Origin of the sequence: Rhodococcus sp. AD45-ID (assembly GCF_003023755.1) — a bacterium.
GTDB lineage: Bacteria > Actinomycetota > Actinomycetes > Mycobacteriales > Mycobacteriaceae > Rhodococcus_F > Rhodococcus_F globerula.
The window spans coordinates 2,807,286-2,863,775 of record NZ_PYHL01000001.1 but is presented as its reverse complement, the minus strand read 5'-3'; the positions used below and the strand labels follow the sequence as shown (position 1 = coordinate 2,863,775).

Sequence of the window (56,490 nt, the reverse complement as noted above, 5' to 3'; positions counted from 1 at the left end):
AAGGTTCTCCCACAGAACCCCTGTCGTCAGCAGTTCGACAAATGCGGACCACACCGACCACGGCGACGGGAAGGTCTTCTCGTCGATCTTGCCGGTCGCCGATCCCACTGCCCATAAGGCGAGCAGTGCAACCGGGACGCTTGCGCGCAGCGCGACATCGGTCAATCGTGAGCGTCGCCGCCGACGGGTAGGTGCCGGCGCGAGATGCTCAGGCGCTCTCACCGTGGGCAGTGCCGGTGCTTCCACACTCATGACACTGCCCAGGTCGTGACGTCGAAGGCATTAGGGGCCTTACCGGACTTGACCAGGAAGTCGAGCGTCGAACGCACCGTGTTCAATCCGTCCGGATCAACTGGTTCGCTCTGGAAATTCCACAGTGTTGCTTCCTTGACCACATCTACCGGTGAGCCGGTGGCATCAAAAACGAACTGAGCATAGGCGTCGTGGTCCGCAACGATTGCTTTGTCTCCGGCCTGAATGACCTCCCAGACCGCCTTTGCCAGTTCGGGATTCGCCGCAAAAGTCTCACGCGAAGTCAGGGCGACGCTGGTGGCCAGCAGATCGGGGTCGTCGACGCTTGCCTTGGACAGAATGGGGAAGTTGATCTGCTTGCGCCAGATGCCGGCCGTCGTCGCGGGAAGTGGAACGGCGTCGATATCGCCGCGCTGCAGGGCCGGAAGCGCGTCGGCGAAGAGCAGATTCACCAACTCCACCTGATCCGCGACACCGGCACGTTCGAGTACGGCGCGTCCGTACTTGTCGAAGTTGGAGCCGAATTGGAGTCCCACCTTCTTTCCGGCAAGATCTTCGATTTTCGATACTCCACCTTCTCGGCCGAGGAACCAGATATCGGACGCGGGCTTGTCGATCACCAAGGCGGGCACGTCGATTCCGCTGGCCTTGGCCTGAACGGCCGGTGTATCACCGATCAGGCCGACCTGTACGTCGCCCGTCTGCAATGCCTGCACCACCGGCGGACCGTTGTTGAAGCCGACGAAGGCTTTGTACTCGAATCCGTACTTCTCGAGAATCGGTTGTGCCAGACCCTCGTGGACGGCGTAACCGAACGAGGTTGTGTCCGTGGGGGATTTACCGGCCGCACCGTTCCACGGAGCGCCCACTGTCAACGGAACCAGTGACGCCGACGTACCCTCGGTGGCTTCCGAGGTCGACGAGCACGCGGTCACCGTTGCGAGAAGTGCGATTCCCAGCAGTGCGGCAAGGCTTTTGGTGCGAGTGCGGATGGTCATGGTGTTCTCCTGGCATTCTGGGCAAGCTGGTGATAGTCGGCTGTGGATTGTGTCGGGCGGGCGGACGATTTGCGCCACCCGACGCGTTCGCGGTACATCCCGAGCAGGTTCTGCCCGAGAAGGTGCTCTTCGTCGAGGAACTCGGAGCCCTGCGGTTCCGGTGTGCGTGAGGGCGAGACGAACATGGCGTCGGCCGGGCAGTACGCCTCACACTGGAAACACGTCTGGCAGTCCGAATGTCTGGCGATCACGGGAGGGGCGTCCGGGACGGCTTCGAAGACGTTCATCGGACAGATCCGGACGCAGATGTCGCACGTAGTGCAGCGGTCGGCGTTGATGATCTCGATCATGACGCACTCCCCTGCGTGGCCAATGTGATACCAACACGGGGTAATTCGGTATCCGGCTCCACCCAGATATCGTCAAGCCCGCCACTGAGTAGTCGGTGAGCTTGGCTCGAATCCGTGTCAGGGAAATCGGTGCGGGTATGCATGCCACGGGTTTCCGTGCGCGCCATGGCCGTACGTACCGCCCACCGGCCCATCGCCAGCATTCCGGCGCTCTCGCGTTGCGCGATTGCCTCCATGCCGGAGTATTCGACGATCGGGGCGGAAGATGTGCTCTCCCACAGTCGATCGAGGCGAGCAGCCGAGTCGGCAAGTCCGTCGTTGCTGCGGAAAACTGCCTTGTCGATCGGCAGCATTTCGGACTGGATCGAGCGAACAGCGTCCTCGACGCTGTTGACACCTCGACCACGAACACCGAGGGTTCCGGACGGTTCGACATCGAATCGGGTTGGTAATCCACGATGTGCGGAGAATCCGGCCGCGGCGCGTCCAGCCCACGTCCCGGTCGCGATGGCCCACGACAGGTTGGGGCCACCCGCTCCGGTGGCAGCGCCGACTATGCGGTCGCGCGCCGCGATATCGCCTGCCGCGTAGAGGCCGGACACTCCGGTCGACGCCTCGTAGTCGAGAATGTGTATTCCGCCCGTACCCCGGACAGTTCCTTCTTGGACCCAATCCATCGGGAACCGTTCGTTGAATGGATCGATCCCGAGTTTGTCCGTCACCATGAAGAAGTTCGGCATCGCAGCGCGCAGCGCCGGCCATATCTCCTTGTCGAACTGAGTGAACTGTGCGGTGATCGTGCCGCGCAGCGAAGCGCCGAGAAGCTCTGCGCGGCTTTGATGAAGGTCGTGATACCGGATCGGTTCACCGCGGTGATCCCAGTACGACGCGGAGACGAAGAATCCGTTCTTGTCCATGCTTGTTCCGAAGGGCACCATTCCGTAGAAGTTCGAGAACTCCATGCTGGAGAGATGGGCGCCGACTTCGACGGCCATCAAGTGCCCCTCGCCGGTGTTCACGTCACCGCCGAGTGAGTGGCTCTTCCACGTGGTGCCGCCAGTCGCGAGGATCACGGCGCCGGCGTCGACGCGCCAGGGCCGTTTGACCTGACGCTGGTAACCCGTTGCCCCGGAGACAGTTCCGTTGGAATCCACGAGAAGTTCCAGTGCCGGGCTGTGGTCCAGTACATGGACTCCGGATTTCCTGACCTTCCCACGCAGGAAGCGGAGGTAGTCCGGGGCGGCGCCGGAAAATGATCGCTCGCCGGGACGGGCGCCGAACAGTGAGCCGGGACTGCGCGGCTTGGCACTGGGCTTGTATCCCCATTCCGGGATGAGAGCTGTTCGCTCCCAAGCCTCGTCGAGAACCGCTTCGGTCCAGACTCGATCGGTGATGAAACCACCGGAGCGTTCGCGCCGCGAGATTTCTTCGTCGCGACGTTCCGGAACCGGGGGCACGAGCCAATGGCCGACTCCCGCCGTCGCGGCTACACCGCTTGCGCCGACATAGCCTTTGTCTACCAACGTGACACTGGCGCCGGATTCGGCAGCGGCAACTGCCGCCCAGGTTGCCGCCGGTCCGCCGCCGACAATCAGCACGTCGGTCGACACATGCAGACTCTCGGAATCGTCCGTGACTATCTGTCCGTGAAAGCGAGGGAGTGAGCGCGCCATGACAGCGCACCTCCATTCTGAAATGCGTGAGAAGAGAGGGGGCTACGAGTTCTTCGCTCTAGCTACACGAAGACGAGAGAGAAGCCTCGAGGCGCGCGAGGCGGTCGGTGATCTTGGCCAGTTCCGTGAGGATCGCAGCTTGGCCGGCCGGTGCATATCGGTTTGTGTGGCCGACACCAACTTCGATCAAGCCGAGGGCTTGGTGAGTGGTCACCTGGAAGAATCCGAGGTGGTCCAGGACGTCGGCGGCATATCCTGTGGAAGCGTTTGCCAAGGCCCACACCAAATTTGCGCCGTTTACGACGGAGTTTCCGGCCAAGTGCGCATCGGCCACTGCTGCTTCGAGAATCACGCGGGCCGCGGGGCCGTACGTGACGTCGCTGTCGTCGACGGGTGCCTTGTCGGGTACCACCAGATCGAGAGTTTTCTGTATGGATGCGCGGGTCAGCCCGAGGTGGTCGAGACCGCGCAGTATGAGGTTCTCTTCTTCGTCGAGGAGAGCTTGCAGCAAGTGCTCGGAATCAACTGTCAACGAACCTTTTCTGGCCGCAGCGGCCGGAGCCAGGGATATCACCGATGCCAGGTGAGGGCTGAACGGCAGATCCGTCTCGATGTGCTCGGTGATGCGCACCGAAGAATCGGGTGCTTCGCGATCGAGTGCGCCGCGAAGCGCCATTTGGCAGATCGCCGAGATCGGGAGTTGCCGGGCACGTACCGCGGCCGCGAGGTCGTCCGGAACATAGACGTTGATCTTTGGCATCTGCCCCGGCCTCTCTCGCAACTCGACACCCTGACCTGCACTGATGTGCATAACCCCATATAACCCCCACTGCGTGGCGACGACAATGGCGGTTGCCGTCGACAAGGCGGAAAAGTGCTGCTCACGGGTTTAGTTCAGGCTGGTCCGAATCGTCGGGTTCAGGTCCGGGTCTGCCTACAGCAGACAATCGGGATTCCGGCGCCGCGGCGCCGGTAGGAATGGATTCATGACTACTCCAACCCTCACCGACACCGGATATCGTGACCTGCTGACAGACAGGCTCTTTCGTCAACGAACAATCTTGCTGACCGGCGAGGTGAACGACGACATGGCCGAGCGCGTGTGCTCGGAATTGGTGCTCCTCGCCACTACCGACCCCAAGCGCGACATCGTGCTCTACATCAATTCACCCGGCGGATCGGTGTTTGCCGGTCTCGCCATCTACGACACCATGAAGCTCATCCCCAATGACGTCGTGACGGTAGCGATGGGATTTGCCGCCAGTATGGGTCAGGTGCTTCTCTGCTCCGGTACACATGGCAAGCGAATCAGCTTGGCGCACAGTCGCATCATGATGCACCAGCCGTCAGCGGGTATCGGTGGCACAGCGGTGGATATCGCGATCCAGGCCGAGAGCCTCGAGTTGATGAAGCGTCAGTCGCAGGAAATTCTGGCCGCCGAAACGGGCCGGACCGCCGAAGAAATCGAGATAGACAGCGACCGAGATCGTTGGTTTACCGCCGAGCAGGCACGCGAATACGGAATCGTCGACCGCGTCGTGACGACGTTCGCCGAGATCGCACCGCAGGCTACCTTCCCCAAGATCGGATTGTGAACATCATGTCCCAGTACACGATTCCCAGCGTCATCGAGCGAACACCAACGGGTGAGCGATCTTTCGATATCTTCAGTAGGCTGCTCAACGAGCGCATCGTCTTTCTCGGCACCGAGATCGACGACGGCGTCGCCAACGTCGTGATGGCTCAGATGCTGCACCTGCAGGCCGACAACCCGGATCGCGAAATCGGTTTGTACATCAACTCTCCCGGCGGTTCCACCACTGCGATGCTCGCGATCTACGACACGATGCAGTTCTTGAAACCCACGATTTCGACGTACTGCATGGGGCAGGCGGCGTCGGCTGCTGCGGTGCTGCTCGCCGCCGGTACTCCGGGCCATCGGCATGTTCTCGCCCATTCCCGGGTGCTGCTGCACCAACCGTCGACGCAAGGTAGCGGCACCATCTCGGACCTGGCGCTTCAAGCGGCTGAGATCCTGAGAATCCGCGAGCAGACGGAGACGATCTTGAGTAAGCACACCGGTCAGAGCGCCGAGCGGCTGCGAAAGGACACCGATCGGGACCGGATATTCACCGCCCACGACGCGATCTCCTACGGCCTGGCTGACAGCTTGATCGAAGGGAACTGACTCAGGCCGCCATCAGGACGGGGCCGGAGATCGGTGCCGGAGAGTGCACGAAGGTGAGGGAATTGAGTGCAATTATCTTGTTGCCCGATCGGAACAGCAAGTGCTCCAGCGGCATCCCCAAGGCTTCGCAGATCGCGCGCAGGATTTCCGACGACGGTTCCTTCTTGCCTCGCTCGATCTCGGACAGGTATTGCTTCGACATTCCGACCTGGGCGGCTACGTCGCCGAGTGTCCGGTCCTGATCGCGTCGGACCTCACGCAACACTCGTCCGTACGCTTCGCGGATCAGTGGGGGCTTACGCGCAGGTGCATCCGGGTTGGGCGGTTCCGACCCACCCTTGACCAGGACTAATCTGCGCTGCGCATCCATACGCCGAGTATTCCAGCCGACCAGTGCGGCCACTACCGGGTTCGCCGAGGGCAGAGAGGGCTCAGTCGGTTCGAACACCACCGGCAAGGAACATCGCACGCAGGACGAAGGCAGCCTCGGGCCCGATGATTTCGTCGACCAGCGTGAGGTATCGGTCGACGAACTCGGGCCCGTGGGAAGCCTCGTCGGAGTCGGGGTTGCCGAGGTGGTGTGCGAGTTCGTGCAGGACGACAAGTTCACGCAACGCCCAGCGCCCGTCTCGATCATCGGGGACGGCGATGGTGTCATTCGAGTAGTGAGCGGCAGTGTTTCCGGCGCGGGCGCGCACCATTACCGAAACACTTGCGCGGGGCCAGGTTTCCCCCACCCAGTTCAGTGCAAGAACCTGTTTGCAATACGTTTGCACCGATTCCACGGATCCGAATTTGCGCTCGACCGGCAGTGTGATGGTGGATCCCAGAACTTCGACGCTACGTGTCCCCCGCTGGTCCGCGCGGTCGAACATGGTGCGCACCAAGGTTTCTGCCTCGTAGACGGCGGACTGCTGCTTATCTCTCACCGCTCACCTACCCCCGTCGCTTCGCTCGCCCCGTCCGATCTGCCCCTTGACGCCACCGATCTCCGGGAGGTTTCCCAGCCGTGCTGATCTGGCCGCCTTGTCCCCTGCCTGACGTGCATGCGACGAATGCCCGGCACTTGCCCGGCCGCCGCCCTGCCATGTACCGCGTGCCTTGGAATTGGACGAGTAGTAGTCCTTGAGTTCGATTTCCTTGTTACGCAACACCAGTGCGGTTTCCGAGGATGACGCAGTCGACACTGTTTCCGTCTCCTTCTTCGTTTCCGCCAACCGGGTACCGATGCGCGCCGCATAGGCCATCTGGAAGTTGAGCCGTGCAGTCACTCCGGCAACAGGCTTGCGGACCTGAGTGCTGACGCGTCGTCGTCCGCGAGTTTCGACGACCGTCCGCACGGACGTTTCACCGCGGTACGCACCGGAGCGCACATACGCGTCGGAATCTCGCACCATCTGGAACAGAAGGCTCGAGTACAGGGCCTCACACACGTCGATGTCGCCGGCAAATCCGTACGCGAAGATGACGGCAGACGTCTGCGCGATGTCGCACTGCACGTCGTTGGCGGCAGCGATGGCGATGAACAGCTGCGCGTAGGTGCGCAAGCCACGCTTGCCGGGCTCACCGATCGTGATGAGCCGTTGGGTGGGCGTCGCCCGTTTTTCGGACGACGCCGTGTGTGCACGGGCCACCGCCAGGTCGATGGCCGAGTTGGTGGCCAACCGCTGTGCGGCCGCCATGAAGGCTTCACCTTCGTGGGGATTATCGGTGGATTCTGCCTGGCGCAGCAGAGCGCCGATGCGGGTCAACATCTTCTCCGAACTCACCGCAGAAGGGTACTCCCGGATACCGACAGCGGCGCTTATGCTGCTGGGGCACACACTCACCCTCAACTTGGATCGTCCGGCACGTTCCTGCCGGTAGAAGGGATCAACCCGTCATGGCTTCAGTGACATTCGAGGGAACTACCTGCCTGTTTCCCGGATCGAATTCCCCCGCAGTCGACAAGCTCGACCTCCAGATCGAGGACGGCGAGTTCCTTGTACTCGTCGGACCGTCCGGTTGTGGAAAGTCGACGACGCTCCGCATGTTGGCGGGTCTCGAGGAGGTCCACAGTGGCCGCATTCTCATCGGTGACCGCGACGTCACGGGTCAGGAACCCAAGGAACGCGACATCGCGATGGTGTTCCAGAACTACGCCCTGTACCCGCACATGACGGTCGCCGAGAACATGGGATTTGCGCTCAAGTTGGCGGGTACCAACAAGACGGAAACCCGGGCTCGCGTCGAGGAAGTTGCCAAGATGCTCGACCTGGAGCCGTACCTGGATCGCAAGCCGAAAGCGCTGTCCGGTGGTCAGCGTCAGCGAGTTGCGATGGGCCGCGCCATCGTCCGCCAACCGCAGGTGTTTCTGATGGACGAGCCGCTCTCCAACCTCGACGCAAAACTGCGGGTGCAGACGCGTACGCAGATCGCGCAATTGCAGCGACGCCTCGCGACCACGATGGTCTATGTGACGCACGATCAGGTGGAGGCCATGACCATGGGTGACCGCGTCGCCGTCCTCGACAAGGGAATCCTGCAGCAGTGTGCGTCGCCGCGGGAGCTCTACAACCGGCCGAAGAACGTGTTTGTTGCCGGCTTCATGGGTTCGCCCGCGATGAATCTCTTCACCCTTCCCCTCACCGATCGCGGTGTGGCGTTCGGTGACGTGGTTGTTCCTGTTTCCCGTGAAACATTGAACGGAACACCCGAGACCGAAGTTGTGCTCGGAATTCGTCCGGAACACCTCGAGATTGCCGCTGCGGGAATTCCGATGGACGTCGACGTCGTCGAAGAACTCGGGTCCGACGCCTACGTCTACGGCCGCACGACTATCGGTGGCAGCCCACAACAGATCGTGGCGCGAGGTGACTGGCGTAATCCGCCGCAGAAGGGTGATCGCGTGAATCTTCGAGTCGACCCGGGCAAGGTGCACATTTTTGCATCCAGCGACGGCCGTCGCCTCGGCTGATTCGACGTTCTAATCCGACACATGAACGATTCAGGTTCGCCGTAATACCAACAAGTAGGGGTGTCTCGTGCCACAGTAGGGGCCGATGCCGGGAGCCGGCACTCATGGCGCATGCCGTGACGTCGGCTACCGGGATGTCTTTTGTCGTATACAAGCGGGGAGCGAATCCATGGTTCTGAACTCGAAGGCGATGCGTCGGGCTGCAATTGCAGCCTCGGCAGTGTCGATGCTGGTACTGGCCGGTTGTTCGTCCGATTCGGACAACGGCGGCGACACCACCACCACAGCCGCATCCGGGGGATCGTCCTCCAGCGAAGGCCGCGGCCCCATCACGATCGTCGAGGGCCAGGATGCCCTGAATGAGGCGCTCGAAAACATCATCTCCGACTGGAATGCCGAGCATCCGGACGAGAAGGTCACCCTGAAGCCACTGGCGAAGGAAGCCAACGCGCAGGTCGACGACATCACCCAGCGCATGCAGGCCAAGAGCGACGAGTACGACCTCATCGGCGTCGACGTCGTTAACACCGCGCAGTTTGCTGCCAACGGCTGGCTGGCTCCGCTCGAGGGTGACCTGAAGATCGACACGTCGGGCCTCCTCGAGTCCACGGTCGCGTCGGGCACGTACAACGGCAAGCTCTACGCAGCGCCCAAGAACACCAACGCCGCGTTCCTGTACTACCGCAAGGACCTCGTCGAGAAGGCTCCCACCACGTGGGCCGAGCTCAAGGAAAACTGCCCGAAGGCTGTCGAAGCCGGCATCTCCTGCTACGTCGGTCAGTTCAAGAACTACGAAGGTCTGACGGTCAACACCACCGAGATCACCAATGCCTACGACGGACCGTGGGTCGCAGCTGACGGCACCACCCCGGCGATCGACGACAAGACGAAGGAAGGCGTGCAGTTCATCGTCGATTCCTTCGCCGACAACACGATCCCGCAGGAAGCACTGACGTACTCCGAGGGTGAGTCGCAGAGCGCCTTCGGTGAAGGCAAGGCCCTGTTCATGCGTAGCTGGTCCGGCTTCTCGGTCGACGGTGAAGAGACGTCGGTCGCCGGCAAGTACGGCTACACCGTCCTTCCGGGTGTCGACGGACCGGGCGCGTCGACGGTCGGCGGCTACAACGTCGGCATCAGCGCCTTCTCGGACGCTCCGGCCACGGCACGCGACTTCCTCGAGTTCATGCAGACCAAGAAGTCGCAGACGTACTTCACCGCGGTCGGCGGCGCGCCCGTCCTCTCGGCTGTCTACGACGACCCGGCAGTACTTGCAGAGTTCCCGTACTTCGCGACACTGAAGGAAGCGCTTGCCACCGCGCAGCCGCGTCCCGTCACGCCGTACTACACGCAGGTGTCGAAGTCGATTTCCGACAACACCTACGCTGCTATTCGCGGCGAGAAGACCGTCGAGCAGGCTTTGGCGGACACCAAGGCCGGCATCGAAACCGCCGGTAACTGATCTACCAGGAGCAATAAGCAATGGCAGAACCGCAGGATCCTTCCGCGGCTGTGCCTGCCAACCCCACGGTCGGGGCCGGGTCAACCGGTCCCGACCGTTCGGGCGTTGGTGGGAGACACCGAGCGCCGGAACCTCTCGAAGAGCCGTCGGTATCCGAGGGCACAGGGATGTCCCTGACCAAGGTTCTGCCTGACTCTGCAGATACACCTCCGCCCCCTCCGGATATGCCGGCGCCGCCGTCGGCCGACAAGCCGAAAAAGCGTCGACGCGTCCCGCCGTGGGCGTTTGTCGCACCGTCGTTGATCGTGCTCGCAGTCATCATCGTGTACCCGCTCGGGCGCGCAATCTGGATGTCGATGCACAGCGACGGCAAGAAACTCGATCCAGAGACCGGCATGTTCGTCACCGGTCAGTTCACGTGGTTCGACAACTACAAGAACTGGATCACCCAGTCCTGCAACACTGCGAACGGCGCGATTCCGTGTCCTCCCGGCACGCTCGGCTCGCAGTTCTGGCAGTCGATCGGCAATACCTTCGGTTTCACGATCGTGACGGTTCTGCTCGAGACGCTGATCGGCCTCTCGATGGCGTTGATCATGGCCAAGACTTTCCGTGGACGCGGTCTGCTGCGCGCCTCGGTCCTGATTCCGTGGGCCATCCCCACCGCTGTCACCGCGAAGTTGTGGTTCTTCATCTTTGCCAACGACGGCATCGCCAACAAGATTCTCGGCACCAACATCCTGTGGACGGCCGATCCGTGGCCGGCTCGATTCGCGATCGTCGTCGCCGACGTCTGGAAAACAGCGCCGTTCATGGCTCTGCTCATCCTCGCGGGTCTGCAGATGATTCCCGCAGACGTCTACGAAGCAGCCAAGGTCGACGGCGCAACGGCGTGGCAGCGCTTTCGCATGATCACGTTGCCGTTGGTCAAGCCCGCACTCATGGTGGCTGTGCTCTTCCGCACGATGGACGCCCTGCGCATGTACGACCTGCCCGCAATCATGATGGGATCCAATCCCGCCACGTCCACCATCTCGGTCCTGGTGGTCGATCAGATGCGCGTCGGCGCCAATTCGGCATCGGCACTGTCCACCATCACGTTCCTCATCATCTTCGCTGTGGCCTTCATCCTGGTCCGATTCCTCGGAGCCAACGCGGTCAGCACGCAGGAAAAGCAGCGGAAAGGGGAGCCGGTATGAACAAGGCACTACGCGGCAAGATCGGCACCTACATCGGCGTCGTCCTGATCATCGTGTGGGGACTGGCTCCTTGCTACTGGATGATCGTGACGGCTCTGCGTGACCCGTCTGAGACCTTCTCGACCTCACTGTGGCCCGAGAACCTCACATTCTCCAACTTCACGGCAGCGCTTGATCCAGACGCCAAGGTGAACTTCACCCGGGCTCTGATGAACAGCCTCATCATCGCCGGCGCTACCACTCTTGTCGCCCTGGTCGTCGGTGTCTTCACGGCGTACGCACTCTCACGGTTCGACTTCCGTGGCAAATACTTCGTCACCGGAATCATCCTCGGCGCGTCCATGTTTCCCGTCGTCGCACTCGTGACGCCGTTGTTCCAGATGTTCACGGACCTCGGGTGGATCGGCAGCTACAAGGCGTTGATCATTCCCAACATCTCGTTTGTCCTACCGCTCACGGTGTACACGCTGACCTCCTTCTTCTCCGAACTCCCCTGGGAACTCGAAGAAGCCGCACGCATCGACGGCGCCACCCGCGGCCAGGCGTTCCGTCTGATCATGCTGCCGCTCGCCGCGCCGGCACTGTTCACCACCGCGATCCTCGCGTTCATCGCCACGGTCAACGAGTACCTGCTGGCACTGCAGCTCTCCAGCGACAAAACAGCGCCCGTCACCGTGGCGATGGCCAAATTCTCCGGCACCGATCCCTTTGTCACGCCGTACACCTCCATCATGGCTGGTGGCACCCTCGTGATGATCCCCCTCGTGATCATGGTGCTGATCTTCCAGCGACGGATCATCGCAGGCCTGACCGCAGGCGGCGTCAAGTCGTGATGCGAGCTTCGCGCGCGTGGTGCATATGAGACGGGCTTCGCGCGCGTGGTGCATATGAGGCGGGCTTCGCGCGCCCAGCGAATGGAGCTCATCGCCGGCTTCATCTCGGTGTTTGCTCTCATGGCGTTGATCAGCGCTGTGGTCGCAATCGTCAAAGGTGACCCAGGGGTGACCCCGTCGCTGGTGCTGCTCGGTTGCGTCGTTGCGCTGGGCTTTGCGTACCGCGGATACCGGAAAGCGGTTCGCGCGGAGCGTCGGCAGTAGAGCTCCCGGTAGTGTGACGTTTCGGTATCGCAGTTGCCGGGAGTTATCTGATCGAGACAACACCCTGGTGCAATGATGCTGTGAGGTCATGTCCCCGACCGGGAGTGTGTAAGTGAGTCCATCGAACAGATCGAATGCGGCAGGTGGTGCTGCATCGACTTCGCGTCGCTCCGGCAACCCGGGGAAACCGGCCAAGAAGAAGCGCTCCAAGTGGCGGTTCGTCCGGCGGACGATCTACGTGCTCGTGCTGCTCATGATCATCGTGCCCGCGTCGGTGTTTGCTGTTGCCTACAGCCGCACGGAGGTTCCTCGTCCCGCTGACATGCAGACCAAGCAGGTTTCCACCATCTACATGGCCGACGGCACCACCGTGCTCGGGAAGGTGGTCCCCCCGGAGGGCAACCGCACCGAAGTTGCGTTGTCGGCCATCCCGATTCATGTTCGCGACGCCGTCCTCTCCGCCGAGGACCGCAATTTCTACACCAACCCTGGCTTCTCGATTTCGGGATTCGCGCGCGCGGCCCGCGACAACATCATGGGCAAGGAAAGCGCCGGCGGTGGCTCCACCATCACCCAGCAATACGTGAAGAACGTGTTGGTCGGCGACAAGCGCAGTATCGACAGAAAGATGCGTGAGCTTGTCATCTCCGCCAAGATGGCGCGCGAGTGGTCCAAGGACGACATCCTCGCGGCGTACCTGAACACCATCTACTTCGGACGCGGTGCGTACGGCATCGCAGCGGCGTCGAATGCGTACTTCGACAAGCCGGTCAGCGACCTGACCGTCGGCGAAGGCGCTGTTCTCGCTTCCGTGATCCAGAGTCCCTCGTTCCTCGATCCGGAGACCAATCTCCCCGCGCTCGAAGCGCGATGGAACTACGTGCTCAACGGAATGGCCGACTTGGGGACACTCGCCAAGGCGGATCGTGACGCGATGACGTTTCCCGTTGTCGCCGCGGCCAACCGCCCCACTGATCTGAATCAGGCTCCCGGCCCGGAAGGCCACATCAAGACGCAGGTCCTCAAGGAACTTGCCGAAGCCGGTATCAGTGACGAGACGCTGAACACGGCAGGCCTACAGATCACGACCACTATCGATCCTCAGGCGCAGGAAGCCGCGCTCAACGCGGTGAGCAAGAACCTCGACGGAGAACCGGAGGAACTGCGCACCGCGGCGGTATCCATCAACCCACGGACCGGTGGAGTTTCCGCCTACTACGGCGGCACGGACGGCGCTGGTTTCGACTACGCCCAGGCGCCGTTGCAGACGGGTTCGGCGTTCAAGGTCTTCGGACTGGTGGCCGCGTTGATGGAAGACATCCCGCTCTCGGCCCGCTTCGACAGTTCGCCGCTCACGATCAATGGTGTGACCATCGGAAACGTCGGCGGTGAATCCTGCGGAACCTGCACCATCGCGGAAGCGCTGAAGCGTTCGCTCAACACCAGCTTCTACCGCCTGATGCTGTCGATGGAGAACGGTCCGCAGAAGATCGCCGACGCGGCTCACCTGGCCGGTATCCCCGAGCGAATTCCCGGGCTCGACTACCCCACCCTGACCCAGGAGGGTGACCCGCCGGAGAACGGAATTGTGCTCGGGCAGTATCAGTCCCGCGTCATCGACATGGCGTCCGCTTACGCAACTCTTGCCAACTCCGGGGTCTACCAGCAGCCGCACTTCATCCAGAAGGTGGTGACGGCCGAAGGTGAAGTTCTACTCGATCGTCCGGTCTCCCCCGGTGAGCGTCGACTCGACGCTGCCGTCGCCGAAAACGTCACGCAGGCGATGCTGCCGATCGCGTCGTACTCCAATGGACACGCGCTGGCCGGTGGTCGCGCCGTTGCTTCGAAGACCGGAACCGCTCAGCTCGGTGACACCGGTCAGAACAAGGACGCCTGGATGGTCGGTTACACACCGTCCTTGTCCACGGCGGTGTGGATCGGCACTTCCGATGCCCAAGCCATCACCAACTACAACGGCGGCTTGATCTACGGTTCGGGGCTTCCGGCCGATATTTGGAAGAGCACCATGGACGGCGCTCTCAAGGGGTCCGACGTCGAGACCTTCCCGTGGCCGGATCCGATCGGTGGACAGGCCGGTGTTCCCGCCAACTCCGGTGCGACGTCGCCGAACGACCGCAGCACTGGGGCGGCTACCCCGCCTTCCACCACGCTAAATATTCCGGGGTTGCCGCCGGTGGAGATTCCGCAGATCCCGCAGCGGCCCCGTTCGATCGAGATCCTTCCCGGCATCGTCATTCCGTTGCCCGGCTGACCTTTTGCAGAGCGGCGATCTTCGCAGATCGCCTACCTGGCGACAGGCGGTGACGTAACGTGATGCGCGAGTTGCAGAATGCACTCGGGCGTCGTCGCACGGTCGAAGGAGCAGTCGAATGGGTCAGCTGGACGGCAAAGTTGCCTTCATCACCGGTGCCGCGCGGGGTCAGGGACGCTCTCATGCAACAACATTGGCACAGGAGGGCGCGGATATCATCGCGATCGACCTGTGCGATCAGGTGGGATCAGTGGGATATCCCCTGGCCACTGCCGAAGATTTGAACGAGACGGTTCGGCAGGTCGAAGCACTGGGTCGTCGAATTATTGCCACCCACACCGATGTTCGTGATTCAGCCGGCTTGAGAGCCGCAGTCGACGATGGTGTGTCGCAACTCGGACGCCTCGACATCGTGCTCGCAAACGCGGGCATCGCGAGTTTCGCTCCGGCCGAGAACCTCACCGACGACATGTGGGACGACATGATCGCGATCAACCTCACCGGTGTGTTCAAGACAGTGAGGGCCGCGCTGCCGCACCTCGAGGCACACGGCGACGGTGGCGCGATCGTCCTCACCAGTTCCACTGCCGGGATCAAGGGCCTGGGAAACCTGGCACACTATGCCGCTGCCAAGCACGGCGTGGTTGGCCTGATGAAGTCGCTGGCGAACGAGCTTGCGCCGCACATGATCAGGGTCAATTCGGTACACCCGACGGGCGTCAACACCGACATGATTCACAACGAATACACGTACGCGCTTTTCCGCCCGGACAAGAAGCCATCCGAGATCACTCTCGATGATGTCAGTGACGCGTTCCGAAGTTCGAATGCGCTCCCTGTCCGGTGGGTCGAATCAAGCGACGTCAGCAACGCCATTCTGTGGTTGGTCAGTGATGCCGCACGCTACGTCACCGGGGTTCAATTGCCGGTTGACGCTGGTTCGGTCATCAAGTGATTCCGTCTGAGTTACTGCGTGCCGCTACCTTTTCGCGGAAGAACGACAACGCGCAGTGCTTGGCGTAGGTGGGCAATCGTCTGAGTCCACGCGAGTTTCTCGCCGGTGCACAGTTCGATATCTTCGCCGCCGACTGCGACAGCGTTTGTCAGGGCGTTATGCCACTCGGCTTCCTGTTCCTGACTGATGCGCAGATACTCGAGGATGGTGTCGCGGTCGCGTCCGCAGATTTCTGCGACGTCATCGGCGGTGAGTCCCCCGCTTTGGTCGGCGTCGAGTTCGAGGATGGACATGAGTGCGGGCGGAAACTCGAAGCACTCGTGCCATTCGACGGCCGATCCGTCAAAAACCGCGCTGAGTCCGTCGCTGTCCGATCCATCGGTGGCGGCGAACTCTCCGTCTGCTCGAATAGGTTGCCCGCCAAGCTCTTCGGCGAGCTCTTCCGATGCGTCGGCCAGTTCGGCAAAGGATCGGATCGTTCGCAGTAGATGATCGGGTGCAAACGGAGCAGCATCGACCCGGGCGACGCCGAGGACGCTTTGTTCCACCAGGATGAGCTTGATGGTGGGCCACTGTCGATTGAGCTGGGACAGAACAAGAGCGGCATGGTTTGTGTCGGGTATCGAGTGAACAACCCGCGAAAACACTTCTACGTACTGGTCGTCTTCGAGCACGCGGACATACGTGATCTGCTCGCCGCGAACGAGCGGGATGTCGCCGTCGTCGTCACGCTCGGGGGTGTAGTCGAGAAGCCGGCCAAGGGCGTTGTCGACCAACTCGTTCAGCGAATCGTATTCGCTGGCCTGAGTCTGACCGCTGTCGAAGGCTGGAATATCTTCGCGGCCGCTCACCTGTACACGGAGAAAACTTGGGTGCGCGATGCTCCACATGTCGCCGAGCACCCGCAGTGCTTGGGCGACCACGCCGTCGGGCCGGGAACGATCGACGTCGATGTAGAAGGACATGGAGCCGTTGCCGGTGGCGTCGTGCTCGCATTGGTCGGGGCGATTGAATCCCCAGCCGATCAGCGACTCGTGATCCTCGGGTTCAAGCATCCGCAAGGGGTGCAGGAACTGATTGGACGGTACCTCGCACCTGACGCGGGTCTGGTCCCACGCGAAGAACTGGATGCAGGCGGGGGCGTAGTCGAGGTTGTCTTGCGAGTCGTGCTGCGACTCCACGACCAGGGTGTCGTTGTCCTGCATTGCCGCGATGTATCGAGACACACGAGCCCCGAATGCAGTCCATGCGGCAGTGATCTCGAGATCGAAAGTGTGCTCCGACATCGACGCTCCTTCACGGGTGGGGTTCTTACCGGTCAAGGGGCTTGCTGACGTTTTGTGAACCCCTGCCGTCAAGCCCTTGGCGTGAGAGTAGCGGTTGGGGCCGACAACTTCAGCGAGGCGCTTAGTCCATCCGAGAAAATTTTTCGGTTTCGTAGTCGAATCGTTCTTTGTAGGCCGTCGCCAGATCGTGGAGGGCGCCGACGCAGTCGCCGTAGAAGGTCGGTGCGTGCATGGTGGCAAGAATTCGTGGTTCGAGGTCGGCGAGGGCGCGGATGGTGGGTGCGAGCGCCGGCGTCAGGGCAGTTGCATGCCCCAGATCCTCGGCCGCAAGTGCGGGGCCGACGATTTCCTGTTCGGTTGTTGCGGGCGGGGGTCCGAACGCGGTGAACAGGTCGCCACAGAACAACGTCGACGTTGTCTCCTCGAACATCAGACCCGCGTCCCAGCCGTGCGGGACGTGTGGAGTGTCGATATGGCGTACGCGTCGGCGGCCTGTTTCGAGAACATCGCCGTCCTGCAACGGAACTGGCATTCGGTCGGCTAGATCGTTGACCTGGACGAAGCACCCCATTGCGCAATGCGCGACCTGCGCGCCGGGGGCTGCGGCGAGCCACGAATTCATCGCCCCACACTCGTCGGCTTCGACATGACCGAACGTGATCCATTTCAGCCGGGCTGGGTCGAGGAGACGGGACAGTGCGTCGGACGACGATGTGAACAGCGCTCTCTGCCCGGTGTGGAAGAGCAGTGGTTCTTCACCGTCGACAAGAAATTGGTTCATCGCGAGGTTCGCTTCCGGAACGAAGGTCGAGAGTCGGTAGATATCCGGGGCGATCTCGGTGATCGTTGTGCTCATCGCTGTGCTCCGATCAGGGCTGTAATTCCGTGATCTCCAGCTTTCTCGCCGCTCAGTCCGGGCACAAGGCTCTGGAATAGTGGAGGATGTGTATGTACTGCTGCTGACAGGCCCGCCGGGCGCGGGGAAGAGTTCCGTCTCGACCGCGCTTCACGATCGACTCGGCGAGGCCGGCGTGAGAAACGCGATGATCGAGGTTGACGAACTGGAGCGGTGTTACCCGCCACTGGGACCCGAACGAGCCATCGCGCACGTCGAGATGCTCTGCACGTCGTACCGTGAGGTGGGTTATGAACTCCTGTTCCTCACTGCTACCGTCGAAGACGACGACTACGGGCGTGCTCTGCTGGCCGCAACCGCGTCTGACGGGCACCTGCTGGTACGGCTAGAGGCCGATCCGGATACGTTGCGCAACAGGATCATCGAGCGTGAACCGGCCAACTGGGCAGGGTTGGAGCAGCTGGTGGAAGCGTCACGACTCCTGGCCGGTTCGATGCCGTCGTTGATCGGAGTCGACCTGGTTCTCAGCACCGAAGGTCGAGACCCCGAAAGTGTTGCCGATGACGTGGAAGCGTCTCTGCGAGAACATTATCCGTCGTTACGGGCGCTCAGTGTGCAGAGCGGTGACCACTGAAGCGAACATCGTCGATTTGATGGAGCCAAGTGTGCCCGGATTCTTCGGGCCGATCGGTGCGACGATGTCGATTGCCTTGGTGGTCAGCGCTTCGGCGGAAGCCGTGGCGTCCACCAGACCTGCAGCAAGCGCGTCGCTTCCGCCGTACCGCCGCCCGGTGGTCATGGCGACGACGGCCGATGCGGGACTGAGTTTGGCCTGAATGAGCGCTGCCATTCCTTCGGTGAAAGGGATGTTGATGTCAACTTCCGGGAAGCAGTAATAGCCTCGATCGTCGCGCATGACGCGGTAGTCGTGCGCGACCCCGAGCATCGCGCCCGCTCCGAAGGCATGACCGTTGACCGCAGCGACGGTCGGCATCGGGAACGTCAGCATCCGCGCGAACAATGATTGCACCTGCTGCACATACCAATTTGCCTTGTCAGTGTGTGCGCCAAGCCAGTCGAGATCGAGTCCGTTCGAATAGAACTTACCCGTTGCCGTGGTGACCAGGGCGTGTGCGCCTTCGCCCAGAGCCTGGTCGAGCAGCTTGTCGACGGAGTCGAGCCAATCCGGGGAGAAGCGATTTTCGTCGTCGCCGAGATCGAGGACGGCGATCTTGTTTTCGAAGCCGAGCGTAGGGGTCATGATTGACCTTTCGTGTTGCGGGACTTGGGGAGTGGTGGGTCGAGACGCAGAACGGCTCGAACAGCAGCATCCAACCGCGCGCGTGCTGCTGTATCGGGTACTCGCCAACCGTCGGCGCGTTTGGCCGGGTGGATGAGCAGTCCGGTAGGTAGGCCGACAACACAGGCTTCGATTGCTTCGACTGCTCTTCCGTCTTTACGGCCCCAGAGTGCCGTCGACAACCGGATGAACAACTCGACGAGCGCCCGGTCGAGTTGTGTGAGTTGCTCTGCGATATCGGCAGGGACGTCGGTGCCGAGTAGTTCGTCGCGCCTGATCGTCAACAGAAGGAGTGCGGAATGTGGGTAATCCAGCGCGAAGATCGCCGGCACTTCCGCGGCGGCGACCACTGCGTCGACTGCGGCGGACGGTGAGGGATTACGCAGGGTGTCATCCACTCTCGACTGCTGGAGTGCGAGAAATCGCTGTGCGGCGCGTAGCCACGCGCTACCGACCAGGCCACTGCGAGAGCCGAATGCGTGATAGATCGCGCCGTTGGAAACGCCGGTTGTATCGGATACTGCTCTGACCGTGACTGCGGCCGGCCCGGCAGTGGCGGCGAGATTTTCGGCAGCATCGAGCAGTGTGTCGAGATCGTGGACGCGTGGCCGAGGCATGAACGCACAGTAACAGAGCGTCTGCTCTGTTACTAGTGCGTGGTCGGATCATGCAGCCGTCACAGCCTGCTGAAGTGAGCACCCCTTCTGTAAAGCTCACACCCCTTCCAGAGCCCTGGAAGGGGTGTGAGCTTGATGAAAAGGGTGCTCACTCGGCCAATCAGCGCTGGCCAATCGCGCTGGCCGTGCGCGGCTAGCGCGTCGCGGTCGTGAACGGAAGCACCAGCCGTGACTGATGCGCCGCGTCGCGGTAGATCTTATGAGTGACCGGACGACCGACGGGCAGGTGGAACGCGTCCGGCGGGAGTAGCGCGTTGTGCTCGTCTGCCAACGGTTCTGCGTTGGACAACTCCACTGTGAGCTTGTGGCCCGGCTTGAAGGTATTCGCGAACGGGTAGAGGCGCAGCACGTACTCCTCGATCTTGCCCGGCTCCACAGGCACCGCACGGGTGTGCGGGTGGTGCGGGTTGCCCTCGGTGGTTCGCTCGTCCAACTCGCGGTGCGAGGCCTTCAGATAGCCGGAGGTGATCAGCTGACGCTTACCGTTCGGGGCGTAATCCCACAGGCGCAGAATGAAATTCGAATCGATCTGGTCGATCTCTGCAAAGATGTGCGCGGCTCCGGTGCCGATCATCTCCGTCGACTCCTCGAAAACCGGTGTGCTCCAGGCCAGGATCTCGACCTTGTCGGTCACAGTGAGTGGGGCCTGGTAGAAGCCGTCAGGGGCGGCGTACTCGGCGCCCATGGGCTCCGGTTCGGTAGCGAGTTTGTGACGCGGGCGCAGGTACAGCGACTTGTACTCGATATCCTTTGGTGGCCACTGGTTTCCGGTGGCCAGTTCGCGTGAGCCTTCGACGAAGACGCTCACGGCCGGCTCGTCCATGACACCGTTGTCGATGCCCTTGATCCAGTAGTCGTACCAGCGGAACATCTTGTCGTGCTCTTCGATGAAGGGGCGCGACTGCATCGGCGGGTATGGGCCGATATCCAGCTTCTTGGGACCCTTCAACGCGTCGAAGAGCTCGATCGTGCCGTCCATCGTCCAGCCGCGGCCCTGGTCGATCTGCAGGTAAACCGGGATATCGATGTTGGGGGCCAGGGTGATCGGGTTGCGCTCTTCGTACCAGTCGCCGTCCAACTCGTTCATCACGATGTCGAACCAGGCTTCGTGGTTCTTCGGATAGTTCAGCACGTGAACCAGATTCGGCCAGGCGGCGACGTCGGGATCCTGCAGGCGCTCGGCGACGCGTTTCTTGACCTCTTCGGGGCTGTACGCCTCGAGCATGCGGGACTTGACGTTGTCGGTGAATGCCCAGCCGGAGTCGCCGCCGCGACCTTCACGGGCTGCGCGCGGCATGAACCACATGATGCCACCGTGGTAGGTGGTCTCGTAGAAGTCGTAGTGGCCGCCGCTCACGAAGATCGCCTTCAGATGCGGCGGACGCTCGGCGGCGGCCAGCACCTGCATCGAGCCGAAGTACGAGATGCCGACCATGCCGACGTTTCCGTCGCACCACGGCTGTGCCGCAACCCATTCGATGAAGTCGTAGGCATCCTGTCCGAGCGAGACGCCACCGGCGTTGTAGTTGCCGATGTGCTCGCCTTCGGACGCACCGGAGCCGCGTAGGTCACCGATGACGTGAACGTAGTCCTCGCTGACGATGCGCGCGATGTCGCCGGCTTCGATGCAGCCGTCCCACATCGGGCTGGGGCGTCGTTGCGGCGGCGTGGTCAGAGCAAGCGCCTGCAGTTCTTTGCCGTAGGGGCTCAGTGCCACGAGTGCCGGCCGCGGTTTTCCGTCGACGCCCTCGTAGGCGTCTGCCGCCAACTCGATCCCGTCGCGCATCGGGATCCGGAGATCTTTGCGGATGTGGATTGCCTGTCCACCTGCGTTGAATGTTTCGAATTCGGCCATGGGTCAACGACTCCTATTCTTCTTCGTCGTACTGAGTGCGGTAGCCGTGCATCGTCGTGAAGAACGGGGACGGTTCGAGGGTCGGGTCGCCCTCGTAGCCGAGTTTGTCGGCGACAGGTGCAAACGGTGAGTACGCCGAGTCCGTCTCCGGCAGACCGCCGCACAGGCACTGGTGCGCTGCGCCGCGGACGCCGACCTCGATGTCGACACTCTCGCGTAGCGCCTCGGACGCCTGGTCGCGGTCGAGTTCGACGCCGTAGGCGACGCCGTCGGCCCGGCGGTACGGATGCCCCAGATACAGGTGGTTCGGCCGGATCTCGTCACGCAGGTACTGAAGACTCGACCGGTACGCGAGAGGATCTTCGTAGCCGGGGAAGCCGTTGGCCGCTCCGTGGACCTGCACGGCGTCGCCGACGAACACATCGTTCTGGCCGTCAACCACGTAGGCGACAGATCCGGCCGTGTGGCCGGGGATGGAATGCACCGATACGGTGACACCGCCGCCGAGGGAGAGGGTTTCGCCGCCTCGAACCAAGATGGACGGCTCCATCTCGCCGGAGATGACAGCTTTCGCCGACGCCATCTGCTTCTCCACACCCTGCGGGTCGTCGAGGTATTGCCCACGCCCCGTCAGATATTCGTCGACGTGCGCCTGCCGCGAGCGCAACAGGTGTGCGTCGGCCTCGTGGATCACAACCTGCGCACGCCTGCCCGTGAGTTCCCACAGTGCGTGAGCGCCACCGATGTGGTCAATGTGGCCGTGAGTCAGCAGGATCCAGCGAACATCCTCGATTCGGCGTCCGATTGCCTCGAGTGCCGGGGTCATTCCCTGCGCCGGCGACGACGCGATCCCGGTGTCGACGATTGCGAGTTCGGGGGCGTCGATCAGGAAGCTGTAGAGGCCGAATCGGCCCCACGGCGAGACGAGCGGATGAATCTTCACGTCGTCTGTCATGTCACTCACCTGTGGAACGAATGAAGGCGGCAGTCTCCCCGAACACCTTGTGGTACTCCGGGATCCAGGAGAAGTTCTGCGCGAAACCGTGGTTGGCACCGGCATAGCGGCTCACCGTCACCTCGACGCCGGCTTCCTTCAGGCGCTGGCCGTACAACTCGCCCTCATCGCGCATCGGGTCGTACTCGGCCGTGACGATCAGTGCCGGGGGTAGCCCGGAAAGATCCACACGCTTGATCGGTGAGACAAGCGGGTTCGCCGCGTCCGCACCGCTCTCGAAGTAGAAACTGTTGAAGCCCTTCAGTCCGGCCGTCTCCACGCCGTACCCCTCGGCGTTCTCCCGCAGGGATTCGTAGCGATCGACGTCGAAGTCCAGATCCAGCGAGGGGTAGAGCAGTACCTGGTGCGTGATGCGGTCGAATCCCTCGTCGTGTGCCAGTGCAGCGACGGCGGCAACAAAAGTGCCACCAGAACTGTCGCCGGCCAGTGCGAGCGTCTTCCCGTCCCACTTCAGAGCCTCGCCGTTCTCCGCTGCCCAGCGCACTACCGCGTGGCAATCCTCGAGCCCGGCCGGGAAGGCCGCCTCGGGAGCGAGACGGTAGTCGACGGAGATGACCTTGAGGCCGGTCTCCTTCGCGAGGTTGCGCGCAACGTGGTCATGCGTGTTCAGGCTGCCGAGGAAGAACGCGCCGCCGTGGAAGTACACCAACAGTCCGTACGCGTCGGCGTCGACCGGTGTGTAGATCCGGACGGGCACATCGCCCGCGGTCGTGTCCTCGACAGCGTGCAGTGGCAGACGTTCTTTCAGCGGAGCTACGTGCGTCTCATCGCCGGCGCGCATGAGCGCCGGGTCGAGCGGTCCCTCGGGCGGGGCCGGCAGGGTGGCGATGAGCTCAGCGATCTGGGGATGCAAGGGCATGTCGTGGCTTCCTTACTTGGTCGCAGCCGGCTGAGCTGCCGTCTTCTGGCCGGGGAACACGTCGTTGACTTCGTCTTCGGTCCAGCCCTGACGCGAGATGCGCTGCAGCTCGTCCGTCACCGGCTTGCGGTTTGCCTGGTACAACGCCAGTGCTTCCTTGACGGAATCTGCTTCCTTCAGAGCGTCGGCGAGACCGCCGGCGTCCAGGATCGCCGAGTTCGCGCCCTGGCCCTGGTGATGCAGCATCGAGTGGGCAGCGTCGCCCACGAGCGCAACAGAGTCGGTGTGCCACACGTCAACCGGGTCGATGTCGTAGACCGCGCGAATGCTCACCGTGTCCATGTCGAGGTCGCGAGCGATGTTCACGATCCGCTCGTCGAAACCTTCGAGTGTCGCCAGGATGTCTTCCTTGGTGATCGTCGGCGCCCACGTGCTGTCCGGGCACAGCGCCGTGATGTCGAAGGAGACCTGGCCGCGGTGGCGCAGTGGCAGCAGGTAGACCTTCGTGCCCCGTCCGATGTACATGCGGAGGTTGTCGTCCGTTGCCATGCCGTAGGCGTCGTCGACGGAGATCACGGTGCGGTACGCGTGCTCACCGGAGAACACGGGGCCCTTGTCGCTGAAAAGCTGTTGACGCACAACCGACTTGATGCCGTCGGCGCCGATGACCAGATCGGCTTCGACGGTCGTGCCGTTGGTGAAGGTAAGGACGGAGCGATCGCCCTTGTCCTCGAGAGTCTCGAGTTTGTGGCCGAGATGCACCATGCCTTCGGGGAGTACGCCGAGTAGAGCGTCGATGAAGTCGCCGCGGTGGATCAGGTGAGTCTTGGTGCCCTCGGTGTCGCCGGGGACGGCGGGCCACTCCTCCTTCATGATCGGATCATTTGTGCCGGTGAGGATTTCGAAGTAGTCACTCGGCGAGCTGACCTGCGCGACGGCGTCGAAGATGCCCCACTGGCGGAAGCGATCCATGGTGGACGGACGCAGACCGATGCCGGCGCCGACCTCCCGGATCTGGCTAGCTTGCTCGTACACGTTGACATCGGCGCCGAGCAGGCTCAGGGCCTTGGCTGCCGCAGCACCGGCGTATCCCGCGCCGACGATGGCGATTTTCAGGTTCTCGAGCTCTGAAGACTGCATTGTTCTTGTCCTTGTCAGTTCTGGATGGTCAAGAAGTCGGCCGGGTTCTCGACGAACAACTTGGTGATGGTGGCTTCGTCCAACCCGGCTTCGCGCAGGTCGGGAATGAGGTCTTCGAAGAGGTAGTTCAGGGTGTGGCCCTTGACGCCGGGCCATCCGAGCGGGCTGCAGTTGGCGTCGACGCCCGCGAGTGCCTGATCCAAGTGGCCTTTGCCGAGGAAGCGCAGGAAGTGGTCAAGACGCTCCTTGCGGGGGCGCGCCCAAAACGGGGGGTCCGGGAGTTCGGTCTCGTAGCCGAACGTGTCGAAGCCGACGCGTCCACCCTGTTCGGCAATCCAGGTGTCACGCGTCTTGTCGGCGTTCACACCGTCGTCGACGTGCCCGAACAGCACCCGATCCAGCGGCAAGCCCTCGTCGTTGAAGATTTTGATTGCGTTCTCGGCGTCGATAGCCAGGTGCGTCAGGATCGGCACGCCGGTGCTCAGCGCAGCGCGAGCGGCCGCGCGGTAGATGCGCTTGTCCAGATCCGTCATCCGGCCACCGCGGCTTACGCCGACCTTGATGACACCGGCCTTGCTGCCGGTATTGCCGATACCGACGGTGATCTCGTGAACGAACTGACTGGTGAGGTACTCGACGCTTGCTCGTTCGAAGAACGGAAGTGCGGTGTCGCCGCCGACAAAGCCGGTGCACGCGATGATGTGGACGCCGGTCTTGGCGGACAGTGACTTGTAGTAGTCGACGTCACGGCCGTTGCAGATTCCGGTGACGTCGACGAAGGTTCCGCCGCCGTACTCGTGGAATTTCCGAAGCTTGGGGACGGTCTCGGAGTACCGCTCCTCGGGGGTCTTCCACCACTTCGTGTCCAGCTCCGAGCCCGGCATGCCGTACCCGATGTGCTCGTGGATGGCCACGATCCCGAGTTCCTCGGCGGGGATCGACCCCAGAACGGTGTTCACTCTCGACACAACACTCACCTCTAAGAAGATTCGAAAATTGGATGGTTATCCGTTGTCGCGGTGGGGTCAGCCCACGGCTCGCGTCGACGTAGCCCCTGACGCACTGAGCAAGTCGCGCGGGTTGTCGACGAGGATGCGTTGCACATCCAGCTCGCTCAGCCCCTGCGCTGTGAGGGCGGGGGCAAACGTCGACAGGATGTAGCTGAACGGCAGATCGTTCCCGGGATGACCCTTGGCGACGCCGGTTGCGTTGCTGGAGAGCAGAATCCGGTTTCCGTAGCCGGCCTCGACCAGCTCGCCAACCAAAACGGAACGCTCGGCGTCGGTGATGTGGACGTCATCTGCTGTGCCTACGTGGTCCAGCGCGACATAGGCGCCGCGGCGGGCGATTTCGGCCGGGGCGCCGGCGGCGACGGCATCCTTTCGGTCGAGTCCGCCGACGATGACGCGCTCTGCCGGCAACTTCTCGTCCGCGAGGATCTCGAGGTCGGCCACCGCGTCGTTGCCGTAGCGGATGGAGACAGGGGTGCCGGTGGCGAGCGCGGCGCGGGCCGCTCCGCGGAACAGGCTTTCCTCGGTGGCGGTCATTCCCTCGTGATTCGCGGCGGTAGCCACCAGTCCGGGGATGCCGCGACGCTCTACGCGCGGAATCACCATGCCATCGGCGATTTCCTGAGTGAATAGTTCGGCGAACTTCTCCGCCGGCCAGGGCGTCGGCGGATTGGTCTGCGGCGTAAGGAAATAACCGCCGAGCATCTCCTCCGGACCGAGGCCCGTCGACGTGACGATGTGCACGCCGGTGGTGCGTGAGAGAGCCTCGTACAGCTTGACGTCGCGACCGTGGAACATGCCGGTGGCGTCGACGATCGTCGCTCCGCCGTGTTCTCGGAAGTCCTTCAGTTTGTCCGCCAGGGTCTCGAAGATGTCGGCGCGGTCCATCGTGATGTCGAATGCGTATTCCGCACCCGGAAGCACTGACAGCAGTGCTTCGTGGACCGCGACAACACCCAGCTGGTCGGCGGGAACGGGGCCGAGAACGGTGTTGACGGTGTTGCCTTCAGCGATCTGGTCGACCTTCATCGGCATTTCCTTTCGTCATCGTCATGCCGGCATGACGTGGTAGCGATCACAGTAGCCATTAACATTACAAAGCGTCAAGTGAGTTGGTTAAGAGGCATCTGACTTGTCGCACTGATCTCTGGCTTTGCTGCGGCTAGAATCTGTGGCCATGTCGCTTCGCGCCGCTCAAAAACAGATGACCTACGAGCTCTTCCTTGCCAAGGCGCTGGAATTGTTCGGCGAGAAGGGTTACTCCGCGACCACGATCGACGACATCGCGTCGGCCGCAGGTTCGACCCGGACTACCTTCTACCTGCACTTCTCGTCCAAGGCCGACGTGATGAGTGCGCTGCTGACAAAGGTCGACGCGATCCTCACCGCGGCCGACAACCCCACGCTGACCGCGGTGGTTGCCTCCGGCTCGCGAGGCGAGATCCACGCGTGGCTCGACCGCAAGTTCTCCCAATGGGACGAGATCAAGCCCTACCTCACCGCGTCCTACGAGGCGTCATACGAGCCGGACGTCGAGGCCAAGACCGAGCAGTGGTTCGAGTCCGCCGTCGAGGACATGACCGCGGGGCTGGACACGGCAAAGCGTCTGCCGGCCGACCGGCGCCGGATCCGCTGCGTGCTGGCTTTCGGTCAGCTCGAGCACCTCTCGCGGCGCTACTTCTCCATCGGCTGGCGGACCCCGCGCGAGATCTGCCTCGACGAGATCACCGAATCCTGGTGCTACCTGCTCGCAGCGGACAACTGAGGTTCACCGGCCTTATCGGACGTTGACGTCGTCGGCCACATTGGCGATCTCATGCAGTACGTCGGTGCCCAGATCGACTGCGGCTTCGGACTCCGGGCGGCTTCCGAAGAGTCCGAACAGGGTCAGGACACCGGACGCGGCAGCGCACAGCGCACACACCAGGAACGCCAGGCTGTAACCGCTACCGAGCGACGAGAACGCCAGATCGCTGATGGCGGAAGGCATTGCGAGCATTGGATTGTCAGGTCCGGGTGCCAGGCTCGGATCGGTCGGCACCGGAATGACCGGCATCGAGTTGAGCGCCATCGCGCCGCCCTGCTCGCCGATCCCCATGACAGCGCCGGCATGAGCCTGACCGAGATCGGATTCACCGACAGCCGCGCCGAGGCCGTCCCTGACCTCGTTGTTGGCGACACTGTTCGCAATAGCGGCGACGAGAACGGGTCCGAGAGCAAAGCCGAAGTCACGCAACAGGTTTGTCGTGGCACTGGCCATGCCGGCCAAGCGCAACGGCACGGTGTTGATGGCCACCGCGGTGATCGACGCGACCGTGAAGGCGAACCCGACGCCGAGCAGCAGCATCGGCACGATGAAGTCCGTCCACGTCGAGGTCCGGACGTCGAACTGCGAGCAGATGAAGCCGGCGATCGCGATCAGTGCAAAGCCCGACGTCAGCACCCAACGCGGTGAAACGCTGTGAATCAGGCGGGATACGAGCGGTACTAGCAGGAACGCGGGACCCTGGATGACCAGGAACAACACGCCGATTTTGAGCGGTGAGACATGCTGAACCGCACCGAGCCAAATGCTCATCGAGAAGCAGAGGCCCAGGAATGCGAACATGCCGACGACGGCGGTGATACCCGAGATCGCGAAGACCCGGTTGGCAAACAGATTCAGGTGCAGCAGTGGCACTTCGGTGCGTAATTCGATGACGACAAACGCGGCCAGGGATACGACGCCGATGACAAAGCCGACAATGATCGTGGTGTTGCCCCAGCCGATCTCGGATCCCTGCGTCAGTGCCCAGAGGAGGGCGATCAGGCCGACCGCCAACGTTGCCTGGCCGGGCAGGTCGAGCTTGCGGCCCTCCGGCGACGACGAGTCCTGCGCGCCCAGTGAAACGACAAACGAGATCAGTGCGGCGGCGATCACTGCACCGAAAGCCCAACGCCAGCTGCCGAATTCGGTGAGCACGGCGGCCATCATCGGTGAGAGTGCGGCACCGAGGGACAGGAAGCCCGCCCACAGTGCGATCGCCCTGGCGCGGGCCTGGGCGTCGGGCGCTGCAGCGGCGATCATCGCCAGCGAGATCGGGTAGAGCGCGCCGGCGCCGATGCCCGCGATGGCCTGGCCGATCCACATCAGGTGAACTTCCTGCGCACTTGCACACAGGGCTGCGCCGACGACGATCAGCAGTGCTCCGCCGAGTAGCAGTCGTTTGCGGCCGAACATGTCACCGAGCACGCCGAAGGTCAGCTCGAACACCACCATCGTCGTGGCAAAAGCGGCGCTGATCCACGTGAGTTCTGCGCCGGAGATGTTGAAGTCCTGCTGGAAGGTTCCGTTCAGGGCGCCGGGCAGCGAGTACGCCACCTGGGCCACCATGACGGCCAGGCATGCGGCTACGAGAGTCGCTACGTAGCGCGGTGGCCGCGCAGTCGGGTTACTCATTTCTGTGAGCTCCTTGCTCGAGGATTCCGAACCGCCCGATCGGCAGTCCGAGCGCGCTTGTGATACGTGTCACGCACTGAGTGAGCAAGGTGTCACATCGGTTTACTCTCTGTCAAGCGAATTCTGTATCGCGGGTAATGGTGGACAGAGCGAGCATGTTTTCGGCAAAGTTCACACCCCTTCCAGTGCGCTGAAAGGGGTGTGAGCTCGAGGAAAAGGGTGCTAGCTGGGCGCGGCTACTTCGACGAGAATCCCCCGCAACCAGGATTTGAACTCGGCATCAGCCAGGCGGGGGTTCCACACCATGTCGACGACGAGCGGTGCGACCGGTAGCGGGAACTCCTCGATCCGCAGGTCAACTCGCTCCGCCATCGCGACCGCGACGCGATAGGTGTGCAAGGCAACGCCACCGGCCGTTGCCACCAGGTGCGGGATGAGCAGGTGATCGGAGATCAACGTCCCGATGCGGTAGTCCACTCCGTGCGCGTCCATCGAGGCATACGGCGGCACGCGGTGACGGGAGTCGTACGTGACATGAGGCAACGACGTCAGCAGGTCCAGTGCAGATGCCTCGGGGGCGCTGTCTCGGTGGGCGATCACCACCCACCGGTTCTCGTACAGACGCTCGCGCGGGTACGGCGAATGAAAGGCTTCTGACAGAAGTACGACGTCCACGCCGTTGTCGGTGAAGTCGGCAGCCTGTGGCGCGACAAAATTGCGGATGCGCAGCGTCGCGTTCGGGGCCCGCTCGGCGATCAGTCTCGCCAACTCCGCCCCGACCACGAAGGCGGTGCTGGTAGTCATCGCAACTGTGATGGTGCGGCTGTCGTGAGCGGGGTCGAAGCCCGGGAAGTTCACCACTCGCGCAGTCTGGCGTAGCACTTCACGCAATGGATCGATCAGCTCCAGCGCGCGCGGAGTGAGCACCAGTCCGCTCCCCTGCCGCACGACCAGATCGTCCCCGATCATCCGGCGCATCCTGCCTAGGGCATGACTCATCGCGGGTTGGGTCATGCCAACCCTTGCGGCGGCTCGCGTGACCGAACCCTCTTCGAGCAGTGCAAGAAGCGGTACCAGCAGGTTGAGGTTGACCCCGCCGAGGCGCTCCAGGCCGAGATCGCCCTCGTGGTTCCGGGGTTGGTTCATCCACACGAAGTTACGCGGCCTGCGTCATCCGGCGGTCGAGGCCATGCGTCGTAGTCTCGGGATTGCAATGCGGTGGTTGACCGCGACGGCGACACCGCGGCCGTCGTCGTGAGTCCAGCGCATCACCGACGGTCCTTCTGGGCGCTCGCCGACGAGGAACTCGGGTTCGCCCACCACCGGCAGGTGACCGGTGGCCTTGAGGTTCAACCCGAACTGCTCGGTCCAGAAGTACGGATCGAGGTCGAGCTCCGGCGCGTCATCGCCGCTCAAGAGTGCGACGGCGGCAACTTTTGCCTGTTCTATTGCGCTGCTCCACAACGGAATCCGTCGTATTCCTTGACGCGTGGGGATGGCCGCGACGTCCCCGGCTGCCACGATGTTCGGCCGAATCCGCCCTCGTGAATCTGCTTCGAGACGGCCGTCTGCGAGTCCGCTGGTAGCCAACCATTCCGTGTTGGGTATGTCGCCGATCGCAGTGACGATCAGCTCGGCCTCGATCCGCGTTCCGTCTCGCAGGATCACTCCGCGAGGGCCGTCGATGCGAGCGGCCGACCCGTCGACGATGGTCAGTCCCTGCGCTATCGCGGTCGCGGTGAACGCTTCAGACAGGTGTGGACCCAGATGCGAGAGCATCGGCCTGCCCTCGGCCACCAAAGTGACCTGGCAACGCGCGGCAATGGCCGCTGATGCGATCTCCATGCCCAGCGGGCCGGCCCCGACGACTACGACGGACGGCTGGGCGGCCAGTCGTTCGCGCAGAACCCAGGCATCGTCGAGCGTGCGCAGCGTCAGCTCCGCACTCTCCACGCCTCCCAGTCGGCGAGCCCGTGAACCGGACGCGATGACCAGTCCGTCGTACGGCAAATTTGTACCGTCGTCGAGGTGCACCCGGCGTGATTCGACGTCGAGGCCGACTGCCGCCACCCCGAGCAGTTCGGTGGCCTCGTGCATCGGCGAAGCCAGTTCGGGGGAGCCGCCGTCGACCAGGAGTGCCTTGGAGAGTGCCGGCCGTGAATATGCCGTCCAGGGTTCGTCCCCCACGATGGTCAGGCTGCCGTCGAAACCAGCGGCCCGAAGGCTGTCGCAGGCTGTCTGGCCTGCAATTCCATTGCCGACCACCAGAATTCGTCGACTTGCGTCAGCGCCGTTCATGCCAGTTTGAGCGCGGCGACGGGGCAAACCCGGACAGCTGCGCCGGCGTCGGCGAGCTCGCGGCTTCCCTCGGCGAACTCTTCGAGGTCGAGGACCAGTTCGCCCTCGTCGTCGAGGTGCATCAGCTCAGGGGCAACACTTTCGCATAGACCATGGCCTTCGCAACGGGGCCGATCGAGCACGATTCTCATGCGGGGATCACTTTCAGGACGTCGAGTTGATTGATAGAGCGAGTAATGTTGCTGGGCAACAGAATCGGATCGTCAGCCACAATCCGTCGAGCGTGCTTGGCCAGTGCCTTGATGACAGCCTGGCCTTCCAGACGAGCCAGTCCTTGCCCGGCGCAGCCGTGCGAGCCGTAACCGAAGGAGAGATGGTCCACCGGATTCCGTTCGACCGAAAAGGCGTCGGGATTCTCGTAATGCCGTGAGTCGCGATTGCCAGCGCCGAAGAGAATCGCAACCTGGGATCCGGCCGGGACCAGTGTTCCGTCGATCTCTACATCCTTGGTGACAAAGCGCCCCCACGCATGCACCGGCGCCCAGAATCGGAGCGTCTCGTTGAATGCTGCCGGTGCCAGCTCGGGATTCTGATGGACTAGATCGAATTGGTTCGGAAAGGCTGAGAACAGCGCGACGATGTTGCCGATCGCGGCGATCGTCGTATCAACTCCCGCGCCCAGATACTGGTGGATGATCTTGCCGGCAGAATCGGGCGGGATCGCTCCCCGGGCCTCGGCATCGAATATGCCGCGGCCCACCGATTCTGGTGCCAGATCCTCGGCGCGGACTTGCGCGCACCAGCCGTAGAGCTCTCCGGCAACGGGGAAGTTCTCGGCAGTCCGTTGGTTCATCGGGCCGATAACCTCCATCGCGGCTTGTCCCCAGCGCAGCATGTCGTTGCGCACCGAGCCGGTGAAGCCGATCAGGTCAGCGACGATCTCGAGGGGAAATGCGCGTGCCAGCGCATCGATGGCGTCGAACGATCCCTGGGTAACCAGGTCCGCGACCAGGGCATCGGCCTTGGTCTGGATCTGGCCCGCGAGCCCGCGCAACGCCCGTGGGGAGAGGTTCTCCGTCAGTGTCGCCCGTAGTTCGGTGTGAACAGGTGGATCCGACGCCAGCGACGTGCCTTGTAATGCCTCGTTGACCATCGGGTTGAATCCGATGCTGCGGGACGAGAACGTGCCGGGATCAGCCAACGCGTCGCGGATCGCGTCGTAGCGCGTCAGGGCATAGACGTCATTGGTGGTCAGATGCACCACTGCGCCGAGTTCGCGGAGTTCGGCGTAAATCGGATAGGGATCGGTCAGGACGTCGTCGGCGAACAAGTCGACGGTGGAAGTGGCGGGAGAATTGGGCATACACCCAGTGAAGTGACTGCAGTCACATAAATCCAACTCATATTTTGCATAGAGAAACATGCATCAAATTGATGTTCAGTGAGCCAGGTCCGCCTCGATGCGATCGGCAGCCATGCGCAGGGTCGCTACCAGGGATGGCAGCTGCTGCCGGTCGTAGCGCACGGAGGGGATTGAAACAGACAGTCCGGCAAGGGCTTTGCCGTTGGCATCACGCACCGGTACTCCGACGGCCACGACACCGCGCTCGGAGCGGCCCTGGTTGACCGCAAACCCTTGCTTGTGGATCCGCGCCAGCTCGGTACGCAGTTTCGGCAGGTCCGGCTGGTCGGTCACATCCGCGTCTGACCTGCTCTCGTAGGCCTGGCCCAGTTCGTCGGCGGAGAGTTCGGCGAGCAGTAGCAACCCGCCGGAAAGGCGGTGTGCCGGAAAGACCATGCCCTCGCGTGATCCGACGCGCAGTACCTGGGCGGACTCCACCGAGACGATGAACCGGGCCTCGACGCCGGTGCGAATGGTCAGGTTGGCAGACTCTCCGACCGCCTGGACCAGGAGTTCCATGTGCGGCAGCGCGGCCGATCGAAGCAACGAGGTCGCGGAGCCCGAGTGTTCGGCCAGTTCCAGGACTGGTCCGGCGCCGTACTGACGGCCGGGGTGCTGCACCGCGAAGTCCCGATAGACCAGCATTTGCAGTAGCCGGTGTGCTGTCGATCTGGCGACCCCGAGTCGCTCTGCCGCTTCCGCGACGGTCAGGTTTCCCTCCAATTGCAGGATTGTCGCCAATCTCAGTGCATGGTCGACGCTGGCGATCGCATACGCCGGCGGGGTCTTCTGTGACTTCTCCATAATTCTGTATAGCAGAATCTAGTGTTCTGTCTTGAATAATCCAGTCACTCTTATGTCATGACTTCGACCGACTCCCCCGTCCGGCTCCACGCCGTCGACGCGCCAGGCCAGCCGGATGTGACCCCAGCGCTCGAGGAGCTTTACCGCGGCTTCGAGTCAGAACTGTTGGTGCCGTTGTGGACTGAGATCGGCGATCTCATGCCGGCTCATCCGCGCTCGCGCGCTGTCCCGCACCTGTGGAAGTGGGAGAACCTGGTACGCCTTGCCGAGCAAGCCGGCGAGATCGTCCCGGTCGGCCGCGGCGGTGAGCGTCGTGCGATTGCGCTGGCGAACCCGTCGCTGGGTGGCCGACCCTTCGCCACCCCCACCTTGTGGGCGGCGATCCAGTACTTGATGCCGGGCGAAGATGCTCCCGAGCACCGCCACACTCAGCACGCATTCCGATTTGTCGTCGAAGGCTCCGGCGTCTGGACGGTCGTCGGCGGTGACGCCGTCTCGATGAACCGCGGCGATTTCCTGCCGCAGGCGGGCTGGAACTGGCACGCCCACCACAATGCCACCGACAAGCCGATGGCGTGGATCGACGGCCTGGACATCCCGTTCCAGTACCTGACGGAAGCGCAGTTCTTCGAGTTCGGCCGCGACGAGATCAGTGACGCCGAGCGCATCACTCCCGAGCGCTCCCGGTCCGAGCGGCTGTGGGGTCACCCCGGACTGCGCCCGCTCAGTGCCACGCAGGTCGCTCCCGGCAGCCCACTACTCTCGTACAAGTGGGAGTTCACCGACCGCGCACTGCGCGATCAGCTCGCGATCGAAGTCGAAGGTTACGGCGGCACAGTCGAACCCGGCCACGCGGCGGTTCGCTACACCAACCCGCACACGGGCGGCGACGTCCTGCCGACGATGCGCACCGAGTTCCACCGCATCGTCCGCGGCGCCGAAACCGCTCCAGTGAAAGAGACCGGTTCGAGCGTCTACCAGGTGTTCGACGGTTCCGGCACGGTGACGGTTGGTGACCGGACCTGGACAGTGACGCGCGGCGACATCTTCGTCGTTCCGTCCTGGACGCCGTTCTCCGCGAAATCCGAAGCGGGAAAAACGGACTCGGATTCCGGCGCACTCGACCTTTTCCGCTTCGGCGACGCACCAGTCTTCGAAGCACTGCAGCTCAACCGAATGGAGATTTCACGATGAGGCTCACGACAATTCGCATCGGCGCAGCGACCCGCGCAGTCAAGCTCGACGGCGACCGCCTGGTCGACCTCGGCGAGAGCGATCTGGGAATCTTTCTTGCCCACGAGGATTGGAAGCGTCGCGCAGAAGCTGTGTCCGCCGACGATGCCACCACGTACCCGCTCGAAGGTGCCGACTTCGCGCCGGTAGTTCCGCAGCCGTCGAAGGTCATTTGCGTCGGTCACAACTACACGAATCACATCAAGGAGATGGGCCGCGAGCTCCCGTCGTACCCGACGCTGTTCCCGAAGTTCGCCGACAGCCTGATCGGCGCGAACGACGATATCGTCCGGCCCGACGAGACCGAGGCCTTCGACTGGGAGGTCGAGCTCGTCATCGTCATCGGCAAGCAGGTGCGCCGCGCCGACGACACTCAGGCCGAGGCTGCGATCGCCGGTTTCACCGTCATGAACGATGTGTCGGTGCGCGACTGGCAGTTCCGCACGATCGAGTGGACCCAGGGCAAGATCTGGGATTCCACGACTCCGGTTGGGCCGTTCCTCGTGACGCCGGACGAGGTCGGCGGAGTCCGCCCGGCTCTCGAGGTCACGACAACCGTCGACGGTGAGGTCATGCAGCGTGACGACACCGGCACACTGCTTTTCGATCCGATCACGCTCGTGAAGTACATCTCGACCATCACGCGCCTCAACCCGGGCGACATGATCGCAACCGGAACACCCGCAGGCGTGGGTCATGCTCGCGATCCGAAGGTCTACCTGCTCGGCGGCGAGACCGTCGTGACCGCTATCTCGGGCCTCGGTGCGTGCACCAACAAGGTAGTGAAGGAATGACTTACGCCCGGCGCTGGATGGAGCACGGAACGCAGCTCTTCCTGAGCGGCGTCGACGGCCTCGATGACGCCGGCGTGGCTGCGCCGTCTGGGCTTCCGGGCTGGAGCCGGCGCCACCTCCTTGCGCACGTCGCCGCCAACGCCGAAGCGCTCGGTAACCTCGTTCATTGGGCCGAAACCGGCGAGGAGACACCGATGTACGCCTCCTCCGACGCCCGCGCCCGTGGTATCGAGGAAGGTTCCCAGTTGCCGGCGGCCACTCTGCTTGCGTGGCCGCGGTCCTCGGCCGAGAAGCTCGACGCTGCTATGGGGTCACTCTCCGATGAGCAGTGGACCCAGCTGATCGTGACGGCCCAGGGTCGGACCGTCCCAGCCACGGAGATCCCGTGGATGCGGGCGCGGGAGGTGTGCGTCCATGCCGTTGATCTCGGTACTGGCGTCACCTTCGCCGATCTTCCGGCCGATTTCCTTGTGGCACTTGGCAATGACATCGTGGGCAAGCGCGGCGCGGTGCCTGGCGTGGCGCTTCGGATCGAATCCACCGACGCTTCGGTGGCCTGGAACCTCCCCGGCGCGGATGCACCGGTTAGCGTCGCCGGTCCGCTTGCCGACCTGGTCGCCTATCTGAGCGGCCGCCCTCACGATTTGTCGACCAATGACGGATCTCCTGTGCCGGCACTGCCGGCGTGGCTGTGAACGGAGCAATCATGAACACACCTGACGTCATTGTTGTCGGTGGCGGCATCGGCGGCCTCAGCGCTGCATTTGCCCTGACGCGCCAGGGTCTTACCGTGCGAGTGCTCGAGCGGTCCGCCGAGTTCGGTGAGGTCGGCGCCGGCCTGCAGCTCGCACCGAACTGCACCCGCATCTTGAACGAGTACGGCCTACTGGACGAGGCCAAAAGCCTTGGGGTTGTGCCCACGTCGATGGTGATGCGTGACGCTGTCGACGCGTCGGAGCTGACAAAGCTGGACCTGACCGATCTCGAACGCCGATACGGGTTTCCGTACCTGGTCATCCACCGCAGCGACTTGCACGGACTGTTCCTGCGTGCGTGCGAGCGTGCCGGAGTCGAACTTGTCACCGACGCCAAGGCCGTTGCCTACGAAAACTCCGATACCGGTGCGCAGGTGCGTCTTTCGAGTGGTGAAGTGCACGAGGCCGGTGTGGTCATCGCGGCTGACGGTCTGCACTCGGTTGCACGCAAACTGTTGATCGACGACGAACCTGTGTCGTCCGCCTACGTCGCTTACCGTGGCACGGTGCCGGTAGCGGATTTGGCCGACCGTCCCGTCGATCTGTCGGAGGTCGTGGTCTACGTCGGGCCAGGGCATCACTTTGTGCACTACGGTCTGCGCGGCGGCGAGATGCTCAACCAGGTTGCCGTCTTCGAGTCACCCAAAGCAATTGCAGGTGAGGAGGACTGGGGCACACCTGATGAACTCGACGCGGCATTCGCTGATTCTTGTTCGGAGGTGCGCGAGGGTATCCCGTTCATGTGGCGTGACAAGTGGTGGCGGATGTACGATCGAGACCCGATCATGACGTGGGTTTCGGGCCGGATCGCTTTGCTCGGAGATGCGGCGCACCCGCCGCTGCAGTACATGGCACAGGGCGCGATCATGGCGATCGAAGACGGCTGGGTACTCGCTGAACACGTTGCTCGTCTGCGGAGTGCCGACGGCGTGATCGACTGGGACGCAGCCCTCGCGGCCTATGAGGCCGTTCGCCCTGAGCACTGCCGCCGGGTACTGACGACGGCACGCGTCTGGGGCGAGTTGTGGCACCTCGACGGAGAGGAACGGCAGCAGCGAAATCTGTTGCTGCGAGCTCGCGGCACACAGGACTACACCTACACCGACTGGATTTACGGGCCGACCGCCCTGGTGCCCGAGGACGAGCCGCCGCTGTATCCGATCGTCCCTCTGGCCTCGGCCGCCGAGTTGGTCGCGAATCGCTGAAATTCATGGGTCAGTCCGACTCGTGAATCTCGGCGCCCCAATCGACACGGTCGGCCAACCGCAACAACGTGCGTCGGCGCGTAGGGCTGGTTTCGCCGATGTGCGCGATCCGGCCGTAGATGTGAGCGCGAAAGTTCGCGATCCTCTCTCGATTCTGTTCCTGGGCAGAGGTATTGGCAGCGTTGTGGAGCAGGGCGCGTAATCGGTCGTATTCGTCACGCGGATACGACGGTTGGTTGTTGATGACCAGTCCGGTGAGGTGCTGGCGTCGATGTGGACGCATCACTTTTGTCTTCCGTGGATGGACGGCGAACCCTTCGTCTCCGGCGATCTGTTCGACCGTCCACAGGAGGGTGCCGACGTCAGTCACTTCGATCCCGGAGAACGCCAGGTCGTCGGCGTAGCGGGTGTAGGTGAGCCAGTTCGTCTTCGCCAGCCCACTCAACCGGATATCGAGCCCCCGCGCTACAAGATTCGCGAGCGCAGGCGACGTCGGCGCACCCTGAGGCAGGTGCGCCGTTCGCAACTGTGACGCCTGTGCGTATGGCACTCCGCGCAGGGTATCGGCAGGTGTTGCAACAGTGCACAATCCGGTGAGAACTCCGGCGACGGCGGGCGGGTAGCCGAGGGCGGTGAAGATCGCGTGAACACGGTCGCCGGTGATGGACGGGAAGAACTGAGCGAGGTCCACACCGATCACGATTTCCGACTGTGCGTGCGGCGCTGCAAATGTCAAGGGACTTCGACCACGGACAAATCCGTGTGCCGCGTCGTGTGCTGGTACTTGATCGAGTATGCGGCGCAGGATCTTCCGCTGAATTTCGCGCAGCCTTGGTTTGGGTATCTCGAGTAGTCGCGCGCCGGCCTTCTTGCTGATCTGCATGGGCCGGTAGTGGCGCAGCGGCAAGGGTTTCGTGCGTAGCCATTCACCGCGATCGGCGAACCACTCGAGTTCCGAGATTGTGAGATCGAGGGAGCGGGCCAGGTCGGCACTGGTGTTGTAGCGGGGAACGTCGAACCGCCACACCGAAGATTCATTGGTGTCCAGTGAGAGAGGAACAGGCCGCAGGCGAGGTAGTTCGCGAAGCAATCGGTACAGAGTCTGCGGTTCGAACGGTGGGGCGGGCATGAGATCGAGGACTCGGACCGCCAGGAGTGTCGGGGAAACACCGAAGACGGTTGCGAATGCCTCTTCGAGGCCGCCGACGGTCCACGGTGCGTCGTCGGCTGCGTCTGCCAGCCGACGCGCCAATTCGGCATCGAGTTCGAAGTCACTCATGATGTATATCCGGGATGCGGCGGCGCGGGGTGACCAAATCCTTTGTCCGGGGCGGCGGGGAGCACGCGGAGCGTGCCGAATGCCGTCGGACGCAGTATCCAATTCTTCTGGCCGACCCAGGGGTTACCCCTGAGACTGGTCGCGTGGACCAACTCTCACCCACGCGCCGCCGCATGCCTTCACAATGGCAGACCGTCCGGTATCTGTCACGTGGATCACTTCAGGTTGTGGCAGATCCGGACAAACGTGATTACCGTTGATGTCGAGGGCCCGATCGCACGATGGCTACGCGACGCGACCGAGTCCTCGTGAGCGTGGAGACGAGTGATGACGACATTGGGTATCGCGGCCCTGCTGTTGGGTGTCTTGTTGATGGTGGTCGAGGCACATGCCCCGACTGCGGGGGTGCTCGGCGGTCTTGGTGCGCTCCTGATCGGGGCGGGTGTCTGGTTGCTCTTCACCTCCGGCGATGCGGGCCAGGTGATTGCAATTCCGGTGACGGCAGGGGTTGCAGTGGTCGGCCTGGGTGTTACCGCGGTGGCGAGCCGGAAAGTTCTGACCGCCCGGCATGCACCTGTGCGTACCGGAGTGGAATCGCTGATCGGATCCGATGCGACGGTTCGCAGTTGGGACGGCTCGCGCGGACAGGTCGAGGCTGCGGGTGGATTGTGGAACGCCCGAATGGATTTCGGGTTCAGTGACGATTCTGTTCCGAAGGCCGGCGATCCTGTCGTAGTGGAGCAGGTCCGGGGTCTGACCCTGACAGTGCGCCGTCGTGAACCGTGGGAGTTGCTATGACCACCATTCTCATTTCCCTGTGCATCGTTGTTCTGCTTCTCGTGACGCTGGTCGGCATGTCGATTCGGGTCTTGCGAGAGTACGAGCGTGCAGTGGTGTTCCGGCTCGGACGGTTGATCGCGTTGAAGGGGCCGGGTCTGGTAATCCTCATTCCGGCAATTGATCGGATGGAGCGGGTCGGCCTACGGACCGTGACACTGAAAATTCCGGTGCAGGAAGTCATTACGCGCGACAACGTGCCGGCAAAAGTCACAGCCGTCACCTATTTTCGAGTGGTCGATGCCGATCGCGCAATCGTCGAGGTCGAAGATTTCCTGGCAGCTACGTCGCAGATTGCGCAGACAACTCTGCGGTCGATCCTCGGCAAGGCCGACCTCGACGCCTTGCTCTCCGAACGTGAACGTCTCAACGAAGACCTGCAGAAAGTGATCGATCAACAGACGGAACCGTGGGGAGTCAAGGTCACCACGGTGGAGATCAAGGACGTCGAGATTCCAGCCAACATGCAGCGCGCCATCGCCCGTCAAGCGGAGGCCGAACGAGAACGGCGAGCCAAGATCATCAACGCGCAAGCCGAATTCCAGGCGTCGGCTACGCTCGCCGACGCAGCCGACGTGATCAGCCGCAACCCGACCACCCTGCAATTGCGTTACCTGCAGACGCTGCACGCGATTGGGGCCGAGAACAATTCGACCGTCGTATTCCCGCTGCCCCTCGACCTGGTTCGTCCGTTCCTGGGGAACCGGGGCGAGGACAAGCAGGACGAGTCCGGATCGGCCACGCCGGTGGCTTCCGAGCCGCGACCTAATGGTCTGGATATTCGCCCGCCGTTGTCGCCGCCGATCCCGCGGTAGCGTTGCTTCGACTACATCATTGCCGAGACATGTTCCGGCAGCGTGATATCCGCATCGAGGTCTTCGGCTCGGATGGGTTCACCGAACTGTACGGATGCCGGAATGACACCGGCCCAGACCTTTTCGACGCCGATATCTGCGTCGTCGTCGCCGGGGCCGCCGGTGCGTGCCTTCACCGACGCCTCGAACAGGGGCAGTGCAAGCACCACTGTTGCCGCCAGTTCCTTGCGTGTTGACGCCCGCAGGTGTCCGGAACGGTCGGGAACTACTTGATCGACAATCAAATTCAGTGCACTGAGCCGTTCGTCCGGGTCCGTGACGATCCGGGGTCGACCGAGAATCACGGCGCTGCGGTAGTTCATCGAATGGTGAAAGCCGGAGCGCGCCAGAACAAGTCCGTCGAGCACTGTGACGGTTACGCAGATCTCGCCGTCGGGCGCGAGGCTACGTGACGCTACCGAACCGTGCAGGTAGAGGGTGCCGTCTTGATCCGGGCCCTCGGGATTAAATCCGTACGCCGTCGGCAGCACGAGAGGCACACCGTCGGTGGACACGCCCAAGTGGCACAGCTTGGCGGAGCGCAGGACGTCGAAGAGCGCTGCTCGATCGGTGACACCGTGATGACGCGCGCGCTTATGGGTTGTACGTGCTGTTGGGGACAGTGGGGCGAGTGCGACGGTGTGTGTCATGTGAGCAATACTCCTAGCCAAGTGGCTTTGCGTCATGGTCCAATTTGTGGGCACTTTGGTAGGCCACTTAGGGAAAGGGAAACGATGCTTCTGCCCTCGGCGGTAGCGGTGGTGCTCGACCGGACCGATCGGCGACCGCTGCCGATCCAGGTTGCCGATCACCTGCGAGCAGACATTCGCGGTGGATCGGCAGTGGTGGGTTTGCGGCTGCCGAGTTCGCGGAAACTGGCTGCCGAACTCGGCGTTGCCCGCGCCGTGGTGGAACGAGCCTACGAGCAACTGATTGCCGAGGGCTGGCTCGTAGCGGTGCGCGGCTCGGGAACCTTTGTGGCAGAAGCTCCCTCATCCGTTGTGCTGTCTACTCCCAAGCCTACAAAGGTAGTCGCTCCCGCACCGCCGCAGGTTCAATTGCGCCCCGGAGTGCCATGGACTCCGCCGCGGGCGAGTGCGGCCTGGCGTCGGGCCTGGCGAGATGTCGGTTCCATGCCACCACCTTTCGGAGATCCTGACCCGGCGGGCGACGTCGAATTGCGCTCTGCGCTGTCGCAACTGTTGGGCCGGGCTCGCGGCATGGCCGTCGAACCCGAGCGCATCGTCATTACCTCCGGGGCTACACACGGCCTCGGACTGGCGTTGTCAGCGCTGCGCTCCCCCAACGCTGTACTGGCAATGGAAGATCCGGGCTATCGAAGCGCGTCGACGGCGGCGCTTGCCACCGGATGGTCACTGCTCGACGTGCCGGTAGATGCACACGGACTTTGCGTCGATGAGCTGGAATCGGCGCCCCGGAATGTTCGTGGTGTGTACGTGACCCCGTCACATCAGTATCCGACCGGTGGGCTTTTGCCGGTGAGTCGGCGAAATCAGTTGATCGACTTTGCACGGGCTCGGGACGTCCTCCTCTTCGAGGACGACTACGACTCCGAATTCCGTTACGACGTAGCGCCTTTGCCGGCGCTGGCGCAACTCGCGCCGGATCGGGTGGTGTATCTGGGTACGGTCGCCAAGACGCTCGGCGCCGGAATTCGGCTGGGTTGGTTGGTTGCGCCGGAAGAGCTTGCCCGTCGAATTGCGGCGCATCGGGTTCGCATCGGGGATTTCCCGTCTCTTCCGCTGCAACGGGCTCTGCTTTCACTCCTGCGGGACGGTGAATGGGACAGAACGGTACGGGCTGCGCGTCGGCGATATCGGGAGCGCGATCGGTTGGTACACGCTGCGCTGTCCCGCTTCGGGGAACTGCGCGGGCTGGGAGCCGGCATGCACACGACGCTGGTGTTGGATGCGGATCTGGCCGAGACCGTCGCACGTCATGCGCTCGAATACGGAGTGGAGGTACCGACTCTGACGGAGTCTGCGCGCAGTCACAAAAACCCGGGCGGACTCGTGATCGGATACGGCAGAGTGGACGCACGCGACCTGGAATATGCACTCGAGGTGATCGCTAACTGTCTCGCAGATCACGGCGTTGAATCCCGTTGATCGGGAACGGCGCCCCGAGGTGCGGCTCTCGGTTCTAGCGTTTGCTCGTGATCCGCAACCAGACCTTCCCGCACTTGCTCGCACCCGGGACCATCGGTCCCATCACCGTGCCCAACCGCGTTGTTCTGCCCGCCATGGACATGAACCTCTGCGAAGACGGTGAAATCGAGACGGGCGACATCGACCATTTCGTGGCGCGTGCGGCCGGTGGAACCGGGCTGATCATCACCGGCTGCTGCGCTGTTGCGTATCCGTTGGGCTGCACCAGCCGCAAGGAACCGGGGCTCTCGGAAGACCGGTTCATCCCCGGACTCAAGGCATTGGCCGACGCGGTGCACGACGCCGGCAGCAAGCTGTGTGTGCAGATGACGCACCACGGCAAGGTCGCGCGAATCGACACCCTCGACGGCCGACCGCAGCTGGTGCCGTCCATGCCGAAGCCGCCGGGTGACATGAGTGCGATGGCCGATTGCACACCCGAAGAACTGGGCAAGATGGCTGCCATCAACGAGGGCAAGAGGGCGACCTACCACGAGGCCGACCAGGAAGATCTTGATTGGCTGGTCCGCATGTTCGCCGAGGCTGCCGGACGGGTGAAGGCGGCGGGCGGCGACGCAGTCGAGATTCACTGCGCCCACAACTACGTCCTCGGAGCGTTCCTGAGTCGGTACACGAATCAGCGCAGCGACGAGTACGGCGGTTCGATGGAGAATCGGGCTCGCCTGGCCTGTGAAGTTATTCGCGCAGTCAAGGCGGAGGTCGGCGGTTCGCTTGCCGTCATCGTGCGTCTGGCCGGTCAAGAGTACGGCGAAACCGACGGGCTAACCGTCGACGAGGCTGTTGCTGCCGCCAAGATGTTCGAAGAGGCCGGCGCTGACGCCATCCACGTCACCGGTACCGCACTGAATGCTTTTGCCAACTTCACAGACGGCCCCCTGCCAGACAAGGTCGGCTATTACACCGACAATGCAACGCGAATCAAGCAGGCGATATCGATCCCCGTGATCACCGTCGGACGTATGCTCCCCGAGGTCGGCGAGAAGATGATCGCGGAAGGACGCACGGACTTCGCCGCAATGGGCCGTCAGCTCCTGGCAGACCCACAGTTGGTGAACAAACTCAAAGACGGGACACCCGAGCGGGTTCGGCCTTGCATCAATTGCTACGTCTGCGTGCAGGAGAACTTCTGGGACGAGACCCCGCTGTGCGCTGTCAACCCGGCGCTCGGCAACGAGGCGCTCGTACCTTTCGTCAAGTCGACGACACCCAAGCACGTCGTGATTGTCGGTGCCGGACCAGGTGGCCTCGAGACCGCGCGAGTCGCCAGTGAACGCGGACATCGAGTCACCGTGGTGGACAAGGCAGATCGGCTCGGTGGCACGCTCTGGTTCTCGAGCCTCACGACGCCGGACAACGGTCGTCTGCTGGATTGGCTCAAGGTGGAAACCTCGCGTCTGGGCGTCGATATCCGGCTGAACACCGAGGCCACGGTCGCTTCGATCAAGGCTCTGGGCGCCGACGTGGTTGTGGTGGCCACCGGCGCTGTTCGTGACCGTCCGTCCGTTCCCGGCGGCGACCTGCCGCACGTGCACACCGGTGATACGTTGCGCGCCTTGATGACCGGTGCCGGCGACACCTCGCAGGTTCCGCCGTTCCTGCGGACGATGGCCAAGCTGGGCAAGCTCTCCGGAATCACCAAGAGCCCCGCCGCGATTCGTGCGGTGACCCGCAAGTTCCTGCCCATGGGCAAGAACGTCGTGGTCATCGGCGGTTCGCTTGTCGGGCTCGAACTTGCGGAGTTCCTGGCCGAGCGCGGTCGCAACGTGACGCTGATCGAAGAAGGCCAGCAGTTGGGCATTCCGATGGCGATGCCGCGCCGCTGGACCGCTGTGCGCCACGCCAAGCATGTGGGTGTGAACATTCACCGCAATTCGACGGTGCAGCGAATCACCAAGGAACACGTCGAATTCCGTTCCGGTGACAAGACACTGACAGCTCCGGCCGACATGGTTGTCGTCGCCTCGGGTGTGTCGGCTCAGGCGCCGCTGGCCGACGCATTGGCAGGTGTGGTGGCCGACGTACGTGTTGTCGGTGACGCCTCCGAGGTCGACTACATCGAGGGTGCCATGCACACCGCGTGGAAAGCTGCGATGGATATCTGAGCCCTCTGCTGTGCGCCTTTATTAACCGCGGGCGGTTAATAAAGGCGCACAGCAACAATGTCCGGCCACCATCGTGCGGCAACATCGGGATGCGCCCGCAAGCGACTCTTGAGCGCGTTGGCGCCATAGGAATCGTGGATCGGGTTGTTCGCATCGACGGTGACGCCGGTAGCGTGCTTCGCCAATTCCGGTGGGAGATCGAACTCCGGGACCTGGGTGGCGTAGTTCGGATTGAAGAAGAACGGCACGGAGATTCGCTCGCCCGCGCCTTCCGGTGAAATAACCCGGTGCACAGTGGCTTTCAGATATCCGCCCGTTGCGACCTCGAGTAGTTCGCCGATGTTGACCACCAGCGCGCCTTCGAGTGGCGGTGCGTCGATCCAGTCACCGTCGTGCTCCACCTGCAGGCCGGCTTTGCCGGGTTCGACGTACAGCAGGGTCAGTACGCCGGCGTCCTTGTGGCCGCCGACTCCCTGAGTTCCCGCGTCCTTCGGGCGGCCTGGATAGCGCACCACTTTGATCAGGATCGACGGATCCTTCGCAAACGCGGCATCGAAAATGTGCGGATCCTGCCCCAGAGCGACAGCCCACTCCCGGAGCAGTCGCAATGCGACGCCGGTGAGTTCGTCATTCCATTCGGTGATGACTTCGCGTAATTCGGGAAGGGCGTCTGGCCATTGATTGGGCCCCTGCAGGATCTCCCAGTCCGGCGACGTGGCAGTCCGCGTGGCAGCAGGTTGCTCGGCGCCGATGTCGATCTGCTCACGCCAGTCCTGCTTACCTTCGGTGAGTTCACCGCCCAGGCGTGTGTATCCACGAAAGTGTGGGCTGCGCAGATTCTCGATCGCCAGCTTCTCCGTCAAAGGGAGAGCAAAGAACTCGCGAGCGACCGTGAGGAGGCGTCGTTGCAAAGCGTCGGGAATTCCATGGCCGACGAGGTAGAAAAAGCCCATGTCGTGGGTCGCGTCGCGGAGCTGAGTCCGGAACTGCTCGGCAGTCTCGGGATTCTCCGCCAGTGCGAGGTCGAGAACAGGCAGGGACGCAATCGACATGGGGTCCTCGATTCGTGTGATGGTCCTTACCGTCCATCATTCCACGCAGCCCGGCACCTGGCCCCGCGCGGCGATTCCGCATCCGCAGGCGTGATCAGCCGCGCGGCTGCGGAAACGCCCTGCGGGAAACAGAAATCGGGGCCCTGCGCCAGTGGCGCAAGACCCCGAATCCGTGTGAGCTGAAAAGACCTACGCCTCATCGGCTCCGATGATGAACGCTTCGAGCTCGGTGCGAGCCTTGTCGTCGGCCATCTGAACCGGCGGGGACTTCATCAGGTAAGCGGATGCCGGGTAAACCGGTCCACCGATGCCGCGGTCCTTGGCGATCTTGGCTGCGCGGACGGCGTCGATGATGATGCCTGCGGAGTTGGGCGAATCCCAGACCTCGAGCTTGTACTCCAGGTTGAGGGGAGCGTCACCGAAGGCACGGCCTTCGAGGCGCACGTATGCCCACTTGCGGTCGTCGAGCCACTCCACGTAGTCCGAGGGACCGATGTGGACGTTGCGGTCGTGGACCTTGCCGGCGAGGGAGCCGGTGAGGTTCGACGTGACGGCCTGAGTCTTGGAGACCTTCTTGGACTCCAGGCGATCGCGCTCGAGCATGTTCTTGAAGTCCATGTTGCCGCCGACGTTGAGCTGGTACGTGCGGTCGAGCACGACGCCACGGTCTTCGAACAGCTTCGCCATCACGCGGTGGGTGATGGTGGCGCCGACCTGGCTCTTGATGTCGTCACCGACGATCGGGACGCCGGCGTCCTTGAACTTGGCAGCCCACTCCGGGTCGGAGGCGATGAACACGGGAAGCGCGTTGACGAACGCGACGCCCGCGTCGATGCAGCACTGTGCGTAGAACTTGTCAGCGGCTTCGGAGCCGACGGGCAGGTAGGACACGAGGACGTCTACCTTGGCGTCCTTGAGTGCCTGGACTACGTCGACGGGCTCGGCGTCGGACAGTTCGATGGTCTCGGCGTAGTACTTGCCGATGCCGTCGAGTGTCGGGCCGCGCTGGACGGGGATGTCGAGCGGCGGGACGTCAGCGATCTTCATGGTGTTGTTCTCGCTGGCGAGGATTGCCTCGGAGAGGTCGAAGCCGACCTTCTTGGCGTCCACGTCGAAAGCAGCGACGAACTGCACGTCGCGGACGTGGTACTTACCGAACTTGACGTGCATGAGGCCGGGAACGGTGCCGGTCTCGTCTGCATCCTTGTAGTAGTGGACGCCCTGAACCAGGGACGAGGCACAGTTACCCACGCCCACAATTGCTACGCGCACCGCGGTGCTGTTCTCACCCATGGTCGGGCTCTCCTTCTTTCTTGGATGTTCCTGGTATCGATTGCTCGGCTGCGATCAATTCGTTGAGCCAACGCACTTCGCGTTCACTCGACTCGAGTCCGAGCTGGTGGAGCTGGCGGGTATATCGGTCCAGCGATCCGCTGGCCCGGCCGACGGCGTCGCGAAGGCCTTCGCGGCGCTCTTCGACTTGGCGTCGTCTGCCTTCCAGGATCCGCATCCGCGCTTCTGCGGGGGTGCGGCTGAAGAAGGCAAGGTGAACGCCGAAGCCGTCGTCGGTGTAGTTCTGCGGTCCCGTGTCGGCAACCAATTCAGTGAACCTTTGCCGGCCTTCCGGGGTGAGCTGGTAGACGCGACGGGCCCGACGCTTGAGTGGGCCGGTGGTGTTGTCGATGTCTTCCGAGATCAAGCCGTCGGCCTGCATGCGCCGTAGTGCCGGGTACAGCGATCCGTACGAGAACGCACGGAATGCGCCGAGCAGACCGGTGAGCCGCTTACGCAGCTCGTATCCGTGCATCGGTGACTCGAGGAGTAGCCCGAGAATTGCGAGTTCGAGCAAGTGACACCTCCCGAGTCTGTGGATCTAACCGCTTGATGCGATACCCAACTATATCGCGCCGATATATAAAACCATACTGCGGCCCGATACGTGTACCAAGGTGTCACGGCTAGATCAGGGGGTGAACGGGTTGATCGACATGATTTCCCCATCGAGGGCAGCGGTCAGGGACCCGCTTTCGTCGAGGTCGTTGCGGACGTGAATCTCGATGGTCGGCACAGTTTCGGTGCCGTCGACAGAGACGTACCGAGTGGACGGATTTTGCACCGACGTCGTGGTTCCGGCGCCGTCGAGCAGGGCGATCACGATGCGAGGATCGAGCTGTGTGACGTCGATCTGTGCCACGTCGGGTTCGCGCGATCCTCCCGAAGTCGTGTCCTCGAGGTCGCCTCGGTAGTAGCTGTCGAGGGCCTTGCGAGGTGCGGCAGGATCGGCGCGCGTTACGCGTGCGTAAGTGGGATAGATGGTCATCTCGTCGACCAGTCCGCTGCCGTACTCCGTTTCGATGGCACGGAACATCGCACCCAGGCCGTCGACGGTGTGCAACTGTGGCTCGGGGCTCGAGAAGATCGTGGCGTCGGACGCGGCGTATTTGATTCCGAAACCGATAGCCGAGACCAGTGACAGAGCGATGATCGCAAGGGCGATCCAACGCGTGTCGAGCGAAGGTTCTTTCCGGAGAACAGGCAGAGACGCTTCGGTCTGCAGATCGGACGTCAAATCTTCGAGATCGCCGAGAGTCACTGCAACCGCGGCGAGTTCGGTCAGTTCATCGTGTTCGGTCGCGGTGAGTTGCCCGTCGGCGAAGGCGGAGTCCAGCACTGCGCAAGTGGCCTCGCGATCGGCATTGCGAGCACGGGTGGTCCTGGTCAGATCGTTCGGCATGTCCGGGGCCTATCGAGGAGTGAAGGGAGCCAAGCGGATCGGGCGGCCATCCGGGGTCAACTCCATCGAGCCGCTCGCGCCGTCGTCGTTGCTGGCGTAGATGGAAATGCGTGGATCCTGGCTCGACGAACTCATGCTGATGTGAGTGATCTCGGCGTCGGGGACGTTGAGATTTGCGGACGCTCCTGCCAGATATCCGGCGAGTTTGTCGATGTCGACGGCAGCGAGGTCGAAGGTGACAGTGCTGGCCGCTCGAGTCGACGTGCTGTCGCGTGGTGTGAAACCGCCTCGAAAGTCGATGTCCTCCTGCAAAGTTGGCGAGATAGCGGCTGCGCGAGTGACGCTTGCATGGTCGTCGAAGAAGTTCGCAGAATCGATCACCGTCGTGCCGTACTTGTTGCTGTACCGGGTTATGAACTCCCGTATTCCGCTTGCGGTGACCGTGTTCAGCGTCGAACTCACGATGGGGGCAAGTGGTTCGGCCCCCTGGGCTGTAACCGGCAACGGCGCCGTGGACGAATCGTCGGCAGACAAGGTGAGGAAGCCGACCATGGCCGAGAAGACAACCGACGCGGCCGCGACGTACCAGATCTTGTCGATACGACGAACTTTCGCGACGGCGTTCCGCAGCGTCACTTTCTGCAGATCGTGGACCAATAGGTCGAGCTGTCCGAGCGTGGTCGCGGTCATGGCCGACGCCGTTCGGGTCGCGTGCTCGTCGACTGTGATCTGGCCGTCGGACAGGGCGGCATCGAGCACAGCGCAGGTATCGGAACGATCGACGTCACGCGCTCGCGTACGTGAAGAGTTAGTAGTCATGTCCCGCTCACCCACCCACCCTAGTTCTCGTACGGGTACGAACGAGCGATCTCGCCCCATGGCGTGACCTCGATGCGACCTTTGTGGCCAAGTCCGTTCTCGCCGTAGATCCTGATCTTCGGTACGCCGTAGTTCACGTCCACGATCAAGTGCGTGATCGCGGCGTCCGGCACATTGATGTAGCCGCCGATGTTCACCATGTACGGCGCGAGCTTGTCGATCTGGATGGAACCGAGGTCGAAGGTCGGCTGGCCCGTTCGCCGCGGAATGGATGTCACATTTCGCTCGAAGCCGTCGCGAAAACTGATGGACTCGGTGAGAGTTGGAGCATCGGGGACCGCCCGGCTCACCAGAGAGTGGTCGCCGTGGAAGCTGGCGCCATCGATGAACATGTCGCCGAACTCGTCGCGATACCTCTCGATAAATGCGCCGATACCCTCGGGAGTCAACGTGTCGATGTGTGCGATCAGGATCGGTTCGACGGTCGGCAGGGTGGTGGTCGGCAACGGTGGCGCGAGCGAAGTGCTGCTGGCATAACTGGCGGTGATGTGATCCGAAGGCGTCAACGGTGAGCGACTCCAGGCCACAGCGGCGACGGCGCCGACGACGATCAGACCAGCGCCACCGATGTACACAGCCTTGCGCGTCACCGACGTCCGAGGTGCCGTTGTGGTATCGATCTTCGGCACCTGCAGATCGTTGACCAGGCGCGCGAGCTCGAGCAGGGTCTTCGCGGACCTCGCCTTCTCGGTCCGGTCGAAGTAGTCCTCCGCGCTCAACTGCCCTTCGGCGTACGCGGCGTCCAACACATTGCACGTTTCGACGCGATCGAGATCACGAGCACGCGTCATCGGGGAACGGGATGACTTCACAGGAAGTGATCGTAATGGCTGGTCGCCATGCCTCCGGACCACAAAATGTGTTCATCGTGACCCTCCCGAACCGTCCGTGACCGGTTGGACGCACGTACTCTGGTCAAGTGCGGATACAGCGGCAAGTTGTGGACTACGCGCTCGCGCGTCGGTCTGTGCTGGCCGAAGTGTCTGCGGGTAGGACTGGCGTCAAGCAGGTATGCGACGCCGATCCCTACCTACTCAGAGCCGCGAAGTTCCACGGCCGGGGCAGTGACGTTCTCTGCCCCATCTGCCGTAAGGAACAGTTGACGCTCGTGTCCTGGGTGTTCGGCGAGAAGCTCGGCCAGGTTTCGGGATCAGCCCGAACGACGGACGAGCTCGCTCGGCTTGCGGAGACAGCAGAGGAGTTCACGGTGCACGACGTAGAAGTGTGCCGTTCCTGCAGCTGGAACCACTTGGTGCAGTCCTATGTGCTCGGCGCAGTGCCTGCGCCGCCGCGACCGCGGAGAGCACGTCCACCGAGCAGACGAACGCAGTCTGCGAGCCGGCGCACCGCCAGCGAGTAACGCCACACCCGAAAAAGGGCCCGATCGAAGTCCCATGTGATCGGTCCATGACCACTGGAGATTTGATTTCGTGAGTTCCCCCGACAACACCCCCGGCGACCGTCCCTCGGGACCAGGTGGTCCGAGCGGTCCGCCGCAGGGGCGCCCCCCGCAAGGCCGTCCGCCTCAAGGTCCGCCGCAGGGCCGCCCGATGGGCCCGCCGCCGCAAGGACGCCCGCCTCAGCAGGGACGCCCGATGGGCCCGCCGCAGCAGGGTCGCCCGATGGGCCCGCCCCCGCAGGGCCGACCGATGGGCCCACCCCCGCAAGGGCCCCAGCAAGGACGCCCGCCGCAGGGCCGCCCGATGGGCCCGCCGCCGCAAGGCCCGCAGCAGGGCCGTCCGCAGCAAGGCGCACCCCAGAATCGACCGGCACCGGGCGCCGAACCCACACAGCGCGTCGCAGCCGCTGCGGCACTGCCTCGCACTGATGCCGGTTCCCGTCCGCCCGCTGGACCCCCGCCGACGAAGCCGCCGACAGGCGGTCCCGGTGGTGGCGACGGCAATGGTGGAGAGCCCCCGAAGGGACAGAAAGCAGTGAAGAAGAAGTCGAAGTGGCGCACAGTTCGCCGCTCGGCGTACGTGTTGGTGGCGCTCGGCCTGGTGCTGCCGGTGCTGGCCTTCATGGCGGCGTACATCGTGCAGGACGTACCGAAACCCGGCGACCTCCCGACCAATCAGGTTGCGACGATTTACGCGTCGGACGGAAGTTCGGTGCTCAGTACCGTTGTTCCGCCGGAAGAAGGCAACCGTCGCGAGGTGGCGCTCGATCAGATTCCGGTGCACGTGCGTAACGCAGTGCTTGCTGCCGAGGACCGGGATTTCTACACGAACCCCGGATTCTCGATTTCCGGTTTCGCACGCGCGGCCCGTGACAATGTCCTCGGCCGAGACAGTGCGGGTGGTGGATCGACGATCACGCAGCAGTACGTGAAGACGGCGGTTGTCGGTTCGGAGCGTTCGCTGACGCGAAAGATGAAGGAACTTGTCATCTCGTCGAAGATGGCAAACGAGTGGTCCAAGGACGACATTCTTGCCGCGTACCTGAACACCATTTACTTCGGTCGTGGTGCGTACGGCATCGAAGCCGCGTCGAACGCGTATTTCGGTAAGCCTGTCGACCAGCTGACCGTCGAGGAAGGCGCCGTCCTGGCGTCGTCGATCCAGCTGCCGTCGCTTCTCGATCCGGAGACCAATCCGACTGGCGCGGAATCGCGTTGGAACTATGTGCTCGACGGCATGGTGTCCGCGGGGACGCTGGATCAAGCCGCCCGTGCGCCCATGAAGTACCCAGGTTTCATTCCACTTTCCCAGGTGGAGAACGGAAGTCAGGGTACAACGGGGCCCGAGGGCCTGATCAAGAACCAAGTACTCCGCGAGATCGCGGATGCCGGGATCACTGAGCAGTCGCTCAATACCGAAGGCCTGCAGATCACTACGACTATCGATCCGCAGGCTCAGGCCGCGGCGATGGACGCCGTGCGCACCAATATGGAGGGTGAGAACGAGGAGCTTCGGACCGCCGTTGTTTCCGTCGATCCACGTACCGGAGGCGTCCGCGCGTACTACGGCGGCGACGACGGAATCGGCTTCGACTACGCAAATGCCGGCTTGCAGACCGGTTCGTCGTTCAAGGTTTTCGGTCTGGCGGCAGCGCTCGACCAGGGAATTCCGCTCTCACAGATGTACGACAGCTCGCCGCTGACGATCAACGGCATCTCGATCGGCAACGTCGAAGGTGAAAGCTGTGGAACCTGCACCATCGCAGAGGCTCTCAAGCGTTCGCTGAACACCAGCTTCTACCGTCAGATGCTCAGCCTCGACGGCAACGGACCGCAGGAAATTGCGGACATCGCGCACAAGGCAGGTATCCCGGAGAACATTCCGGGTATCGGCGAGTCGCTGACCGAGCCCGACGGTTCCGGCCCGAACAACGGAATCGTGTTGGGTCAGTACCAGTCTCGGGTACTGGATATGGCGTCGGCGTATGCAACTCTCGCGGCGTCAGGCACGTTCCACGCTCCGCACTTCGTGGAGAAGGTTGTTGCCGCAGACGGAACGGTTCTCCTGGACCGTGGTACGCCGACCGGTGAGCAGCGGATCGATCCGGCTGTCGCGGACAACGTGACTGCCGCGATGCAGCCCATTGCGGCGTACTCACGTGGGCACAACCTGGCCGGTGGACGTCTGTCCGCATCGAAGACGGGTACCGCTCAGCTCGGTGACACCGGTCAGAACAAGGACGCCTGGATGGTCGGCTACACGCCGTCGCTGTCGACTGCTGTGTGGGTCGGTACCGCGGACGGCCAGGCGATCACCAACTCGAACGGCGGATTGATCTACGGTTCCGGGCTACCTTCCGATATCTGGAAGGACACGATGGACGGTGCGTTGGACGGTACGGACAACGAGACGTTCCCCAAGCCGGGCAAGATCAACGGCCAGGCCGGTGGTGTTCCCGAGTACACGGCTCCCGCTGCTCCGAAGACGTCGGCGCCGCCGACAACCACGGCAGAGCCCAGCACGACTACGGCGCCGCCGGTTGTCGTGACCACGACGGACGTGGAGATCCTGCCGGGCATCACGATTCCGATTCCGGGAATCTCGAGGCCGACCACGGAAACCGAGGAACCGGGCGCCGTCACCACGACGGAAGAGGCTCCGGCGGGTGTCAGTCCCGGCCGCTAAGGCGGTAGCCTCGCGGAGTGGCCGCCAATGTAGATGATGCCGATGCGACTTCTGTGACAGACGATGCGGAGTCGCAGGCGATCGAGTCCCCTGCGCCGTTGGCGGAGGACACGCGGTCGGCAGATTGGCGTGACGTTCCCAGTCGTAACGATGTAATGGTGTCTGCGTTGTCAGGCACGGTAGGTGGTCCGGTCGGTCGGCATGCGCTGATCGGCCGGACCCGTTTTTTCACCCCGATGCGGGTCATCTTGCTGTTGGCCGTCGTGTTCCTGGCGTTGGGGTGGTCGACCAAGGCTGCGTGTATTCAACAGGCGCCGTTCGGTGAGCAGGGGCAGCTGGGTCTGGACTGGGGAGGCTCCCGCCAGTACGTCGCCTTGTGTTACTCGGACACAGTTCCTCTGTACGGTGCGGAGCGCCTCGATCAGGGTGCGTTCCCGTACAAGAAGTCGTGGGAGGAAACCCGATCCGACGGTTCCGTGCAGACGCGGTACATGGAGTATCCGGTTCTCTCGGGGCTCTATCAGTACGGCTCCATGAAGGTCGCAAAGGCGTGGGATTCGATCACGTGGCTGCCGGGCGCAATTCAAGTTGCCCTGTACTTCAACGTCGTTGCGTTCGGCTTGGCGTTGGCGTGGTTGGTGACAGTGTGGGCGACGACGCTCTTGGCCGGCAGGCGGGTGTGGGACGGCGCGTTGGTCGCGTGTTCGCCGCTCGTGATCGTGCACGTGTTCACCAACTTCGATCCGTTGGCGACGGCATTTGCCATGGGCGGTTTGTTGGCGTGGGCGCGTAAGCGACCGGTCCTCGCGGGCATTTTGTTGGGGTTGGGCGGCGCCGCGAAGTTGTATCCGCTGTTGTTGCTCGGCCCGCTGCTGGTTCTGTGCCTGCGGGCGGGCAAGACGCGTGAGTGGCTGGTGACGGCGCTCAGCGCGGCCGCGGCGTGGCTGGCGGTGAATCTTCCGATCGCAGCGCTCTACCCGCACGGTTGGTACGAGTTCTTCCGGCTCAACTCCGAGCGTGGCGCCGATCCGGACTCGATCTACAACGTAATCGCGTCGTTCACGTCGTGGACGGGCCTCGACGGTCCCCTGGCGCAAGGTGAATCGCCGTCGAATCTCAATGCCGTGTCGTTCATTCTCTTTGCTGTGGTCTGCGTGGGAATCGGTTACGTCGCTTTGACGGCGCAGCGACGCCCCCGCGTCGCGCAACTGTGTTTCCTGCTTGTCGCGGGGTTCTTGCTGACCAACAAGGTGTGGAGTCCGCAGTATTCACTGTGGCTGGTGCCGCTCGCGGTTCTTGCCCTGCCGCATCGCCGACTGCTTCTTGCCTGGATGACCATCGACGCGTTGGTGTGGGTTCCGCGGATGATGTACTACCTCGGAGTCTCGAACAAGGGTCTGCCCGAGCAGTGGTTCACGGGAACTGTTGTGCTGCGCGATATCGCGGTTCTGGTGCTGTGCGCGGTCATTCTTCGCCAGATCTACCGCCCCGACGAAGACCTTGTGCGGTACGGGTTCATCGACGATCCGGCCGGTGGTGTTCTCGATCAGGCACCGGACAAGCAGCCGTCGTGGTTCCCGGGGTGGCTGCGTCCGAAACCGGTGCGCGAGCCGGAGCTTTCGCCCGTCTGAATCACCATTCGTCGAGAGTGGTGTGACCGTCCTGGATGGCGCGCGCGAACAGTGCCGCCTTGGTCGGTGCGGGGCGCCCGACGTTGATGTACTTGGTTCTGATCCGGGAGATGTGCGTGTTGACAGTGCCGACGCCCACTCTCAGCTCGAGCGCAACTTCCTGTTTGGAATCTGCCCGAAGCCAGGTAAGCAGGACTTCGATTTCGCGGGCGCTCAAGCGCGGTGTACGGGAGTTCACGCGGCGTCCCCTGACGTGAGCCATGCACGTTGGGGCCATTCGCGTCGACTGGACAAACTCCATGACAAAGACACCTTTCGGCTGAGGTTCCAAGGGAGGAAGTGCCTGCATCGGCGCAACTTTGCAGAAGGGCTGCGGGCGGGCCGAAATGCGACGTGATCAGTATGTCCAGGCGTTCGCTCGAAATTCCGGTCGAAGGCGCGATCAATACACAGTCCATACAACGCGCGATTCTCTGACCTGGTCGGATAAAGTGCCTCGCTATGAACTCGAAGGCGGAATCCGGCACCGAAAATCATGTCGATCCCGCAAATATCGAGTCGCGGGGGCAGTTTGCTGAATCGCTAACTGCGTTGCGGAAGGCCGCGGGGCTGACAGTCCGCGACGCCGTCGAACGGTCAGGCGGTCTCCACGGAACCGTGGCCGGGTGGTTTTCCGGGCAGCACCTTCCGACACCGAACAGCATGCCGAAGTTCGTTGCGCTGTTGAAAGCGTGCGGAGTCGATTCGGGCGAGCAACAGGAGAGCTGGATCAGCGCGGTCCAGCGCGTGCGGCAACTGACTGCCCGCCGCCGCGGCGACACCGTCGTTCCGTATCGCGGACTCGAATCCTTCCGTCAGGAGGACGCCGAGTGGTTCTTCGGGCGAGGTGAACTCACCACTGCTCTGGTGGAACGAGTCGCGGCGGCGACGCGGGGTGAGGGCAGCCGTCAGTTCATGGTCATCGGAGCGTCTGGCTCCGGTAAGTCGTCGTTGCTGCGGGCTGGTCTGGCTCCGAAGATTGCCGACGGCGATCCGCGGTTCGACGGTTGGCACGTGGAGGTTCTGCACCCGGGTTCGCAGGACATTCCGTCGTCGATCGGCGACACTCCCGCGGTCCTGATCGTCGATCAGTTCGAGGAACTGTGGACGCAGCGCGATCGTGATCGTCGCGAGGAATTCCTTCGGGCGCTCGCTGATCTGGGTGAGACCACGATCGTCGTGATCGGGATGCGGGCCGATTTCTACGGGCTTGCGGCCGAGGAGCCGTTGCTGCTTCCGTTGCTCGACGATTCGCCGATGGTGGTCGGTCCGCTCACCGAGGAGCAGTTGCGTGACGTGATCGTCGAGCCGGCAGTGAAGGCCGGGATGACGGTTCAGAGTGAGCTGGTTCAGGTTCTGGTCGGTGAGCTGACGCCGCGCGGTTCGCACACGGCAAGTGACCCGGGGGCACTCCCCCTCCTGTCCCACGCACTGCTGGGAACCTGGCAGCGCTCCACGCGTAAGACCCTGACGGTGTCCGAC

At 63.0% G+C, this 56,490-nt stretch carries 56 protein-coding genes (2 of these 56 running past the window's edge); 23 read left to right on the top strand and 33 right to left on the bottom strand.

All coding sequences use genetic code 11. The annotated features are described in order from the left end of the window. The 5 genes in view from C7T36_RS13190 to C7T36_RS13170 are tightly spaced (at most 58 nt apart) and all read right to left on the bottom strand, a layout consistent with a single transcriptional unit that may run on beyond the window. Nucleotides 1–252, bottom strand: partial view of an ABC transporter permease gene (locus C7T36_RS13190; RefSeq protein ID WP_045065957.1) — the 5' portion only. Its footprint begins 594 nt before the window's first position; only the first 252 of its 846 coding nucleotides appear in the window; the start codon lies at nt 250–252; the stop codon falls past the left edge of the window. Then, complete coding sequence (locus tag C7T36_RS13185) at nt 249–1,250, bottom strand: ABC transporter substrate-binding protein (RefSeq protein WP_045065956.1); 1,002 nt, start codon at nt 1,248–1,250, stop codon at nt 249–251. The genes C7T36_RS13190 and C7T36_RS13185 overlap by 4 nt, the downstream gene beginning before the upstream one ends. Continuing rightward, entirely contained in the window at nt 1,247–1,600 is a 354-nt protein-coding gene (locus C7T36_RS13180) for a ferredoxin family protein (RefSeq protein ID WP_033237056.1), read from the bottom strand. Before C7T36_RS13180 ends, C7T36_RS13185 begins: the two co-directional genes overlap by 4 nt. Beyond that, nucleotides 1,597–3,273, bottom strand: a complete 1,677-nt coding sequence (locus C7T36_RS13175) for an FAD-dependent oxidoreductase (protein ID WP_045065955.1) — start codon at nt 3,271–3,273, stop codon at nt 1,597–1,599. The genes C7T36_RS13180 and C7T36_RS13175 overlap by 4 nt, the downstream gene beginning before the upstream one ends. 58 nt (nt 3,274–3,331) lie before the next feature. Beyond that, entirely contained in the window at nt 3,332–4,033 is a 702-nt protein-coding gene (locus tag C7T36_RS13170; RefSeq protein ID WP_033237058.1) for a Clp protease N-terminal domain-containing protein, read from the bottom strand. A gap of 226 nt (nt 4,034–4,259) precedes the next feature. Here C7T36_RS13170 and C7T36_RS13165 point away from each other — a divergent pair, with 226 nt between their 5' ends. Together C7T36_RS13165 and C7T36_RS13160 are read left to right on the top strand one after the other, a co-directional pair. Next, nucleotides 4,260–4,868: a ClpP family protease gene (locus tag C7T36_RS13165; RefSeq protein ID WP_045065954.1), complete on the top strand. Its 609-nt coding sequence runs from the start codon at nt 4,260–4,262 to the stop codon at nt 4,866–4,868. A 5-nt stretch (nt 4,869–4,873) separates the two neighbouring features. After that, entirely contained in the window at nt 4,874–5,461 is a 588-nt protein-coding gene (locus tag C7T36_RS13160; RefSeq protein ID WP_045066812.1) for an ATP-dependent Clp protease proteolytic subunit, read from the top strand. 1 nt (nt 5,462) lies between these two features. Here C7T36_RS13160 and C7T36_RS13155 read toward each other — a convergent pair whose 3' ends face one another. From C7T36_RS13155 to C7T36_RS13145, 3 genes are all read right to left on the bottom strand, one after another. Beyond that, nucleotides 5,463–5,831 (bottom strand): helix-turn-helix domain-containing protein, encoded by a 369-nt coding sequence (locus C7T36_RS13155; RefSeq protein WP_045065952.1) that lies wholly within the window; start codon nt 5,829–5,831, stop codon nt 5,463–5,465. 61 nt (nt 5,832–5,892) lie between these two features. Continuing rightward, the gene (locus tag C7T36_RS13150) at nt 5,893–6,336 is read right to left on the bottom strand and encodes a TIGR04338 family metallohydrolase (protein WP_233366399.1); all 444 of its coding nucleotides are present in this window, start codon (nt 6,334–6,336) and stop codon (nt 5,893–5,895) included. Between the two features lie 57 nt (nt 6,337–6,393). Then, on the bottom strand, nt 6,394–7,230 hold the full coding sequence (locus C7T36_RS13145; RefSeq protein ID WP_045065947.1) for a DUF2786 domain-containing protein: 837 nt from the start codon (nt 7,228–7,230) through the stop codon (nt 6,394–6,396). A gap of 113 nt (nt 7,231–7,343) precedes the next feature. Between C7T36_RS13145 and C7T36_RS13140 the strand changes: the two genes are divergently transcribed. The 7 genes from C7T36_RS13140 (at nt 7,344) to C7T36_RS13110 (ending at nt 15,399) form a co-directional block, all read left to right on the top strand. Beyond that, entirely contained in the window at nt 7,344–8,417 is a 1,074-nt protein-coding gene (locus C7T36_RS13140) for an ABC transporter ATP-binding protein (protein WP_033237063.1), read from the top strand. A 169-nt stretch (nt 8,418–8,586) separates the two neighbouring features. Beyond that, the gene (locus tag C7T36_RS13135) at nt 8,587–9,876 is read left to right on the top strand and encodes an ABC transporter substrate-binding protein (protein ID WP_045065944.1); all 1,290 of its coding nucleotides are present in this window, start codon (nt 8,587–8,589) and stop codon (nt 9,874–9,876) included. A gap of 20 nt (nt 9,877–9,896) precedes the next feature. Then, the gene (locus C7T36_RS13130) at nt 9,897–11,075 is read left to right on the top strand and encodes a carbohydrate ABC transporter permease (RefSeq protein WP_033237065.1); all 1,179 of its coding nucleotides are present in this window, start codon (nt 9,897–9,899) and stop codon (nt 11,073–11,075) included. Beyond that, entirely contained in the window at nt 11,072–11,908 is an 837-nt protein-coding gene (locus C7T36_RS13125; RefSeq protein WP_033237066.1) for a carbohydrate ABC transporter permease, read from the top strand. The genes C7T36_RS13130 and C7T36_RS13125 overlap by 4 nt, the downstream gene beginning before the upstream one ends. Before the next feature lie 54 nt (nt 11,909–11,962). Further along, nucleotides 11,963–12,172, top strand: a complete 210-nt coding sequence (locus C7T36_RS13120; protein WP_045065941.1) for a hypothetical protein — start codon at nt 11,963–11,965, stop codon at nt 12,170–12,172. 112 nt (nt 12,173–12,284) lie between these two features. Next, the gene (locus C7T36_RS13115; RefSeq protein ID WP_033237068.1) at nt 12,285–14,444 is read left to right on the top strand and encodes a transglycosylase domain-containing protein; all 2,160 of its coding nucleotides are present in this window, start codon (nt 12,285–12,287) and stop codon (nt 14,442–14,444) included. Nucleotides 14,445–14,562: 118 nt separating this feature from the next. Next, nucleotides 14,563–15,399 carry a mycofactocin-coupled SDR family oxidoreductase gene (locus tag C7T36_RS13110; protein WP_045065938.1) on the top strand — a complete coding sequence of 279 codons (837 nt, stop codon included), beginning with the start codon at nt 14,563–14,565 and terminating at the stop codon, nt 15,397–15,399. 11 nt (nt 15,400–15,410) lie between these two features. Here the strand turns inward: C7T36_RS13110 and C7T36_RS13105 are convergent, their stop codons facing one another. After that, nucleotides 15,411–16,685, bottom strand: coding sequence for a YbjN domain-containing protein (locus C7T36_RS13105; RefSeq protein ID WP_045065936.1), 1,275 nt, complete (start codon nt 16,683–16,685; stop codon nt 15,411–15,413). A gap of 121 nt (nt 16,686–16,806) precedes the next feature. Continuing rightward, nucleotides 16,807–17,541 (bottom strand): MBL fold metallo-hydrolase, encoded by a 735-nt coding sequence (locus C7T36_RS13100; protein WP_045065933.1) that lies wholly within the window; start codon nt 17,539–17,541, stop codon nt 16,807–16,809. A 79-nt stretch (nt 17,542–17,620) separates the two neighbouring features. Here C7T36_RS13100 and C7T36_RS13095 point away from each other — a divergent pair, with 79 nt between their 5' ends. Next, nucleotides 17,621–18,175 carry a hypothetical protein gene (locus tag C7T36_RS13095; protein ID WP_045065931.1) on the top strand — a complete coding sequence of 185 codons (555 nt, stop codon included), beginning with the start codon at nt 17,621–17,623 and terminating at the stop codon, nt 18,173–18,175. On the opposite strand, the gene C7T36_RS13090 is transcribed toward C7T36_RS13095, so the two are convergent. From C7T36_RS13090 to C7T36_RS13055, 8 genes are all read right to left on the bottom strand, one after another. Continuing rightward, nucleotides 18,140–18,802 (bottom strand): enoyl-CoA hydratase-related protein, encoded by a 663-nt coding sequence (locus tag C7T36_RS13090; protein ID WP_045065928.1) that lies wholly within the window; start codon nt 18,800–18,802, stop codon nt 18,140–18,142. The genes C7T36_RS13095 and C7T36_RS13090 overlap by 36 nt on opposite strands. Beyond that, nucleotides 18,799–19,458 carry a TetR/AcrR family transcriptional regulator gene (locus C7T36_RS13085; RefSeq protein ID WP_045065926.1) on the bottom strand — a complete coding sequence of 220 codons (660 nt, stop codon included), beginning with the start codon at nt 19,456–19,458 and terminating at the stop codon, nt 18,799–18,801. Before C7T36_RS13085 ends, C7T36_RS13090 begins: the two co-directional genes overlap by 4 nt. A gap of 193 nt (nt 19,459–19,651) precedes the next feature. Continuing rightward, nucleotides 19,652–21,373: a CocE/NonD family hydrolase gene (locus tag C7T36_RS13080; RefSeq protein ID WP_045065924.1), complete on the bottom strand. Its 1,722-nt coding sequence runs from the start codon at nt 21,371–21,373 to the stop codon at nt 19,652–19,654. A 13-nt stretch (nt 21,374–21,386) separates the two neighbouring features. Further along, nucleotides 21,387–22,328 carry an MBL fold metallo-hydrolase gene (locus tag C7T36_RS13075; RefSeq protein ID WP_045065922.1) on the bottom strand — a complete coding sequence of 314 codons (942 nt, stop codon included), beginning with the start codon at nt 22,326–22,328 and terminating at the stop codon, nt 21,387–21,389. A 1-nt stretch (nt 22,329) separates the two neighbouring features. Next, a complete protein-coding gene (locus tag C7T36_RS13070; protein ID WP_045065921.1) occupies nt 22,330–23,247 on the bottom strand; it encodes an alpha/beta hydrolase in 918 nt (305 codons plus the stop codon). 12 nt (nt 23,248–23,259) lie between these two features. Then, nucleotides 23,260–24,387 (bottom strand): FAD-dependent monooxygenase, encoded by a 1,128-nt coding sequence (locus tag C7T36_RS13065; RefSeq protein ID WP_045065919.1) that lies wholly within the window; start codon nt 24,385–24,387, stop codon nt 23,260–23,262. A gap of 14 nt (nt 24,388–24,401) precedes the next feature. After that, the gene (locus C7T36_RS13060; RefSeq protein ID WP_045066811.1) at nt 24,402–25,355 is read right to left on the bottom strand and encodes a phosphotriesterase; all 954 of its coding nucleotides are present in this window, start codon (nt 25,353–25,355) and stop codon (nt 24,402–24,404) included. A gap of 57 nt (nt 25,356–25,412) precedes the next feature. Then, complete coding sequence (locus C7T36_RS13055; RefSeq protein ID WP_045066810.1) at nt 25,413–26,426, bottom strand: aryldialkylphosphatase; 1,014 nt, start codon at nt 26,424–26,426, stop codon at nt 25,413–25,415. 148 nt (nt 26,427–26,574) lie between these two features. On the opposite strand from C7T36_RS13055, the gene C7T36_RS13050 reads away from it, so the two are divergent. Continuing rightward, the gene (locus C7T36_RS13050) at nt 26,575–27,162 is read left to right on the top strand and encodes a TetR/AcrR family transcriptional regulator (RefSeq protein ID WP_045065917.1); all 588 of its coding nucleotides are present in this window, start codon (nt 26,575–26,577) and stop codon (nt 27,160–27,162) included. Nucleotides 27,163–27,174: 12 nt separating this feature from the next. On the opposite strand, the gene C7T36_RS13045 is transcribed toward C7T36_RS13050, so the two are convergent. The 6 genes from C7T36_RS13045 to C7T36_RS13020 all read right to left on the bottom strand — a co-directional run bounded on the left by C7T36_RS13045 (nt 27,175) and on the right by C7T36_RS13020 (nt 33,340). Beyond that, the gene (locus C7T36_RS13045; RefSeq protein WP_045065916.1) at nt 27,175–28,836 is read right to left on the bottom strand and encodes an MFS transporter; all 1,662 of its coding nucleotides are present in this window, start codon (nt 28,834–28,836) and stop codon (nt 27,175–27,177) included. 222 nt (nt 28,837–29,058) lie between these two features. Next, nucleotides 29,059–29,982, bottom strand: a complete 924-nt coding sequence (locus tag C7T36_RS13040) for a LysR family transcriptional regulator (RefSeq protein WP_045065914.1) — start codon at nt 29,980–29,982, stop codon at nt 29,059–29,061. Between the two features lie 24 nt (nt 29,983–30,006). After that, entirely contained in the window at nt 30,007–31,134 is a 1,128-nt protein-coding gene (locus C7T36_RS13035; protein ID WP_045065912.1) for an NAD(P)/FAD-dependent oxidoreductase, read from the bottom strand. Further along, entirely contained in the window at nt 31,131–31,325 is a 195-nt protein-coding gene (locus C7T36_RS13030) for a ferredoxin (protein ID WP_045065909.1), read from the bottom strand. The genes C7T36_RS13035 and C7T36_RS13030 overlap by 4 nt, the downstream gene beginning before the upstream one ends. Beyond that, nucleotides 31,322–32,497: a cytochrome P450 gene (locus tag C7T36_RS13025; protein ID WP_045065906.1), complete on the bottom strand. Its 1,176-nt coding sequence runs from the start codon at nt 32,495–32,497 to the stop codon at nt 31,322–31,324. The genes C7T36_RS13030 and C7T36_RS13025 overlap by 4 nt, the downstream gene beginning before the upstream one ends. Nucleotides 32,498–32,572: 75 nt before the next feature. After that, nucleotides 32,573–33,340: an IclR family transcriptional regulator gene (locus C7T36_RS13020; protein ID WP_045065905.1), complete on the bottom strand. Its 768-nt coding sequence runs from the start codon at nt 33,338–33,340 to the stop codon at nt 32,573–32,575. Between the two features lie 57 nt (nt 33,341–33,397). Here C7T36_RS13020 and C7T36_RS13015 point away from each other — a divergent pair, with 57 nt between their 5' ends. From C7T36_RS13015 to C7T36_RS13000, 4 genes are read left to right on the top strand one after another with little or no spacing between them, the layout of a single operon-like run. Continuing rightward, nucleotides 33,398–34,534: a cupin domain-containing protein gene (locus tag C7T36_RS13015; protein WP_045065903.1), complete on the top strand. Its 1,137-nt coding sequence runs from the start codon at nt 33,398–33,400 to the stop codon at nt 34,532–34,534. After that, nucleotides 34,531–35,367 carry a fumarylacetoacetate hydrolase family protein gene (locus C7T36_RS13010; RefSeq protein WP_045065901.1) on the top strand — a complete coding sequence of 279 codons (837 nt, stop codon included), beginning with the start codon at nt 34,531–34,533 and terminating at the stop codon, nt 35,365–35,367. Before C7T36_RS13015 ends, C7T36_RS13010 begins: the two co-directional genes overlap by 4 nt. Then, nucleotides 35,364–36,062: a maleylpyruvate isomerase family mycothiol-dependent enzyme gene (locus C7T36_RS13005; RefSeq protein ID WP_045065898.1), complete on the top strand. Its 699-nt coding sequence runs from the start codon at nt 35,364–35,366 to the stop codon at nt 36,060–36,062. The genes C7T36_RS13010 and C7T36_RS13005 overlap by 4 nt, the downstream gene beginning before the upstream one ends. Nucleotides 36,063–36,073: 11 nt before the next feature. Continuing rightward, on the top strand, nt 36,074–37,327 hold the full coding sequence (locus C7T36_RS13000; RefSeq protein ID WP_045066809.1) for an FAD-dependent oxidoreductase: 1,254 nt from the start codon (nt 36,074–36,076) through the stop codon (nt 37,325–37,327). A gap of 10 nt (nt 37,328–37,337) precedes the next feature. On the opposite strand, the gene C7T36_RS12995 is transcribed toward C7T36_RS13000, so the two are convergent. Next, a complete protein-coding gene (locus C7T36_RS12995; protein WP_084702567.1) occupies nt 37,338–38,606 on the bottom strand; it encodes a reverse transcriptase family protein in 1,269 nt (422 codons plus the stop codon). Between the two features lie 327 nt (nt 38,607–38,933). On the opposite strand from C7T36_RS12995, the gene C7T36_RS12990 reads away from it, so the two are divergent. Continuing rightward, nucleotides 38,934–39,404, top strand: a complete 471-nt coding sequence (locus tag C7T36_RS12990) for an NfeD family protein (protein WP_033237083.1) — start codon at nt 38,934–38,936, stop codon at nt 39,402–39,404. After that, a complete protein-coding gene (locus tag C7T36_RS12985; protein ID WP_084702564.1) occupies nt 39,401–40,258 on the top strand; it encodes a slipin family protein in 858 nt (285 codons plus the stop codon). Before C7T36_RS12990 ends, C7T36_RS12985 begins: the two co-directional genes overlap by 4 nt. Before the next feature lie 11 nt (nt 40,259–40,269). On the opposite strand, the gene C7T36_RS12980 is transcribed toward C7T36_RS12985, so the two are convergent. Continuing rightward, nucleotides 40,270–40,947 carry a pyridoxamine 5'-phosphate oxidase family protein gene (locus tag C7T36_RS12980; RefSeq protein WP_045065895.1) on the bottom strand — a complete coding sequence of 226 codons (678 nt, stop codon included), beginning with the start codon at nt 40,945–40,947 and terminating at the stop codon, nt 40,270–40,272. Nucleotides 40,948–41,031: 84 nt separating this feature from the next. Between C7T36_RS12980 and C7T36_RS12975 the strand changes: the two genes are divergently transcribed. Next, nucleotides 41,032–42,426 (top strand): PLP-dependent aminotransferase family protein, encoded by a 1,395-nt coding sequence (locus C7T36_RS12975; protein WP_045065893.1) that lies wholly within the window; start codon nt 41,032–41,034, stop codon nt 42,424–42,426. 41 nt (nt 42,427–42,467) lie between these two features. Further along, on the top strand, nt 42,468–44,588 hold the full coding sequence (locus C7T36_RS12970; protein ID WP_045065890.1) for an NAD(P)/FAD-dependent oxidoreductase: 2,121 nt from the start codon (nt 42,468–42,470) through the stop codon (nt 44,586–44,588). 35 nt (nt 44,589–44,623) lie between these two features. Here C7T36_RS12970 and C7T36_RS12965 read toward each other — a convergent pair whose 3' ends face one another. From C7T36_RS12965 to C7T36_RS12940, 6 genes are all read right to left on the bottom strand, one after another. Then, a complete protein-coding gene (locus tag C7T36_RS12965) occupies nt 44,624–45,640 on the bottom strand; it encodes an isopenicillin N synthase family oxygenase (RefSeq protein WP_045065888.1) in 1,017 nt (338 codons plus the stop codon). 189 nt (nt 45,641–45,829) lie between these two features. Beyond that, a complete protein-coding gene (locus tag C7T36_RS12960) occupies nt 45,830–46,933 on the bottom strand; it encodes an inositol-3-phosphate synthase (protein ID WP_033237087.1) in 1,104 nt (367 codons plus the stop codon). Continuing rightward, entirely contained in the window at nt 46,926–47,489 is a 564-nt protein-coding gene (locus C7T36_RS12955; RefSeq protein WP_033237088.1) for a PadR family transcriptional regulator, read from the bottom strand. The genes C7T36_RS12960 and C7T36_RS12955 overlap by 8 nt, the downstream gene beginning before the upstream one ends. 114 nt (nt 47,490–47,603) lie before the next feature. Then, nucleotides 47,604–48,374 carry a DUF1707 domain-containing protein gene (locus tag C7T36_RS12950; RefSeq protein ID WP_045065885.1) on the bottom strand — a complete coding sequence of 257 codons (771 nt, stop codon included), beginning with the start codon at nt 48,372–48,374 and terminating at the stop codon, nt 47,604–47,606. A gap of 9 nt (nt 48,375–48,383) precedes the next feature. After that, nucleotides 48,384–49,193, bottom strand: a complete 810-nt coding sequence (locus C7T36_RS12945; protein ID WP_045065883.1) for a DUF1707 domain-containing protein — start codon at nt 49,191–49,193, stop codon at nt 48,384–48,386. A gap of 20 nt (nt 49,194–49,213) precedes the next feature. Further along, entirely contained in the window at nt 49,214–50,044 is an 831-nt protein-coding gene (locus C7T36_RS12940) for a DUF1707 domain-containing protein (RefSeq protein ID WP_045065882.1), read from the bottom strand. 128 nt (nt 50,045–50,172) lie between these two features. Between C7T36_RS12940 and C7T36_RS12935 the strand changes: the two genes are divergently transcribed. From C7T36_RS12935 to C7T36_RS12925, 3 genes are all read left to right on the top strand, one after another. Continuing rightward, nucleotides 50,173–50,613, top strand: coding sequence for a DUF5318 family protein (locus C7T36_RS12935; RefSeq protein WP_072782680.1), 441 nt, complete (start codon nt 50,173–50,175; stop codon nt 50,611–50,613). Between the two features lie 574 nt (nt 50,614–51,187). Further along, nucleotides 51,188–53,338: a transglycosylase domain-containing protein gene (locus tag C7T36_RS12930; RefSeq protein WP_033237093.1), complete on the top strand. Its 2,151-nt coding sequence runs from the start codon at nt 51,188–51,190 to the stop codon at nt 53,336–53,338. Between the two features lie 17 nt (nt 53,339–53,355). Then, entirely contained in the window at nt 53,356–54,969 is a 1,614-nt protein-coding gene (locus tag C7T36_RS12925; protein ID WP_375128702.1) for a glycosyltransferase family 87 protein, read from the top strand. 1 nt (nt 54,970) lies between these two features. Here C7T36_RS12925 and C7T36_RS12920 read toward each other — a convergent pair whose 3' ends face one another. After that, nucleotides 54,971–55,318 (bottom strand): LuxR C-terminal-related transcriptional regulator, encoded by a 348-nt coding sequence (locus tag C7T36_RS12920; RefSeq protein WP_084702561.1) that lies wholly within the window; start codon nt 55,316–55,318, stop codon nt 54,971–54,973. A gap of 152 nt (nt 55,319–55,470) precedes the next feature. Here C7T36_RS12920 and C7T36_RS12915 point away from each other — a divergent pair, with 152 nt between their 5' ends. Further along, nucleotides 55,471–56,490: the 5' portion of a WD-40 repeat protein gene (locus tag C7T36_RS12915; protein WP_045065877.1), read on the top strand. Its footprint extends 2,826 nt past the window's final position; only the first 1,020 of its 3,846 coding nucleotides appear in the window; its start codon is at nt 55,471–55,473; the stop codon falls past the right edge of the window.

Coding starts and splice junctions, on each gene's coding strand:
- C7T36_RS13020 (WP_045065905.1), bottom strand. CDS start 33,340: ATGGAGAAGTCACAGAAGACCCCGCCGGCGTATGCGATCGCCAGCGTC.
- C7T36_RS13160 (WP_045066812.1), top strand. CDS start 4,874: ATGTCCCAGTACACGATTCCCAGCGTCATCGAGCGAACACCAACGGGT.
- C7T36_RS12940 (WP_045065882.1), bottom strand. CDS start 50,044: ATGACGCGTGCTCGTGATCTCGATCGCGTCGAAACGTGCAATGTGTTG.
- C7T36_RS13040 (WP_045065914.1), bottom strand. CDS start 29,982: ATGAACCAACCCCGGAACCACGAGGGCGATCTCGGCCTGGAGCGCCTC.
- C7T36_RS13080 (WP_045065924.1), bottom strand. CDS start 21,373: ATGGCCGAATTCGAAACATTCAACGCAGGTGGACAGGCAATCCACATC.
- C7T36_RS13165 (WP_045065954.1), top strand. CDS start 4,260: ATGACTACTCCAACCCTCACCGACACCGGATATCGTGACCTGCTGACA.
- C7T36_RS13045 (WP_045065916.1), bottom strand. CDS start 28,836: ATGAGTAACCCGACTGCGCGGCCACCGCGCTACGTAGCGACTCTCGTA.
- C7T36_RS12920 (WP_084702561.1), bottom strand. CDS start 55,318: ATGCAGGCACTTCCTCCCTTGGAACCTCAGCCGAAAGGTGTCTTTGTC.
- C7T36_RS13125 (WP_033237066.1), top strand. CDS start 11,072: ATGAACAAGGCACTACGCGGCAAGATCGGCACCTACATCGGCGTCGTC.
- C7T36_RS13155 (WP_045065952.1), bottom strand. CDS start 5,831: ATGGATGCGCAGCGCAGATTAGTCCTGGTCAAGGGTGGGTCGGAACCG.
- C7T36_RS12995 (WP_084702567.1), bottom strand. CDS start 38,606: ATGAGTGACTTCGAACTCGATGCCGAATTGGCGCGTCGGCTGGCAGAC.
- C7T36_RS13105 (WP_045065936.1), bottom strand. CDS start 16,685: ATGTCGGAGCACACTTTCGATCTCGAGATCACTGCCGCATGGACTGCA.
- C7T36_RS13035 (WP_045065912.1), bottom strand. CDS start 31,134: ATGAACGGCGCTGACGCAAGTCGACGAATTCTGGTGGTCGGCAATGGA.
- C7T36_RS13180 (WP_033237056.1), bottom strand. CDS start 1,600: ATGATCGAGATCATCAACGCCGACCGCTGCACTACGTGCGACATCTGC.
- C7T36_RS13170 (WP_033237058.1), bottom strand. CDS start 4,033: ATGCCAAAGATCAACGTCTATGTTCCGGACGACCTCGCGGCCGCGGTA.
- C7T36_RS13050 (WP_045065917.1), top strand. CDS start 26,575: ATGTCGCTTCGCGCCGCTCAAAAACAGATGACCTACGAGCTCTTCCTT.
- C7T36_RS13120 (WP_045065941.1), top strand. CDS start 11,963: ATGAGGCGGGCTTCGCGCGCCCAGCGAATGGAGCTCATCGCCGGCTTC.
- C7T36_RS13140 (WP_033237063.1), top strand. CDS start 7,344: ATGGCTTCAGTGACATTCGAGGGAACTACCTGCCTGTTTCCCGGATCG.
- C7T36_RS13150 (WP_233366399.1), bottom strand. CDS start 6,336: ATGTTCGACCGCGCGGACCAGCGGGGGACACGTAGCGTCGAAGTTCTG.
- C7T36_RS13135 (WP_045065944.1), top strand. CDS start 8,587: ATGGTTCTGAACTCGAAGGCGATGCGTCGGGCTGCAATTGCAGCCTCG.
- C7T36_RS13025 (WP_045065906.1), bottom strand. CDS start 32,497: ATGCCCAATTCTCCCGCCACTTCCACCGTCGACTTGTTCGCCGACGAC.
- C7T36_RS13055 (WP_045066810.1), bottom strand. CDS start 26,426: ATGAAGGTCGACCAGATCGCTGAAGGCAACACCGTCAACACCGTTCTC.
- C7T36_RS12990 (WP_033237083.1), top strand. CDS start 38,934: ATGACGACATTGGGTATCGCGGCCCTGCTGTTGGGTGTCTTGTTGATG.
- C7T36_RS13075 (WP_045065922.1), bottom strand. CDS start 22,328: ATGACAGACGACGTGAAGATTCATCCGCTCGTCTCGCCGTGGGGCCGA.
- C7T36_RS12945 (WP_045065883.1), bottom strand. CDS start 49,193: ATGACTACTAACTCTTCACGTACGCGAGCGCGTGACGTCGATCGTTCC.
- C7T36_RS13010 (WP_045065901.1), top strand. CDS start 34,531: ATGAGGCTCACGACAATTCGCATCGGCGCAGCGACCCGCGCAGTCAAG.
- C7T36_RS12965 (WP_045065888.1), bottom strand. CDS start 45,640: ATGTCGATTGCGTCCCTGCCTGTTCTCGACCTCGCACTGGCGGAGAAT.
- C7T36_RS13085 (WP_045065926.1), bottom strand. CDS start 19,458: ATGCCTCGGCCACGCGTCCACGATCTCGACACACTGCTCGATGCTGCC.
- C7T36_RS13030 (WP_045065909.1), bottom strand. CDS start 31,325: ATGAGAATCGTGCTCGATCGGCCCCGTTGCGAAGGCCATGGTCTATGC.
- C7T36_RS12975 (WP_045065893.1), top strand. CDS start 41,032: ATGCTTCTGCCCTCGGCGGTAGCGGTGGTGCTCGACCGGACCGATCGG.
- C7T36_RS13070 (WP_045065921.1), bottom strand. CDS start 23,247: ATGCCCTTGCATCCCCAGATCGCTGAGCTCATCGCCACCCTGCCGGCC.
- C7T36_RS13015 (WP_045065903.1), top strand. CDS start 33,398: ATGACTTCGACCGACTCCCCCGTCCGGCTCCACGCCGTCGACGCGCCA.
- C7T36_RS12985 (WP_084702564.1), top strand. CDS start 39,401: ATGACCACCATTCTCATTTCCCTGTGCATCGTTGTTCTGCTTCTCGTG.
- C7T36_RS12960 (WP_033237087.1), bottom strand. CDS start 46,933: ATGGGTGAGAACAGCACCGCGGTGCGCGTAGCAATTGTGGGCGTGGGT.
- C7T36_RS13000 (WP_045066809.1), top strand. CDS start 36,074: ATGAACACACCTGACGTCATTGTTGTCGGTGGCGGCATCGGCGGCCTC.
- C7T36_RS13100 (WP_045065933.1), bottom strand. CDS start 17,541: ATGAGCACAACGATCACCGAGATCGCCCCGGATATCTACCGACTCTCG.
- C7T36_RS12980 (WP_045065895.1), bottom strand. CDS start 40,947: ATGACACACACCGTCGCACTCGCCCCACTGTCCCCAACAGCACGTACA.
- C7T36_RS13130 (WP_033237065.1), top strand. CDS start 9,897: ATGGCAGAACCGCAGGATCCTTCCGCGGCTGTGCCTGCCAACCCCACG.
- C7T36_RS13005 (WP_045065898.1), top strand. CDS start 35,364: ATGACTTACGCCCGGCGCTGGATGGAGCACGGAACGCAGCTCTTCCTG.
- C7T36_RS13090 (WP_045065928.1), bottom strand. CDS start 18,802: ATGACCCCTACGCTCGGCTTCGAAAACAAGATCGCCGTCCTCGATCTC.
- C7T36_RS13175 (WP_045065955.1), bottom strand. CDS start 3,273: ATGGCGCGCTCACTCCCTCGCTTTCACGGACAGATAGTCACGGACGAT.
- C7T36_RS13185 (WP_045065956.1), bottom strand. CDS start 1,250: ATGACCATCCGCACTCGCACCAAAAGCCTTGCCGCACTGCTGGGAATC.
- C7T36_RS13110 (WP_045065938.1), top strand. CDS start 14,563: ATGGGTCAGCTGGACGGCAAAGTTGCCTTCATCACCGGTGCCGCGCGG.
- C7T36_RS12950 (WP_045065885.1), bottom strand. CDS start 48,374: ATGCCGAACGATCTGACCAGGACCACCCGTGCTCGCAATGCCGATCGC.
- C7T36_RS13065 (WP_045065919.1), bottom strand. CDS start 24,387: ATGCAGTCTTCAGAGCTCGAGAACCTGAAAATCGCCATCGTCGGCGCG.